The 56208-nt window shown below is 71.3% G+C and carries 55 protein-coding genes and 1 riboswitch (2 of these 56 running past the window's edge); of the genes, 44 read left to right on the top strand and 11 right to left on the bottom strand.

What is annotated here, in order from left to right; all coding sequences use genetic code 11:
• On the top strand, positions 1-337 hold the final stretch of the coding sequence (locus ACIRR9_RS19790) for a primosomal protein N' (RefSeq protein ID WP_403753315.1). The gene continues 1811 nt to the left of window position 1, outside the view; the window shows 337 of its 2148 coding nt (coding positions 1812-2148); its start codon lies off the left edge, out of view; the stop codon is at positions 335-337.
• A gap of 200 nt (positions 338-537) precedes the next feature.
• Here ACIRR9_RS19790 and ACIRR9_RS19785 read toward each other — a convergent pair whose 3' ends face one another.
• Entirely contained in the window at positions 538-1092 is a 555-nt protein-coding gene (locus ACIRR9_RS19785) for a hypothetical protein (RefSeq protein WP_403753312.1), read from the bottom strand.
• A 424-nt stretch (positions 1093-1516) separates the two neighbouring features.
• On the opposite strand from ACIRR9_RS19785, the gene fmt reads away from it, so the two are divergent.
• From fmt to ACIRR9_RS19755, 6 genes are all read left to right on the top strand, one after another.
• On the top strand, positions 1517-2449 hold the full coding sequence (gene fmt / locus ACIRR9_RS19780; RefSeq protein ID WP_403753309.1) for a methionyl-tRNA formyltransferase: 933 nt from the start codon (positions 1517-1519) through the stop codon (positions 2447-2449).
• A gap of 82 nt (positions 2450-2531) precedes the next feature.
• A complete protein-coding gene (locus tag ACIRR9_RS19775; RefSeq protein WP_403753306.1) occupies positions 2532-3959 on the top strand; it encodes an RsmB/NOP family class I SAM-dependent RNA methyltransferase in 1428 nt (475 codons plus the stop codon).
• 130 nt (positions 3960-4089) lie between these two features.
• Positions 4090-4512 (top strand): YciI family protein, encoded by a 423-nt coding sequence (locus ACIRR9_RS19770; protein ID WP_365343025.1) that lies wholly within the window; start codon positions 4090-4092, stop codon positions 4510-4512.
• Entirely contained in the window at positions 4505-5644 is a 1140-nt protein-coding gene (locus ACIRR9_RS19765; RefSeq protein ID WP_365343027.1) for a DUF6596 domain-containing protein, read from the top strand. Before ACIRR9_RS19770 ends, ACIRR9_RS19765 begins: the two co-directional genes overlap by 8 nt.
• A 160-nt stretch (positions 5645-5804) precedes the next feature.
• Positions 5805-6491, top strand: a complete 687-nt coding sequence (rpe, locus tag ACIRR9_RS19760) for a ribulose-phosphate 3-epimerase (protein ID WP_123978547.1) — start codon at positions 5805-5807, stop codon at positions 6489-6491.
• Between the two features lie 78 nt (positions 6492-6569).
• Positions 6570-7613: a sugar-binding domain-containing protein gene (locus ACIRR9_RS19755; RefSeq protein ID WP_365343029.1), complete on the top strand. Its 1044-nt coding sequence runs from the start codon at positions 6570-6572 to the stop codon at positions 7611-7613.
• 83 nt (positions 7614-7696) lie between these two features.
• Here ACIRR9_RS19755 and ACIRR9_RS19750 read toward each other — a convergent pair whose 3' ends face one another.
• Entirely contained in the window at positions 7697-8284 is a 588-nt protein-coding gene (locus ACIRR9_RS19750; RefSeq protein WP_403753301.1) for a TetR/AcrR family transcriptional regulator, read from the bottom strand.
• A 55-nt stretch (positions 8285-8339) separates the two neighbouring features.
• A complete protein-coding gene (locus ACIRR9_RS19745) occupies positions 8340-9626 on the bottom strand; it encodes an MFS transporter (protein ID WP_403753298.1) in 1287 nt (428 codons plus the stop codon).
• Positions 9627-9716: 90 nt separating this feature from the next.
• Between ACIRR9_RS19745 and ACIRR9_RS19740 the strand changes: the two genes are divergently transcribed.
• From ACIRR9_RS19740 to ACIRR9_RS19710, 7 genes are all read left to right on the top strand, one after another.
• The gene (locus tag ACIRR9_RS19740; RefSeq protein WP_403753296.1) at positions 9717-10094 is read left to right on the top strand and encodes an alpha/beta fold hydrolase; all 378 of its coding nucleotides are present in this window, start codon (positions 9717-9719) and stop codon (positions 10092-10094) included.
• Positions 10095-10200: 106 nt separating this feature from the next.
• Positions 10201-10437: a hypothetical protein gene (locus ACIRR9_RS19735; RefSeq protein ID WP_403753293.1), complete on the top strand. Its 237-nt coding sequence runs from the start codon at positions 10201-10203 to the stop codon at positions 10435-10437.
• The gene (locus ACIRR9_RS19730) at positions 10434-11396 is read left to right on the top strand and encodes a Dyp-type peroxidase (RefSeq protein WP_403753290.1); all 963 of its coding nucleotides are present in this window, start codon (positions 10434-10436) and stop codon (positions 11394-11396) included. Before ACIRR9_RS19735 ends, ACIRR9_RS19730 begins: the two co-directional genes overlap by 4 nt.
• 4 nt (positions 11397-11400) lie before the next feature.
• Positions 11401-12045 carry an alpha/beta hydrolase gene (locus ACIRR9_RS19725; protein ID WP_403753287.1) on the top strand — a complete coding sequence of 215 codons (645 nt, stop codon included), beginning with the start codon at positions 11401-11403 and terminating at the stop codon, positions 12043-12045.
• Positions 12046-12140: 95 nt separating this feature from the next.
• Positions 12141-12452 carry a barstar family protein gene (locus tag ACIRR9_RS19720; protein WP_365343041.1) on the top strand — a complete coding sequence of 104 codons (312 nt, stop codon included), beginning with the start codon at positions 12141-12143 and terminating at the stop codon, positions 12450-12452.
• Positions 12453-12612: 160 nt separating this feature from the next.
• Complete coding sequence (locus tag ACIRR9_RS19715) at positions 12613-14055, top strand: GuaB1 family IMP dehydrogenase-related protein (RefSeq protein ID WP_403753283.1); 1443 nt, start codon at positions 12613-12615, stop codon at positions 14053-14055.
• Between the two features lie 111 nt (positions 14056-14166).
• On the top strand, positions 14167-14619 hold the full coding sequence (locus ACIRR9_RS19710; RefSeq protein WP_403753280.1) for an Lrp/AsnC family transcriptional regulator: 453 nt from the start codon (positions 14167-14169) through the stop codon (positions 14617-14619).
• A gap of 172 nt (positions 14620-14791) precedes the next feature.
• Here the strand turns inward: ACIRR9_RS19710 and ACIRR9_RS19705 are convergent, their stop codons facing one another.
• Positions 14792-15532, bottom strand: coding sequence for a GntR family transcriptional regulator (locus ACIRR9_RS19705; RefSeq protein ID WP_365343045.1), 741 nt, complete (start codon positions 15530-15532; stop codon positions 14792-14794).
• Positions 15533-15752: 220 nt separating this feature from the next.
• On the opposite strand from ACIRR9_RS19705, the gene ACIRR9_RS19700 reads away from it, so the two are divergent.
• From ACIRR9_RS19700 to ACIRR9_RS19655, 10 genes are all read left to right on the top strand, one after another.
• The gene (locus ACIRR9_RS19700) at positions 15753-16913 is read left to right on the top strand and encodes an ABC transporter substrate-binding protein (protein WP_403258109.1); all 1161 of its coding nucleotides are present in this window, start codon (positions 15753-15755) and stop codon (positions 16911-16913) included.
• Positions 16910-17809: an ABC transporter permease gene (locus tag ACIRR9_RS19695; RefSeq protein WP_403753276.1), complete on the top strand. Its 900-nt coding sequence runs from the start codon at positions 16910-16912 to the stop codon at positions 17807-17809. The genes ACIRR9_RS19700 and ACIRR9_RS19695 overlap by 4 nt, the downstream gene beginning before the upstream one ends.
• Positions 17794-18612 carry an ABC transporter permease gene (locus tag ACIRR9_RS19690; RefSeq protein WP_403753273.1) on the top strand — a complete coding sequence of 273 codons (819 nt, stop codon included), beginning with the start codon at positions 17794-17796 and terminating at the stop codon, positions 18610-18612. Before ACIRR9_RS19695 ends, ACIRR9_RS19690 begins: the two co-directional genes overlap by 16 nt.
• Before the next feature lie 3 nt (positions 18613-18615).
• Positions 18616-19680, top strand: coding sequence for an ABC transporter ATP-binding protein (locus tag ACIRR9_RS19685; protein ID WP_403753270.1), 1065 nt, complete (start codon positions 18616-18618; stop codon positions 19678-19680).
• Positions 19681-19758: 78 nt separating this feature from the next.
• Positions 19759-21210 (top strand): HAD-IA family hydrolase, encoded by a 1452-nt coding sequence (locus ACIRR9_RS19680; RefSeq protein ID WP_403753267.1) that lies wholly within the window; start codon positions 19759-19761, stop codon positions 21208-21210.
• A gap of 94 nt (positions 21211-21304) precedes the next feature.
• Complete coding sequence (locus ACIRR9_RS19675; protein WP_403753264.1) at positions 21305-23524, top strand: nitrate- and nitrite sensing domain-containing protein; 2220 nt, start codon at positions 21305-21307, stop codon at positions 23522-23524.
• Positions 23514-23960, top strand: coding sequence for a roadblock/LC7 domain-containing protein (locus tag ACIRR9_RS19670; RefSeq protein WP_403753261.1), 447 nt, complete (start codon positions 23514-23516; stop codon positions 23958-23960). Before ACIRR9_RS19675 ends, ACIRR9_RS19670 begins: the two co-directional genes overlap by 11 nt.
• Positions 23961-23967: 7 nt before the next feature.
• Entirely contained in the window at positions 23968-24348 is a 381-nt protein-coding gene (locus ACIRR9_RS19665) for a DUF742 domain-containing protein (RefSeq protein WP_123978564.1), read from the top strand.
• A gap of 146 nt (positions 24349-24494) precedes the next feature.
• Positions 24495-25283 carry a carbon-nitrogen hydrolase family protein gene (locus tag ACIRR9_RS19660; protein WP_403753258.1) on the top strand — a complete coding sequence of 263 codons (789 nt, stop codon included), beginning with the start codon at positions 24495-24497 and terminating at the stop codon, positions 25281-25283.
• 60 nt (positions 25284-25343) lie between these two features.
• A complete protein-coding gene (locus ACIRR9_RS19655; protein WP_403753255.1) occupies positions 25344-27041 on the top strand; it encodes a flavin monoamine oxidase family protein in 1698 nt (565 codons plus the stop codon).
• Here ACIRR9_RS19655 and ACIRR9_RS19650 read toward each other — a convergent pair.
• From ACIRR9_RS19650 to ACIRR9_RS19640, 3 genes are all read right to left on the bottom strand, one after another.
• Entirely contained in the window at positions 27038-27967 is a 930-nt protein-coding gene (locus tag ACIRR9_RS19650; RefSeq protein WP_403753252.1) for an LLM class F420-dependent oxidoreductase, read from the bottom strand. The genes ACIRR9_RS19655 and ACIRR9_RS19650 overlap by 4 nt on opposite strands.
• A 95-nt stretch (positions 27968-28062) precedes the next feature.
• Positions 28063-28749, bottom strand: a complete 687-nt coding sequence (locus ACIRR9_RS19645; RefSeq protein ID WP_403753250.1) for a DUF5995 family protein — start codon at positions 28747-28749, stop codon at positions 28063-28065.
• Positions 28750-28840: 91 nt separating this feature from the next.
• On the bottom strand, positions 28841-30217 hold the full coding sequence (locus ACIRR9_RS19640) for a uracil-xanthine permease family protein (protein ID WP_403753247.1): 1377 nt from the start codon (positions 30215-30217) through the stop codon (positions 28841-28843).
• Between the two features lie 133 nt (positions 30218-30350).
• Between ACIRR9_RS19640 and ACIRR9_RS19635 the strand changes: the two genes are divergently transcribed.
• Both ACIRR9_RS19635 and ACIRR9_RS19630 read left to right on the top strand, forming a co-directional pair.
• Entirely contained in the window at positions 30351-31619 is a 1269-nt protein-coding gene (locus ACIRR9_RS19635; RefSeq protein WP_403753245.1) for an alginate lyase family protein, read from the top strand.
• A gap of 72 nt (positions 31620-31691) precedes the next feature.
• Positions 31692-32150 carry an acyl-CoA thioesterase gene (locus ACIRR9_RS19630; RefSeq protein WP_403753242.1) on the top strand — a complete coding sequence of 153 codons (459 nt, stop codon included), beginning with the start codon at positions 31692-31694 and terminating at the stop codon, positions 32148-32150.
• Here the strand turns inward: ACIRR9_RS19630 and ACIRR9_RS19625 are convergent.
• Positions 32110-33324: an MFS transporter gene (locus ACIRR9_RS19625; RefSeq protein WP_403753239.1), complete on the bottom strand. Its 1215-nt coding sequence runs from the start codon at positions 33322-33324 to the stop codon at positions 32110-32112. The genes ACIRR9_RS19630 and ACIRR9_RS19625 overlap by 41 nt on opposite strands.
• A gap of 134 nt (positions 33325-33458) precedes the next feature.
• On the opposite strand from ACIRR9_RS19625, the gene ACIRR9_RS19620 reads away from it, so the two are divergent.
• The 10 genes from ACIRR9_RS19620 (at position 33459) to ACIRR9_RS19575 (ending at position 42636) form a co-directional block, all read left to right on the top strand.
• Complete coding sequence (locus ACIRR9_RS19620; protein WP_403753236.1) at positions 33459-34703, top strand: ROK family transcriptional regulator; 1245 nt, start codon at positions 33459-33461, stop codon at positions 34701-34703.
• Between the two features lie 236 nt (positions 34704-34939).
• Positions 34940-35070, top strand: a riboswitch (FMN riboswitch).
• 155 nt (positions 35071-35225) lie between these two features.
• Positions 35226-35831: a riboflavin synthase gene (locus tag ACIRR9_RS19615; RefSeq protein WP_365343077.1), complete on the top strand. Its 606-nt coding sequence runs from the start codon at positions 35226-35228 to the stop codon at positions 35829-35831.
• The gene (gene pnuC, locus ACIRR9_RS19610; RefSeq protein ID WP_403753233.1) at positions 35828-36478 is read left to right on the top strand and encodes a nicotinamide riboside transporter PnuC; all 651 of its coding nucleotides are present in this window, start codon (positions 35828-35830) and stop codon (positions 36476-36478) included. The genes ACIRR9_RS19615 and pnuC overlap by 4 nt, the downstream gene beginning before the upstream one ends.
• The gene (locus ACIRR9_RS19605) at positions 36475-37791 is read left to right on the top strand and encodes a bifunctional 3,4-dihydroxy-2-butanone-4-phosphate synthase/GTP cyclohydrolase II (RefSeq protein ID WP_403753230.1); all 1317 of its coding nucleotides are present in this window, start codon (positions 36475-36477) and stop codon (positions 37789-37791) included. The genes pnuC and ACIRR9_RS19605 overlap by 4 nt, the downstream gene beginning before the upstream one ends.
• A gap of 22 nt (positions 37792-37813) precedes the next feature.
• The gene (gene ribH, locus ACIRR9_RS19600) at positions 37814-38299 is read left to right on the top strand and encodes a 6,7-dimethyl-8-ribityllumazine synthase (RefSeq protein ID WP_403753226.1); all 486 of its coding nucleotides are present in this window, start codon (positions 37814-37816) and stop codon (positions 38297-38299) included.
• Positions 38300-38333: 34 nt separating this feature from the next.
• The gene (locus tag ACIRR9_RS19595) at positions 38334-38606 is read left to right on the top strand and encodes a phosphoribosyl-ATP diphosphatase (RefSeq protein ID WP_030946750.1); all 273 of its coding nucleotides are present in this window, start codon (positions 38334-38336) and stop codon (positions 38604-38606) included.
• Positions 38607-38650: 44 nt separating this feature from the next.
• Positions 38651-39499: an ATP phosphoribosyltransferase gene (hisG, locus tag ACIRR9_RS19590; RefSeq protein ID WP_403753223.1), complete on the top strand. Its 849-nt coding sequence runs from the start codon at positions 38651-38653 to the stop codon at positions 39497-39499.
• A 14-nt stretch (positions 39500-39513) separates the two neighbouring features.
• Complete coding sequence (locus ACIRR9_RS19585; protein WP_403753220.1) at positions 39514-39969, top strand: PH domain-containing protein; 456 nt, start codon at positions 39514-39516, stop codon at positions 39967-39969.
• A 256-nt stretch (positions 39970-40225) separates the two neighbouring features.
• Entirely contained in the window at positions 40226-41554 is a 1329-nt protein-coding gene (locus ACIRR9_RS19580) for a hemolysin family protein (protein ID WP_403753217.1), read from the top strand.
• On the top strand, positions 41551-42636 hold the full coding sequence (locus ACIRR9_RS19575) for a hemolysin family protein (protein WP_365343091.1): 1086 nt from the start codon (positions 41551-41553) through the stop codon (positions 42634-42636). Before ACIRR9_RS19580 ends, ACIRR9_RS19575 begins: the two co-directional genes overlap by 4 nt.
• A 276-nt stretch (positions 42637-42912) precedes the next feature.
• Here ACIRR9_RS19575 and ACIRR9_RS19570 read toward each other — a convergent pair whose 3' ends face one another.
• Together ACIRR9_RS19570 and ACIRR9_RS19565 are read right to left on the bottom strand one after the other, a co-directional pair.
• Positions 42913-44775, bottom strand: coding sequence for an AAA family ATPase (locus ACIRR9_RS19570; protein WP_403753214.1), 1863 nt, complete (start codon positions 44773-44775; stop codon positions 42913-42915).
• 429 nt (positions 44776-45204) lie between these two features.
• Positions 45205-45831, bottom strand: a complete 627-nt coding sequence (locus ACIRR9_RS19565; protein ID WP_403753711.1) for a uridine kinase — start codon at positions 45829-45831, stop codon at positions 45205-45207.
• A 245-nt stretch (positions 45832-46076) separates the two neighbouring features.
• Here ACIRR9_RS19565 and ACIRR9_RS19560 point away from each other — a divergent pair, with 245 nt between their 5' ends.
• The 5 genes from ACIRR9_RS19560 (at position 46077) to ACIRR9_RS19540 (ending at position 51109) form a co-directional block, all read left to right on the top strand.
• Positions 46077-47027 (top strand): hypothetical protein, encoded by a 951-nt coding sequence (locus ACIRR9_RS19560; protein ID WP_403753210.1) that lies wholly within the window; start codon positions 46077-46079, stop codon positions 47025-47027.
• Between the two features lie 87 nt (positions 47028-47114).
• The gene (locus ACIRR9_RS19555) at positions 47115-48569 is read left to right on the top strand and encodes an amino acid permease (RefSeq protein ID WP_403753708.1); all 1455 of its coding nucleotides are present in this window, start codon (positions 47115-47117) and stop codon (positions 48567-48569) included.
• Between the two features lie 185 nt (positions 48570-48754).
• Positions 48755-50137 carry a peptidase C39 family protein gene (locus ACIRR9_RS19550; RefSeq protein WP_403753207.1) on the top strand — a complete coding sequence of 461 codons (1383 nt, stop codon included), beginning with the start codon at positions 48755-48757 and terminating at the stop codon, positions 50135-50137.
• 106 nt (positions 50138-50243) lie between these two features.
• On the top strand, positions 50244-50384 hold the full coding sequence (locus ACIRR9_RS19545; RefSeq protein WP_384570296.1) for an SCO1431 family membrane protein: 141 nt from the start codon (positions 50244-50246) through the stop codon (positions 50382-50384).
• A gap of 65 nt (positions 50385-50449) precedes the next feature.
• Positions 50450-51109 (top strand): TetR/AcrR family transcriptional regulator, encoded by a 660-nt coding sequence (locus ACIRR9_RS19540; protein WP_403753203.1) that lies wholly within the window; start codon positions 50450-50452, stop codon positions 51107-51109.
• A 64-nt stretch (positions 51110-51173) separates the two neighbouring features.
• Here ACIRR9_RS19540 and ACIRR9_RS19535 read toward each other — a convergent pair whose 3' ends face one another.
• Positions 51174-52406 (bottom strand): glycoside hydrolase family 18 protein, encoded by a 1233-nt coding sequence (locus tag ACIRR9_RS19535; protein ID WP_403753200.1) that lies wholly within the window; start codon positions 52404-52406, stop codon positions 51174-51176.
• A gap of 331 nt (positions 52407-52737) precedes the next feature.
• Between ACIRR9_RS19535 and ACIRR9_RS19530 the strand changes: the two genes are divergently transcribed.
• The 3 genes from ACIRR9_RS19530 to ACIRR9_RS19520 all read left to right on the top strand — a co-directional run.
• Positions 52738-53910, top strand: coding sequence for an acyl-CoA dehydrogenase family protein (locus ACIRR9_RS19530; protein WP_403753197.1), 1173 nt, complete (start codon positions 52738-52740; stop codon positions 53908-53910).
• 350 nt (positions 53911-54260) lie between these two features.
• Complete coding sequence (locus ACIRR9_RS19525; protein WP_403753194.1) at positions 54261-55358, top strand: hypothetical protein; 1098 nt, start codon at positions 54261-54263, stop codon at positions 55356-55358.
• Positions 55359-55369: 11 nt separating this feature from the next.
• Positions 55370-56208: the 5' portion of a phosphotransferase family protein gene (locus tag ACIRR9_RS19520; protein WP_403753191.1), read on the top strand. 265 nt of this gene lie beyond the right edge of the window; the window shows 839 of its 1104 coding nt (coding positions 1-839); the start codon lies at positions 55370-55372; its stop codon lies beyond the right edge, outside the window.

Genomic DNA, 56208 nt, shown 5'->3' with positions numbered 1-56208 from the left:
GCTGGGCGAGCGGGCCGAGCTGGGCTTCCCGCCGGTGTCGCGGATGGCGGCCGTGTCGGGCCCGGCCGAGGCGCTGGCAGAGTTCCTCGGCGCGACTGAACTGCCCTCGGACGCGGAGGTGTTGGGGCCGGTCCCACTGCCCGTGGTGCGGGCCGGGGCGCCCCGGCGGGTAGGTGCGCCGCCACCCGGGGAGCACTGGGAGCGGGCGCTGGTACGGGTGCCGCCGGGGAGCGGCGCTGCGCTCGCGACCGCGCTGAAGGCGGCTCAGGCCGCGCGGATGGCGCGGGGGAGCGGGGAGGCGGTGCGGGTGCGGGTCGACCCGCCCGACATCGGCTGACAGCGGGGTGTGACCCGGTGCGGGGAAGGGAGACGGGTGCGTCTACGGCTGCCCTCCCGGATGCTTGCCGGGAGGGCGGAGGGCGGGCGGGACAACCCTTCGGCGCCCGTGGTGCGGATCGGCTGTAGCGGGGGCGTCTGTCGATGCGTGCGTCAGCTGTTGAGTACGTCAGCCGTTGGGTGCGTCAGCCGTTGGGTGCGTCAGCCGTTGCGCGGGCCGGGGAAGGCCGTCGGCCTCGCCTCGTCGCGGAGGGTGGGGCTGCCCGCGGTCGGCTGGGTCGGCATGGAGCGGGCGGCCGGGACCGTCGGTACGGTGGGCAGGCCGGGCAGGCCGGGGCCCACATTGATCGTGCGGGTGCCCGACGGCTCCCCCGTCAGTTCGGCCTCGGTGGGCGCCGCCTGGGGCGTGGCGCGGCGGGCGCCGTAACGGCGGTGCACCGCCTGCTTGGTGACTCCGAGCGCGGAGCCGACCGCGTCCCACGAGAAGCCGAGTGAGCGGTCGAAGTCCACGGCGGCCGTGACCAGGGTTTCGACACTGTCCCGGAGTTCCTGGGCGAGTCGGACCGTCGGGGCGGGGGCGCGTCCGTAGACGACGAAGCCCGTGGACGGGCCCGAGCGGCGTGGGCGGTAGACGTTGCCCAACTGGGCGGTGAGCGTGCGCAGTGCGTCCACCTGGCGGCGGACCCGCTCGATGTCCCGCACCAACAAGTGCAGGCTGGCCCGGGCCTGGGCGTCGTGGGTTGCGTGGTCGGCCATGAACAAGCCTCTCGAACCGGCGGTGAAAGGAATGGGCCGCGCGTATGCGGCCCGTTGTGGTCAACTCTGTCTTGACCAACGCGTGGGCGCTCCGCTGGTCACGGTGTGGGGGCGTATGGGCATATGCGTACGCCGGGTGGCTCGCTGTGCACCACCCGATTCTTCTCCCACCCGCGCACCGCCCGTTCGCGGTTGGCTGAGAGGTTGAGCGACCTGTGGGGGTGGTTCACCGTCGGCGGCTTTCCGTTTTGGTTCTCCCGCCCGCGCACCGCCCGTTTGCGGTTGGCTGAGAGGTCGAGCGACCTGTGGGGGTGGTTCGTCGTTGGCGGGTTGCGGGTTGCGGGCTGGGGGGTTGGTTTGGGGATGCGGCATAGACTTGTGCGTTGCCCGTAAGTGATGCCGTCCGAGAGGCCCTCAGCCGCCCATGAAGCTTGTCTTCGCCGGTACCCCCGAAGTCGCCGTTCCCGCACTGGACGCTCTCATCGCCTCCGGGCGGCACGAGGTGGCCGCCGTGGTCACGCGGCCCGACGCACCGGCCGGGCGGGGGCGCAGGCTGGTCGCTTCTCCCGTGGCCGAGCGGGCGATGGAGGCCGGGATCGAGGTGCTGAGGCCGGTCAAGCCGCGGGACCCGGAGTTTCTGGAGCGGTTGGCCGCCATCGCTCCCGACTGCTGCCCGGTGGTGGCGTACGGGGCGCTTCTGCCGCGCGTCGCTCTCGACGTACCGGCCCACGGCTGGGTCAATCTGCACTTCTCGCTGCTTCCCGCATGGCGGGGCGCCGCCCCCGTCCAGCACTCCATCATGGCGGGGGACGAGATCACCGGCGCCTCCACCTTCCTCATCGAGGAGGGGCTCGACTCCGGGCCTGTCTACGGGACCGTCACCGAGGAGATCCGGCCCACCGACACCAGCGGCGACCTGCTCACCCGGCTCGCCTTCGCCGGGTCCGGACTGCTCGCCGCGACCATGGACGGGATCGAGGACGGCACGCTCAAGGCCGTACCGCAGCCCGCCGAGGGGATCACCCTCGCCCCGAAGATCACCGTCGAGGACGCCAAGGTCGAGTGGTCGACGCCCGCGCTGCGTGTCGACCGGGTGGTGCGTGGCTGCACCCCCGCCCCCGGCGCCTGGACCACCTTCCGCGGTGAGCGGCTCAAGCTGATCCACGTCACGCCGGTGCCCGAGCGGACCGATCTCGCGCCGGCCCAGATCGCCGTCGGCAAGAACAGCGTGCACGTGGGGACGGGGTCGTACGCCGTCGAACTGCTCTGGGTGCAGGCCCAGGGCAAGAAGCCGATGCGGGCCGCCGACTGGGCGCGCGGCGTCCGCATCGGCGCCGGGGAGACCCTCGGCGCCTGAGCCCCCTTCTCAGCAGCGGCTTTCCGGCGTGCCCGGCGTACGCTGGAAGCCGCATCATTCCCGTACCCGGAGCACCTTTTACGTGAGCGAGCAGTCCCGGCGGCCGCACAAGCCCGCCAAGCCCTACCGCCGTCCCCAGAAGGACCCCGTCCGCATCCTCGCCTTCGAGGCGCTGCGCGCCGTGGACGAGCGGGACGCGTACGCCAACCTCGTGCTGCCGCCGCTGCTGCGCAAGGCACGGGAGAAGGAGGGGCCCGAGAAGTTCGACGGACGGGACGCCGCGCTCGCGACCGAGCTGGTCTACGGGACGCTGCGCCGGCAGGGGACGTACGACGCGATCATCGCCGAGTGCATCGACCGGCCGTTGCGCGAGGTCGACCCGCCGGTGCTGGACGTGCTCAGTCTGGGAGTGCATCAGCTGCTCGGGACCCGCATTCCCACCCACGCCGCCGTCTCCGCCTCCGTCGAACTGGCCCGGGTGGTGCTGGGCGACGGCCGGGCCAAGTTCGTCAACGCCGTGCTGCGCAAGGTCGCGCAGGACGATCTGGAGGGGTGGATCGCCCGCGTCGCGCCCCCCTACGACGACGATCCCGAGGACCATCTCGCCGTCGTGCACTCGCACCCGCGATGGGTCGTCTCCGCGCTCTGGGACTCGCTGGGCGGCGGACGTGCGGGGATCGAGAAGCTGCTGGCGGCCGACAACGAACGGCCCGAGGTGACGCTGGTCGCCCGGCCGGGACGGGCCACCGCCGAGGAACTGCTCGGCGAGGAGGCCGCCGTACCGGGGCGCTGGTCGCCGTACGCCGTGCGGCTCACCGAGGGCGGGGAGCCCGGCGCCGTCCCGGCCGTGCACGAGGGCCGGGCCGGTGTGCAGGACGAGGGCAGTCAGCTGGTCGCCCTCGCGCTGGCCAACGCGCCGATCGACGGCCCCGACCAGAAGTGGCTGGACGGCTGCGCCGGACCCGGCGGCAAGGCCGCGCTGCTGGCCGCCCTCGCCGCCGAGCGCGGGGCCGCGCTGCTCGCCTCCGAGAAGCAGCCGCACCGGGCCGGGCTGGTCGAGAAGGCGCTGCGCGGCAACCCGGGGCCGTACCAGGTCATCGCCGCGGACGGGACGCGACCGCCGTGGCGCCCCGGCACGTTCGACCGGGTTCTGATGGACGTGCCGTGCACAGGGCTCGGCGCGCTGCGCCGTCGGCCCGAGGCGCGGTGGCGCCGTCGTCCCGAGGACCTCGACAACTTCGCCCCGCTGCAGCGCGCCCTGCTGCGCACGGCCATCGACTCGGTGCGGGTGGGCGGGATCGTCGGCTACGCCACCTGCTCGCCGCACCTCGCGGAGACGCGCGCGGTGGTCCAGGACGTCCTCAAGCAGCGCCCGGACACGGAGCTCGTCGACGCCCGTCCGCTGCTGCCCGGCGTGCCGGACCTGGGCGACGGTCCCGACGTACAGCTCTGGCCCCATCTGCACGGCACGGACGCGATGTATCTGGCCCTGATCCGACGCACCGGCTGACGGGTCGGCTGACGGGCCGGAAAAGAAAACCGCGAAAAAGTCCGGCGGCGATGTCGAGAATCCGTCGCCGGCTCCGTCCCCGGGGTGAACGCGACCACAATGGGTCGCACCAGCACCGAGGAGAACCACCATGGCCAAGTACCTGCTGCTGAAGCACTACCGTGGCGCCCCGGCCCCGGTCAACAACATCCCCATGGACAAGTGGACGCCGGAGGAGATCTCGGCCCACATCCAGTACATGAACGACTTCGCGGCCCGGCTGGAGAAGACCGGCGAGTTCGTGGACGGCCAGGCGCTCGCCCCCGAGGGACAGTGGGTCCGGTACGACGGTGAGGGGCGCCCGCCGGTCACCGACGGCCCGTTCGCGGAGACGAAGGACCTCATCGCCGGCTGGATGATCATCGACGTCGACAGCCACGAACGCGCCGTCGAGCTGGCCGGGGAGCTGTCGGCCGCTCCCGGAGCGGGCGGCAGGCCGATCCACGAGTGGCTGGAGGTGCGCCCCTTCCTGGCCGCGCCGCCCACCATCCCGGAGTGCACCATCCATGGATGAGGCCCTGCTCAGGAGCCTCACACCAGGTGTGCTCGCCGTTCTCGTCCGCCGCGGAGCAGACTTCGCGGCGGCCGAGGACGCCGTCCAGGACGCGCTGGTCGAGGCGGTCCACAGCTGGCCCGCCGACCCGCCGCGGGACGCGAAGGGCTGGCTGGTCACCGTGGCCTGGCGCAAGTTCCTCGACGCGGCCCGGGCGGACACCGCCCGCCGCCGGCGCGAGGACCGCGTGGACGAGGAGCCGCCGGCCGGGCCCACGTCCTCGGCGGACGACACCCTTCAGCTCTACTTCCTCTGCGCCCACCCCTCCCTCACCCCGTCCTCCGCGGTCGCGCTCACCCTGCGTGCCGTCGGCGGCCTCACCACCCGCCAGATCGCCCGGGCCTACCTGGTGCCCGAGGCCACCATGGCCCAGCGCATCAGCCGGGCCAAGCGAACCGTCTCCGGTGTCCGCCTCGACCGGCCCGGCGATGTCGCCACCGTGCTGCGCGTCCTCTACCTGGTCTTCAACGAGGGCTACTCCGGGGACATCGACCTCGCAGCCGAGGCCATCCGGCTCACCCGGCAGCTCGCGGCCGCGATCGACCACCCCGAGGCGGCCGGGCTGCTCGCCCTCATGCTGCTCCACCACGCCCGGCGCGCCGCCCGCACCGCGCCCGACGGCAGCCTGGTACCGCTGGCCGAGCAGGACCGCGGCCGCTGGGACACCGTGTCGATCGCGGAGGGCATCGAGATCCTGCAGGCGGCCCTCGCACGCGACCGGCTCGGCGAGTTCCAGGCCCAGGCGGCCATCGCGGCCCTCCACGCGGACGCGCCCACCGCCGAGGAGACCGACTGGGTCCAGATCGTCGAGTGGTACGACGAACTGACACGCCTGACCGACAGCCCGGTCGTCCGCCTCAACCGCGCGGTCGCCGTCGGCGAGGCGGACGGAGCACAGGCCGGCCTGGCCGCACTCGCCGAACTCGACGACTCCCTGCCCCGCCACACCGCGGTGGCGGCCCACCTCCACGAACGCGCCGGGGACAGGCCGACAGCAGCCCGCCTGTACGCGGAGGCAGCCCGCAAGGCCCCCAACCTCGCGGAACGAGACCACCTGACCCGCCAGGCCGCCCGACTCAATGCTTGTAAGTAGGCGGCGTTCAGAGCTTATAAGTAGGCGCCGTTCGGACGCGCCCCTTCAGTGGCGCGGGGAACTGCGCGCTCAGCCCCCACGCACCCGCACCGACCTCACAACCCCCACCACCCCCGAACCCCACTCGGCCCAACCCGGCAGGGCATGGCACGCTTGGGGCATGGCCGCGCAGATCAACCCCAGCATCCTGTCCGCCGACTTCGCCCGCCTCGCGGACGAGGCGAAGGCGGTCGAAGGCGCCGACTGGCTCCACGTCGACGTCATGGACAACCACTTCGTCCCGAACCTCACGCTCGGCGTGCCGGTCGTAGAATCCCTGGCCCGTGCTACGGACATCCCGCTGGACTGCCACCTGATGATCGAGGCCCCCGATCGGTGGGCACCCCAGTACGTCGAAGCGGGTGCTTCCTCGGTCACCTTCCACGTCGAGGCGGCGGCCGCCCCGGTGCGGCTGGCCCGCGAGATCCGGGCGAAGGGCGCCCGCGCCTCCATGGCGCTCAAGCCCGCCACGCCCATCGAGCCGTACGAGGACCTGCTCCCGGAGCTCGACATGCTGCTGATCATGACGGTGGAGCCCGGTTTCGGTGGTCAGGCGTTCCTCGACATCATGCTGCCGAAGATCCGCCGCACCCGCGAGCTGATCAGCAAGCACGGACTGGAGTTGTGGCTGCAGGTCGACGGCGGAGTCTCGGCGTCGACGATCGAGAGGTGCGCGGAGGCAGGAGCCGACGTTTTCGTGGCTGGTTCGGCGGTGTACGGGGCAAACGACCCGGCAGAGGCGGTACGTGCACTACGCACCCAGGCGGAGTCGGCCACCGCTCGGGCGTCGTGGGCGTGCGACCACTGAGGTACGGGAACGTGAACGGCTCCGATCAGGGCTGATCAAGTGCGCCGGATCTGCAAGGATGAACGGCGTATCCAGAGTGTGAACAGCAGTGAGGAGATGGCCGTGTCGGGTATGTCGGCGGGCCGGTCAGCCATGCGGATGGGACCCGCTGAGCTGGTGCAGGCGGCGGCCATGGCCCGCCGCTTCTACCTCGAGGGCAAGTCCAAGATCCAGATCGCTGAGGAGTTCGGCGTCAGCCGCTTCAAAGTGGCCCGGGTACTGGAGACTGCCCTCGAAAGGGATCTCGTACGCATCGAGATCCGTGTGCCCGCCGAACTGGACGCCGAGCGCTCCGACGCGCTCCGCGCCCGCTACGGCCTGCGGCACGCCGTCGTGGTCGAGTCCCCGGCCGAGGCCGAGGAGACCCCGGATCCGGAGAACCTCGGCGAGGTCGCCGCGGACCTGCTCGGCGAGCTCGTCAACGAGGGGGATGTGCTCGGCCTGGCCTGGGGCCGGTCCACCATCCACATGGCGGCGGCGCTGGACCGGCTGCCGCCGTGCACCGTGGTGCAGTTGACGGGCGTGTACGACGCCGGGACCTCCGAACGCGGCTCGGTCGAGGCCGTCCGGCGCGCCGCCCAGGTGTCGGGCGGCGACGCGCACCCGATCTACGCGCCGATGCTGCTGCCGGACGCGGCCACCGCGGCCGCGCTGCGCAACCAGACCGGGATCGCCCGGGCCTTCGAGTACTTCGACAAGGTCACGGTCGCCTGTGTCTCCATCGGCTCCTGGGAGCCCGGCATCTCCACGGTGCACGACATGCTCAGCGACGAGGAGCGGGCGCACTACGCCACGCTCGGTGTCGCCGCCGAGATGGCCGCGCACCTCTTCGACGCCGAGGGCCGCCGGGTCGGACGGGACCTGGGGGAGCGGTGCATCACGGTCAAGGCCGACCAGCTGCGCCGTATCCCCGAGGTCGTCGCGATCGCGGGCGGGCAGCGCAAGGCGGCCGCGATCGACGCGGTGCTGAGGTCGGGGCTGGTCACCAGCCTCGTCACCGACACCTCGGCCGCGGACTATCTGATGACGGCGGGCAACACGCCCAAGTCGACGCTGAACCGCTCCGACCCGGACGGTTCCTGACGGAGAACGCGGCATCGCCGCGGCGGCGTCGGTGACAACGCTGCCGCGGCGCTTCGCGTGCCGGCATCAGGGTGCCGCGCCGGTCACGGACCGTCGGCCAGCGCCGCGTCGATCAGGATCGCCGCCGCCTGCCGGGCGACGGCGCCCGCCGACGGGTCGCGGTCCATCCGCGCGGACACCCCGCCCCCGTCGTACAGCAGGTGCAGCTGGCGGCCGAGCGCCTCGGGATCCGGGGCGCCGGCGTCCCTCGCGAGGTCGGTGAGCAGGGCCCGGACCCAGGCGCGGGAGGTGTCGGAGGCCTCTTCGATGGCGCTGCCGTGCTTGGCCTCGGCGCTGGCCGCCACGAAGGCGCACCCGTGGTAGTCGTTCTGGACGAACAGTGCGGCCTGTGCGTCGAAGACGGCCAGCAGCCGGTCCCGCGGGGTGTCGGCGCCGTTGACGCCGCGCAGCAGCCGCTCGGTCAGTTTGGCGTGCCGGGAGTCGAGGTAGGCGCGGATGAGCTGTTCCTTGCCGCCGAAGGTGTTGTACAGCGAGGCTTTGGCGACTCCGGCGTGCTCGATGATCCGGTCGATGCCGACCGACTGCACGCCCTCCGCGTAGAACAGCTCGTTCGCGGCCGAGAGCAGCCGCTCCCGGGCGGTAGGGGCCTTGGCACTCAACGTCTTCGTCACGCCACTCACCTTCTCGACACTTCCAGTCTACGACTGACCAGACCGGTCTACTCAGTCAGCGCCCGACGCGTTCCAGCCGCTCCGCCGGGACGCCACCGGACGCCACCTTCACGCCCGGCGCGCTCTGCGGCCTGCCGCGCAGCAGCAGGGCGGCGAGGGCCAGCAGCGCCAGGGCGATGACCACCGCGCCGTACTCCTCGGAGGTCGGGAGCAGCCCGCCGCCGTGCACCACCAGCGCACCGGCGACGACGGACGGGACGCCCATGCCGAGGTAGGCCACGACGAACAGCAGGGACAGTACGCCGGAGCTCTCGTGCGGCTTGGTCAGCGGCAGCACGGTGCGGATGCCGCCCTGGAAGCCGCTGCCGAAGCCGACGCCGGCGACTGCCGTACCGACGAAGAACAGCGCGGGTGTGCTCGTGGCGACGGCCACCAGGGTGAGCGCGACGCCGGCGATCAGCGCGCCGATGCCGGTGTACATCACGGTCGTCGCCGCGGCCTTGCGCAGGGCGAGGACGGAGGCGGCCGACACGAACGCGAGGACGAAGAGACCGAGCCCGCCGTAGACCGCGGAGGTGGAGCCGACGAGGGTGCGGACCAGGGCGGGGCCCAGGGAGCCGTAGAACCCGGCGAGCGCCCAGACCGCGAAGACGACCGGGGCCGCCGCCAGGGCCGCGCCGCGGACCGTGCGCGGGAGCCTGATCTCGGGCACCAGGCTGGCCAGGGCTCCCGGCTGCTTGGTGACGGTCTCGTCGATCAGGGCGAGGGCGACGGCCTGGACCGCGAACACGCCGAGCAGGCCGAGGTAGATCGTGTGGGTGGGGGCCGGCAGGTACTGCACGACCAGGCCGCTGAGCAGGGCCCCCGTCGCGGTGCCGAGGCCGGGGGCGAAGGCGTTCGCCACCGTGCCGCGGGAGCGGTTGAGGTCCATCATCGCGGCGCCGACCGCACCGAGCGCGGCACCGGTCGACAGGCCCTGCACGACGCGGGCGGCGAGCAGTTCGCCGACACCGCCGGCGGTCGAGAACATCACCATCGCGGCGGCCTGGGCGGCGATCGCGGTGATCAGCACGGGCCTGCGGCCGACGTGGTCGGAGAGCTTGCCGAGGACCAGCAGGCCGGAGAGCACGGCGATCGCGTAGACGCCGAAGACGACGGTGGTGGTGATCGGGGTGAAGCCCCATTCGGCCTGGTAGGTCGCGTAGAGCGGGGTCGGCGCGCTGGAGGCGGCGAGGAAGGAGACGACGACGGAGGCGAGCACGTAGAACGCCGCGCGCGGCGGGATCGGCCTGCGCCGTGCCGTGGTGCGCTCGGTGCGCTCATGTAGTGCGGGGTGGTTCATCGGAGATCCTTCGCGGGGACGGGGCCGAAGTTCGTCGGAAGTTCGTCGGATCGGAGGTGCTGCTTGAGTAGACCTGTCTGTCTACCTGGCGTGGTCAACCGCATAGACAGGTCTGTCTGTTCCGTCGGCGCGAAAAAATCTTCGGACCGTTCCTCGGACGGTCCCTCCAGGCGGTTCCGTCAGGCCGCGCGAGGCTCGTGGAACGCGGGCGGAACGGCCCGCTCGGCCTGGCCGCGGCAGGGGCTGGTCGAGGACTTCTCCGGCAGCGTCGGGAAGATCGACGTACCGGTCCTGGTGCTGGCCGGCAGCGACGACAAGGTCGATCCGCCCCAGGTGCTGCGCGAACACCTGCTCCCCCTGGTCCCCACCGCGACCCTCACCGAACTGGACGGGGTCGGCCATCTGTCCCCGCTGGAGGCGCCGGACCTGGTCGCCCGGCGGCTCGGGGAGTTCCTCCGGTCCCGGTGACCGCCGGCCCGGGGCGGCCGACGGCGGCGCCCGTGCGCGGTCCTCACCCGTTCATGTGATGCCGGACGGGCGGGCACCCGTGATGTGATCAGGCACGCCCGGGCCGATGCCGGTGTCCCGGGAGAGACGGACCGGCGGGACCGGCGTCTTCTTCTCCGGCTCCTCTCCGGCTCCTCTCCGGTTCTACTCCGGTTCTACTCTGGCTCTTCTCGGGTTCCTCTCCGGCAGTCCGGACGCCGCCGCGTGGAGCGTCTTCATCGACCGAAGGCCGAACAACCCCGAGGATGTGCCCGAGTATGAGTACGCCAGGCCGAGCGCCGATCACATCCGGAGGATGCGTTGACCACTGGACCCCAGCCCGGGCCGGGAGCGGAACCACAGCCGGTACTCGGCCCGTTGACCACAGCCGCGATCTTCCTGGTGGTCACCGTCCGCCCCGGCGGCGAGGAACGGGCACGGGAGCTGCTGGGTGATCTGAGCGCGCTGCGGCGCAGCTTCGGGTTCGGTGCGCCGGAAGCCGCCCTGAGCTGTGTGGCCGGGATCGGCTCGGCCGCCTGGGACCGTCTGTTCGACCATCCCCGCCCGGCCGGCCTGCACCCCTTCCAGCCCCTGGACGGACCCCGGCACAGCGCGGTGGCCACCCCGGGCGACCTGCTCTTCCACATCCGGGCCACCCGGTTCGACCTGTGCTTCGGGCTCGCCGCCGAGATCGTGCACCGGCTGCGCGACGCGGTGACCGTCGAGGACGAGGTGCAGGGCTTCAAGTACCTCGACGCCCGCGACCTGCTGGGCTTCGTCGACGGCACCGAGAACCCGGTGGGCGCCGCCGCCCGCCGGGCCGTGCTGATCGGCCAGGAGGACCCCGCGCACGCCGGCGGCACCTATGTGATCGTGCAGAAGTACCTCCACGACCTCGACGCCTGGAACGCGCTGCCGGTCGAGACGCAGGAGCGGATCATCGGCCGTACCAAGCTCACCAACATCGAACTGGACGAGCCGACCTCCCACAAGGGCCTGAACACGGTCACCGGACCTGACGGCGAGGAGCTGAAGATCCTGCGCGACAACATGCCCTTCGGCAGCCCCGGCCGCGGCGAGTTCGGCACCTACTTCATCGGCTACGCCGGTACGCCGGACGTCATCGAGCGCATGCTCCGCAACATGTTCCTCGGCACGGCGGACGCCACCCACGACCGGATCCTCGACTTCTCCACGGCGGTCACCGGCACGCTCTTCTTCGTGCCCTCCGGTGACTTCCTCGACGACCTGCCCGCGGCCCCCGAGGCCACCGAGAAGGGATGACGCGATGTCCGCGCATGTGATCGTGCTGCCGGGCGGCGGCTATGTGCAGCACGCCGAGCACGAGGCCGAACCGGTGGCCGAGTGGCTGGGCGGGCTGGGCCTGGCGGCGAGCGTCTTCCGGTATCCGCTCAACGCGCGGCATCCCGTACCGCTCAACGCACTTCGCAGCGAGATCGCGCGGCTGCGGGCCGAGGGCGCCGGCACGATCGGGCTCATGGGCTTCTCGGCCGGCGGGCATCTCGCGGGCCTCGCCGCCCTCGCCCCCGACCGCGACGAGCGGACGTCGGTCCAGTTCGCCGTGCTCGGCTATGCGATCACCTCGATGGAGACCGAGACCTACCGGCCCTCCCAGCTCGTCCTGCTGGGCGAGGACGCCTCGCCGGAGCTGCGCCGGGCCACCTCGCTCGACGCCCTGGTGACCCCGTCCGCTCCGCCGTTCTTCCTCTGGCACACGGCCGAGGACCCCTATGTCCTGCCCGAGCACACCTACCGCCTGGCCACGGCCCTGGCCGCCCACGACGTGCCCCACACCACGCATGTCTACCCGCACGGCCCGCACAGCCTGGGCCTCGCCCGGGGCGCGGGCGAGGCGGCTACCTGGACCCGCTCCGCGGCGGACTGGATCGCCGAACGGACCGGCGCCGCCTGACCCGGGTGCCGCATTGTCACCCGGCCGCCGGTGGGATCTACTACGGGGGTCCGCTACACCGGTGATCCCCACAACTCCTCCCGGACGGTGCTGAGATGACGACGAGTCCGCATCTGGTCACGCTCGACCTCACCGGGGTCGGCGACAAGGCCGCCCTGATGGACCGGGCCGTCTTTGCCCTGAACCTGCCCGACTGGTTCGGCCGCAACTGGGACGCCCTCGCCGACAGCCTCCGTGACCCCTCGGTCTGGCCGCCGGAGGCCGCGGAACGCGGGCTCCTCGTCGTCGTCACCGGCTGGCAGGGGTACGCGCGGACCCGGCCGGACGAGTGGAAGGTCGCCCAGGACGTCTTCGCGCAGGCGGTCGGCGACGAACCGGCCCTGACGGTGGCCCTGGCCCTCGGCTGACGCCCCGGGTGCCTTGGACGTTCCTCTGAAGCGCCCCTGACCAGCCTGGATGTTCGTCCCGGGCATCACATACCGGTCGCCATGGGAGAATGAAGTACGTGCTCTTCCCCTTGGCCGGCCGGTCCGGGGGTCACCTCTGATCGACCGGGATGTGCGGCACGTGCGTTTCCTCAATGACATCCAGCCCGCGTACGACCTGACGTACGACGACGTCTTCATGGTGCCGAGCCGCTCCGCGGTCGGCTCGCGTCAGGGCGTGGACCTCAGCTCGCCGGACGGCACGGGCACCACGATCCCGCTGGTCGTCGCCAACATGACCGCGATCGCGGGCCGGCGGATGGCCGAGACGATGGCGCGGCGCGGCGGACTCGTCGTGATCCCGCAGGACATCCCGATCGACGTGGTCACCGATGTCATCACCTGGGTGAAGAGCCGTCACCTGGTGCTCGACACCCCGATCGTGCTCGCCCCGCACCAGACCGTCGCCGACGCGCTGGCCCTGCTGCCCAAGCGGGCGCACAACGCGGGTGTCGTCGTCGACGAGGACGGCCGCCCCGTCGGTGTCGTCACCGACCGCGACCTCACCGGCGTCGACCGCTTCACCCAGCTCATCGAGGTCATGTCCCGCGACCTGCTGCTGCTCGACGCGGACATCGACCCGCGCGAGGCGTTCAACAAGCTGGACGCGGCCAACCGCCGCTACGCCCCGGCCGTCGACCAGGACGGCAAGCTCGCGGGCATCCTCACCCGCAAGGGCGCCCTGCGCGCCACCCTGTACACCCCGGCGACCGACGCGAACGGCAGGCTGCGCGTCGCCGCCGCCGTCGGCGTCAACGGCGACTTCGCGGAAAAGGCCAAGCAGCTGCTCGACGCGGGCGTGGACACGCTCGTCATCGACACCGCGCACGGCCACCAGGAGTCGATGATCAACGCGATCAAGCTGGTCCGCGATCTCGACCCGCACGTTCCGATCGTGGCCGGCAACATCGTCTCCGCCGAGGGCGTCAAGGACCTCATCGACGCGGGCGCCGACATCATCAAGGTCGGTGTGGGCCCCGGCGCCATGTGCACCACCCGGATGATGACCGGCGTGGGCCGGCCGCAGTTCTCCGCGGTCCTGGAGTGCGCCGCCGAGGCGAAGAAGTACGGCAAGCACGTGTGGGCCGACGGCGGCGTCCGGCACCCGCGCGACGTCGCCATGGCGCTGGCCGCCGGTGCGTCCAACGTGATGGTCGGCTCCTGGTTCGCGGGCACGTACGAGTCGCCGGGCGACCTTCAGCAGGACGCCGACGGCCGGCTGTACAAGGAGTCCTTCGGCATGGCGTCGGCGCGGGCGGTGCGCAACCGCACGTCGGAGGAGTCGTCCTACGACCGCGCGCGCAAGGCGCTCTTCGAGGAGGGCATCTCGACCTCCCGGATGTACCTCGACCCGGCCCGCCCGGGTGTCGAGGACCTGATCGACTCGATCATCGCGGGCGTGCGGTCCTCCTGCACATACGCCGGTGCGGCGTCCCTGGAGGAGTTCGCGGAGAAGGCGATCGTGGGCATCCAGAGCGCGGCCGGTTACGCAGAGGGCAAGCCACTGCACGCGAGCTGGAGCTAGCCGCCCGCCTTGCCGGGGGTGCCGTGGCCGGATGGTGGCCGGGCTCGTGCTCTACTTCGTGTACGGCTGCCGCCGGTCCCGTCCTGCACCATCTGAGAGCTGAACGACCCCTTGCTGAACGATCTCGACGAACGCATCGTGCACGCCCTCGCCGAGGACGCCCGCCGCTCCTACGCGGACATCGGGCTACTGGTCGGCCTGTCCGCGCCGGCGGTGAAACGGCGTGTGGACCGGCTGCGCGCCACCGGCGCGATCACGGGCTTCACCGTGCGGGTGGATCCGGCGGCCCTCGGCTGGGAGACGGAGGGGTTCGTCGAGATCTACTGCCGGCGCAACACGTCCCCGGAGACGATCCAGCGGGGGCTGGAGCGGTACCAGGAGGTGGTGGCCGCGTCCACGGTCACCGGTGAGGCCGACGCGATCGTGCAGGTCTTCGCGTCGGACATGCGGCACTTCGAGAGGGTGCTGGAGCGGATCGCGGGGGAGCCGTTCGTGGAGCGGACCAAGTCGGTGCTGGTGCTGTCGCCGTTGCTGAGGCGGTTCTCCTCGGGGGCGCCGGGGTGAGGGAGCGGGCGGGGCAGAGCTCGGGCGGTGCGGTTGCGTCCCGGGTGCGGGTGGTTCGTGGCTGGTCGCGCAGTTCCCCGCGCCCCTGAAGGTGGGACCAGCTCAGCCCCTTTCAGGGGCGCGGGGAACTGCGCGAACAACCCCCACCGGGCCGCAACCGCACCCCCACCCCCTACTCCGCGGTCTTCCTCGCCAGCGCGTTGTTTCCGATGGAGTTGTGCACACTGAAGCTCACCGCGTCCGAGCGGTAGCGGTCGTCCGACCATTCCACCGGGCGCCCCTCGCGGGTCGTCGTCACGCGTCGCACCCGCAGCAACGGGCTCGTACGGCGGATGCCGAGCAACTCCGCGTCCTGCGCCCCCGCCGCCACCGCGTCGATGACATGTTCGCCGTACGCGAAGACCAACCCCGTCTCCTCGTACAGGCGTTGGGTCACCGACGGGCACTCCGGCTCTATCGACTCCACTGCCGGGGCGATCCAGTCGGCGTACACCGTCCGCTCCAGCAACACCGGCTCGCCGTCCAGGCCGCGTACTCGGAGCACGTGCAACACCGGTGTTCCGGCCGCAAGTTGGAGGCGCACGGCGTCCTCCTGCGCAGCAGGCCGGTACTCCTGGGACACCACCCGGCCCGTCGCCTCGCGGCCCATCGCCTTCGCCCACTGCGCGAAGCTGCGCAGCTCCGCGAAGCTCTGGCTGCGGCGGCTGGCCAGCACCACCCGGCGGGCGCCCTGGCGGGAGCCGATCAGCCCCTCGGAGGTGAGTGCCGCGACGGCCTGGCGGACCGTGCCGCGCGAGACGCCGTACTCCGTGGCGAGCTCCGTCTCCGAGGGCAGCCGACTGCCGACGGTGTACTCCTCGCGGTCGATGGCCCGCCGCAGTTCGTCGGCGATCTCCTCGTGTCGCGCCGTCATGCTTCCCCTCTGAGTAGGCCGCTGTGCACAGCGTGACCAGCGTAATCGACGTTCCCAGGTGATTCGTGTCAGCCCTGACCCGGCCTGGATTGTGCAGCGAATCTGGGTCCATGGTTCTTCCGTTGTTCATAGTCAGGACATCCACGCCGGGCGTACTGTGAGCCAACTTGTTCAGACAAGTTCGCGTCACCCCACCCTCGTGCGCACTCCTGGAGAGACCGTGACCGTGTCCCTGCCGAGAACCGTCCTGCTGGGCGGCTCCCTCGCCGCCGTAGCCGCGCTCGCCCTGAGCGGCTGCGGTGCAGCTCCCGACAACGCGTCGTCCACCACCTCCGGCGGCAAGAGCGCCGCCACCGCCACCTCCGCCGCCGACCTCGGCGGCATGGACAAGCTGGTCGCCGCCGCCAAGAAGGAGGGCACGCTGCACATCATCGCGGTGCCCCGCGACTGGGCGAACTACGGCGCCATCATCGACGGCTTCAAGAAGAAGTACGGCATCAAGATCGAGGACGAGAGCCCCGACGGCTCCAGCCAGGACGAGATCAACGCCGTGACCTCGCGCAAGGGCCAGGACCGGGCGCCGGACGTCCTCGACCTCGGCTCGTCGTTCGCGCTCAGCGCCGCCCAGCAGGGCCTGCTCGCGCCGTACAAGGTCACCTCCTACGACGACATCCCCGAGGGTCAGAAGGACCCGAAGGCCCAGTGGTACAACGACTACGGCGGCTACATCTCCATCGGCTGCGACGCCAAGCGCGTCAAGACCTGCCCGACCACCTTCGCCGACCTGCTCAAGCCGCAGTACAAGGGCCAGGTCGCCCTCAACGGCAACCCGACCAAGTCCGGTTCGGCGTTCGGCGGCGTGTACGCGGCCGCGCTCGCGAGCAAGGGCTCCTTCGACGACATCCAGCCCGGTCTCGACTTCTTCGCCAAGCTGAAGAAGAACGGCAACTACACGCCCGTCGAGTCCACCCCGGCCACCGTCGAGAAGGGCGAGACGCCCATCTCGATCGACTGGGACTACCTGAACGCCGGTTACGCCGACGAGTTCAAGTCCAAGGGCGTGGACTGGAAGGTCAGCATCCCGAGCGACGGGCAGTACGCCCAGTACTACTCGCAGGCCATCAACAAGGACGCCCCGCACCCGGCGGCCGCCCGCCTGTGGCAGGAGTACCTGTACAGCGCCGAGGGCCAGAACCTGTGGCTCAAGGGCTACGCCCGCCCGGTCCTGATGTCCGCCCTGGAGAAGGCCGGCACGCTCGACAAGACCGCCGCCGCCAAGCTCCCCGCGGTCACCGGCACGCCGGCCTTCCCGACCGAGGCCCAGCAGGACAAGGCAAAGACGGTCATCGCGCAGGGCTGGTCGAAGGCCGTATCCGGATGACGGCCACGCTCACGCGGGCCGACGTGGCGTCCGCCGCTTCCCAGAAGCGGCGGCGCCGCGCCCCCGGCTGGCTCGCGGTCGTCCCGCTGCTCGCCTTCACGGCGGTCGCCTTCGGGCTGCCCGCCATCGCCATGCTCAACGGCGCCTTCACGGTCAAGGACCCGACGAGCGGGGCGAGTTCGTACACCGGGCAGAACCTGACCAACTCGCTGCAGGGGCCGTACCTCACCGCCCTCATCGGCAGTGTGAAGCTGTCCGCGATCTCCGCCGTGATCGCGGTCCTGCTCGGACTGCCGCTCGCACAGGCCGTGGTCAGCTCGCGCTCCCGGGCGCTGCGCGACGCCGTGCTCACCGCCTCCGGTGTGCTCGCCAACTTCGGCGGTGTGCCGCTGGCGTTCGCGTTCGTGGCGACCCTCGGCAACGCCGGTGTGCTGACCGTGCACCTGGGCCTCGCGGACCACGGCTGGAGCCTCTACAGCTTCTGGGGCCTGGTCCTCGTCTACCTCTACTTCCTGATCCCGCTGATGGTCCTCACCATCACCCCGGCCCTGGACGGACTGCGGGGACAGTGGCGGGAGGCCGCGCGCAACAACGGCGCCACCGGCGTGCAGTACTGGCGGTTCGTGGCCCTGCCGGTCCTCGCGCCCTCGCTGCTCGGCGGGCTCGTGCTGCTCTTCGGCAGCGCCTTCGCCGCCTACGCCACCGCCGCGGCGATGGTCGGCAGCGCGGTCCCGCTGGTCACCCTCCAGATCGCCGACGCCATCTCCGGCAACGTGCTGGTCGGCCAGGAGAACGTGGCCCTCGCCCTGAGCCTCGACATGGTCCTGGTCGCCGGCCTGGTCATGGCGGTCTACCTGCCCCTGCAACGACGGAGCGCCCGATGGCTCGACGCCTGACCCCCTGGCGCTGGGCCGTCCTCGGCCTGGCCGCCCTCTACTTCCTCATCCCGATGGGCGCCTCCGTCCTCTTCACGGTGGACGTGCCCGGCCAGGGCATCACCTTCGACGCCTACACCCAGATCGTGTCCGCCGACGGCTTCGTCTCCAGCCTGCTGCTCTCGCTGGAGCTGGCGGTCGCCACCATCGCCGTCGTCCTGCTGCTGATGGTGCCCGCCGTGGTCGCCCTCCGGCTCAGCGCGCCCAGGCTGCGCCCGGTCGTCGAGATCGTCTGCTCGCTGCCGCTGGTGGTGCCGCCGATCGCGTTCGTGGCCGGCATCGTCACCGTGCTCAAGTGGGGGCCCGACCATCTGTCCAGGACCCCGCTGTTCGAGACCTTCGTCGCCGTCCAGAACCCGACCTTCCCGGTCGTCCTGGTCCTCGCCTACGTCGTGATGGCGCTGCCCTTCGTCTACCGGTCGCTGGACGCCGGACTGCGCGCGATCGACGTGCGCACCCTCGTCGAGGCCGCCCGCAGCTGCGGCGCCAACTGGCCGCAGGCCCTTGTCCGGGCCGTCCTGCCCAACCTGCGCGGGGCGCTGCTCAACGCGTCCTTCCTCACCCTGGCCCTGGTGCTCGGCGAGTTCACGGTCGCCCAGCTGCTCGGCTTCCAGCCGTTCGCCGTGTGGATCTACAACGTCGGTGGCTCCCAGGCCCAGATGTCCGTCGCCGTGTCCGTGCTCAGTCTCCTGGTGACCTGGGCCCTGCTCCTCGCGCTCGCCGGTGCCGGCGGCCGTGACCGAACCGCTTCCTCCCGGGGATGAACCATGAGTGTCAGCACGCTCGATAAGGCAGCAACCGTCGAATTCCGCTCCCTGCGGCGGGAGTTCGGCATCACCGTCGCCCTCGACGGACTCGATCTGACCGTCCGCCCCGGCGAGTTCCTCGCCCTGCTCGGCCCGTCCGGCTGCGGCAAGACCACCGCCCTGCGCATGCTCGCTGGGTTCGAACACCCCGACTCCGGCGCGGTGCTGGTGGACGGCGAGGACGTCACCCACGTCCCGGCGCACCGCCGTGACGCCGGGATGGTCTTCCAGTCGTACAGCCTCTTCCCGCATCTGAACGCCGTCGACAACGTGGCGTTCGGGCTGCGCATGCGCAAGGTGGGGACGGCCGAACGCCGCTCCCGCGCCGCCGAGTTGCTGGACCTTGTCGGGCTCGGCGACAAGGGCGAGCGGTTCCCGCACCAGCTCTCCGGCGGCCAGCAGCAGCGCATCGCGCTGGCCCGCGCCCTCGCCCTGCGGCCCCGCGTGCTGCTGCTCGACGAGCCGCTGTCCGCGCTGGACGCCAAGGTCCGGCTGAGCCTGCGCGAGGAGATCCGCCGGCTGCAGCAGGAACTCGGCATCACCACCCTGTTCGTCACGCACGACCAGGAGGAGGCGCTGTCCATCGCCGACCGCGTCGCCGTCATGCGCGCCGGACAGCTCGAACAGTGCGCTGAACCGGCCGAGTTGTACGGCCGCCCGGCCACCGCCTTCGTCGCCGAGTTCGTCGGCACGATGAGCCGGATCCCGGGCACGGTCAAGGACGGCTCGGTCGAGGTGCTCGGCCGGCGACTGCCCGTCGACGGACAGGCGCCGGACGCGGCCGAGGTCGACGTCCTGGTACGGCCCGAGGCGGTCCAGGTGCGCGCGGACGGCGCCGGTACGGCCACCGTCGTCGCCACCGCCTTCCTCGGCGCGGTCGTCCGGGTCACCGTACGGCTCGCCGACGGCACCGAGGCCAAGGCCGACCTGCCCGCCCACGACGCCGCCGAGCTGGGCGCCGGATCCGCCGTGACCGTGTCGCTGCCCGAGCGGCCGGTGCTCGTGGCGGAACGTGCCCAGAAGTAACGCATCCAGACGTCCGAAAGTATCCGGAAGCTCACCAGCCGAGTGTCCGGAAGCCCAGAAGTGAGGAATGACAACAACGTGACCTGCCACCCACGACTCCCGCTCCAGGCCGTCCTGTTCGACATGGACGGAACGCTCGTCGACACCGAGCGACTGTGGTGGGAGGCGGTGGAACAGGTCGCCGGACGACCGCTCACCGAAGCGGACGAGCCGGACGTGCTGGGGCGCCCGGTGGAACACACCGCCGGGTGGCTCGCCGCCGCCACGGACCGGCCGGCAGACGGCCTGGCGGCCGCGCTGCACCGGGAGTTCGCGGACCGCGTCCGCACCGGCATCGTGCCCCGCCCCGGCGCCCTCGACCTGCTGGACGCGCTGGCCGCGGCCGCCGTCCCCACCGCCCTGGTCACCGCGTCCCCACGCGCGGTCGCCGACCTCGTGCTCGACGCCCTCGGCGCCGGCCGGTTCGCCGCCTCCGTCACCGCCGACGACACCGGCCGCACCAAGCCCGCCCCCGACCCGTACCTCGCCGCCTGCCGCGCCCTCGGCGTCGAACCCGCGGCCTGTGTCGCCGTCGAGGACACCGAGACCGGGGTCGCCTCGGCCGAGGCGGCCGGCTGCGCCGTGCTGGCCGTGCCCTCGCTCGCGCCCATCGGCAGCGCGCCCGGCCGGACCGTCCGGGACAGCCTCGTCGGGGTCACCCCGAAAGAGCTGAGCGAGATGGCCGCACCCCGGCTCAGGGTCATGTCCTGGAACCTGTGGCTCGGCGGCAGCCCGGTCGACGACCACCGGGCCAAGCAGGTCAAGGCGATCCTCGACGCGGGAGCGGACGTCGTCGGCCTCCAGGAGACCGCCGGGACCGCCGCCCAGGAGCTGGCCGAGGCCCTCGGCTGGCACCACCACACGGCCGGCGAGAACCTCGGGATCATCAGCCGGTACCCGGTCACCGCCCGGCTCGGCGACCCGGAGGTCGGCTTCTACGGAGCCGCGGGCGTGCGGATCGCCGTCCGCCCCGGCCGGGAGGTCGACATCTGGACGGCGCATCTGCACTACACGCCGTACGGACCCTACGAGTTCCACTTCGACGGGCTCGGGGCCGCCGACCTGATCGCGCACGAGGAGGTGCGGCTCGGGCAGCTGCGGGAGGCCCTCGGGTGGATCGGGGACGGTGACGTACCCGTGGTGCTGGTGGGGGACTTCAACTGCCCGTCCCATCTGGACTGGGCCGCCGTCGAGTGGCCGGTGACCAGGGCCGCCGAGGAGGCCGGGTTCGGCGACTCCTACCGGGAGGCGCATCCGGACCCGGTGGCCGGGCCCGGGCACACCTGGTCGCCGATCCACCCCGTCCACGAGGACGGCAGCGGGCGGCCCGAGCCGCAGGACCGGATCGACTACGTGCTGCACAGGGGGCTGCGCGTGGTCGACTCCCGGACCTTCGTCCTCGGCGACCCGGCTCCCTGGCCCGAAGTGGCGGGCAACGACTGGCCTTCTGACCACGCGGCCGTCGTGACAACGTTCGCCATGGAGCCCTAGCCAGGTGTTACCCGGGGCAACCATTGCGGTGGGGGTGTCGATGACTTAGGTTGTGCGGGCCTCCCTACTAACTGGTAACACCGGCAGGTAACCCATGCGCTGGCCCCTCGGCCGTCCCACCACAGTCCGTGCGCGGATCGTGGCGCTCGCGCTCGCCCCCGTCGTGGCGCTGACGGTCCTGTGGAGCTTCGCCATGGTGTCCGTCACCGCCGAACTACGCGCGCTGATCCGGCTCCAGGGGGTGTACGACGACTTCGGCACCCCCGTCGACACGGCCGTCGGACAGATCCAGATCGAACGGCGGCTGTCGGCGGCCTACCTGGGCGCCCGGCTCGACACGGCGACCGCCGCCGACCTGCTGGCGCAGCAGCGGAGCACCGACCGGGCGGTGGACGCCATGCGGCACGCGATCCAGGACGGCGACCGCGGCCGGCTCAGCGGCCGGCAACGCCAGTCGCTGGACGCGATGGTGGCCGCCACCGGCAAACTGGAGAAGCTGCGCGCACGGGTGCTGTCCCGGGAGATCTCCTGGGACAGCGCGGTGGCCGACTACAGTGCCCTCGTCGAGCCCGGCTTCGACGTCGAGTCCACCCTCACCGCCCTCCAGGCCGGGCAGCTGGCCAGGGAGTCCCAGGTCGTCATCGAGCTGGTGCGGGTGAGGGAGTTCGTCTCGCGCGAGGACGCCCTGGTCGCCGGGGCGCGGGCCGCCGGACGGCTCACCGACCGGCAGTACGACACCCTCACCGCGACGATCGAGGACCGGCGGGTCTTCGAGCGGACCTATGTCCCGGACCTGCCGTCGGACTCACGGGCGCTGTTCGAGCAGTTCCAGCGCGGGCAGTTGCACCGCTCCCTGGTGAACGGCGAGGACGCGCTGCTGCGCGCGGGCGCCGACCGGGCCGGTGCGGCCGTCGCCGCGAACACCTGGCGGTCGACCACCGACCGGGCCGTCAAGCAGTACATGCTGCTGTGCACCAGGTCGGCGGAGAACTCCGGCGCGCGCGGACGGGCCTTCGCCTACCGCGAGTTGACCAAGGCGGCCGTCGTCGGCGTGGCCGGGCTGCTGGCGGTGGGTCTCTCGCTGTGGTTCGCGTGGCGCGGGGCGCGCCGTATCTCGCGCCGCCTGGAGACGTTGCGGGACGCGGCCGATCTGCTGACGGCACGCCAGCTGCCCGCCCTGATGGCGCGGTTGAGCGCCGGTGAGCACGTCGACGCGGTCACCGAGGCGCCGCCGCTGGCCGCCGGAGAGGCCGGGGACGACGAGATCGGGGACGTCGGCCGGTCGTTCAACCGGGCACGGCTGGCCGCCGTCGAGGCCGCGGTCACCCAGGCCGGCCTCCGCAGGGGCCTGTTCGCGGTCCTCCTCAACATCGCGCGCCGCAACCAGGCCCTGGTGCACCGCCAGTTGAAACTGGTGGACACCCTGGAGCGGCGCACCGAGGACCCGGTCGTCCTCGGCGAACTGTTCCGCATCGACCACCTGACCACCCGGATGCGGCGGCACGCGGAGAGCCTGATCATCCTCTCCGGTGCCACCCCTGGACGGCGCTGGCGGCGGCCCGTGCCCATCGCCGACGTGGTGTCCTCGGCCGTCGGCGAGATCGAGGACTACACCCGGGTCGTGGTGCCGCCGATGCCCGAGGTCGGGGTCGCGGCGGACGCGGTCGCCGACGTCGTGCACCTGGTCGCCGAGCTGCTGGAGAACGCCGCGGTGTTCTCGCCGCCGCACACCCAGGTCACCCTGCGCACCGCCGTGGTGGGCCAGGGCTTCGCCCTGGAGATCGACGACCGGGGCCTCGGCCTCGACGCCGACCAGCTCACCGAGGCCCACCGCACGCTCACCGACCCCGACGCCTTCGACCCGACCCGCCACGACCGGCTCGGCCTCTACGTCGTGGGCCGCCTGGCCGCCCGGCACGGCATCGAGGTGACCCTGCGGGCGTCGGCGTACGGCGGGACGACCGCGGTGGTGCTGCTGCCGCGGGCGGTGCTGGCGGAGGCGGCGGCCGAGGGGGAGCCGAGACGAGCCGAGCGGCGGCTGCGGGAGGCGCCGGCCGGGGAACGCCGGCCGGCTTCGGTGCCCGGCACGCCCGCGGCGCCCGCCCTGCCCACCCGCACCCGCCAGGCCTCCCTCGCCCCCGAACTGCGCACGGAACCGGCGCCCGGTGATACGCGTGACCTGGACGCCGATGAGATGCGGGCGGTCTTCGGCGCCTTCCAGCGTGGTCTGGAACGCGGCCGCAGAGGCCTGCCGACCGAAACCGAGGAGCCGAGCGACATCCAGGAAGGGACGCCCGCCGACGATGAACAGTGACGACCGGAAACAGACCCCCGAAGCGGCCGCGGACCCGTCCGGCGCCCAGCCCGGCAGCGACCTCGGCTGGCTTCTCGATGACCTCGTCGCCCGGACCGACCATGTCCGGCAGGCGGTGCTGCTCACCGCCGACGGGCTGCCGCTCAGCCAGTCCGACGGCATGCGGCGGCGCGACATCGAGCATCTCGCGGCCGTCTGCTCCGGCTTCCACAGCCTGGCCCGCTCGGCCGGCGACCGGTTCGGCGCGGGAGAGGTGCGGCAGACCATGGTGATGCTCGACGACGCCTACCTCTTCGTCACCCCCGCCGGGCACGGCAGCCGGCTCGCCGTCCTCAGCGACGTCCGTACCGACGTCGGCCAGCTGGCCCACGAGATGGCCCTGCTCGTCCGCAGGCTCGGCCGCCACCTGGACGCGGCCACCCGCTCGACCCCCTGACACCGCGGTGAGCGACGAGCACTGGTACGAGGACGAGACCGGCTCGCTGGTCCGCCCCTACACCGTGACCCAGGGCCGTACCGAGCCGTCCGGACGGCACAGCATCGATCTGATGTCCCAGGTCACGGCGGTGGATGCGGACCCGGCCCGGCCGGACGTCGACCATGCCCGCGCTGCCCTGCTCGCCCTGGTGCGGCGCGGCGCCCGCCCGGTCGTCGAGCTCGCCGCGGACGCCGACCTGCCGCTCACCGTCGTACGCGTACTGCTCGGCGATCTCGCCGAGGCCGGCCTGGTCCGCATCGACGAGCCGCGCCGGCTGGAGCCGACCGGCCCCGCCGCCGACCCCCGGCTGCTGGAGGTGATCGTGGAGCGGCTGCGCGAGCTCTGACCCCGCGCAACGAATCGCCGCCCGGCCCCGGTATCACGCAACGAACCGCTCACCGGCACGCAACGGCTCCTCCTTGTCCGGCCCGGCCCGCGGACCGTACGGTCTAAATGGCCCCAGACCCCCTTGCGTACCGGTGAGGACCCCGCATGCGTACCGCCCTGCTCCAGAGCTCCGGCCGCCCCGGCTCCACCGCCGAGAACCTCAAGGTGCTCGACGAGGCCGCCGCGCGGGCCGCCGCCGCGGGCGCAGCACTGCTCGTCGCCCCGGAGATGTTCCTGACCGGATACGCGATCGGCGACGACATCGCCCGGCTCGCCGAGCCCGCCGACGGCGCCGGCGCGGACGCGATCGCCGAGCTGGCCCGCCGCCACGGTCTGGCGATCGTCTACGGCTATCCGGAGCGCGACGGCGACGCCGTCCACAACTCCGCCCAGCTGATCTCCGCCGACGGCACCCGGCTCGCGAACTACCGCAAGTCCCACCTCTTCGGCGGCTTCGAGGCGGACCACTTCACGGCGGGCGACCAGCCGGTCGTCCAGGCCGAACTGGGCGGTCTCACCGTCGGGATCATGATCTGCTACGACGTGGAGTTCCCGGAACTCGTCCGCGCCCACGCCCTGGCCGGCACCGACCTGCTCCTCGTCCCGACGGCGAACATGCACCCCTTCCAGCTGGTCGCCGAGTCCCTGGTCCCGGTGCGGGCCTGGGAGAACCAGATGTACGTCGCCTACGCCAACCGGGTCGGCCACGAAGGGGAGTTCGAGTTCTTCGGCCTCTCCACGCTGGCCGGACCCGACGGGGTCGCCCGCACCCGCGCCGGCCGCGGCGAGGAACTCGTCATCGCCGACGTCGACCCCGCCTTCCTCGCCGCCTCCCGCGAGGCGAACCCGTACCTGAAGGACCGCCGCCCCGGCCTCTACGGCTCCCTGGCCTGACCTTCCTTCCCCCCTCCTCCCCTCGCTCTACTTCACGCACGCCGCAAGGAGCCGTACCCCATGACGTCCACCGTGCCCAACGCCGTCGAGCACGCAGACGAGCAGCAGCCGCCGATCACCATGTTCGGCCCGGACTTCCCGTACGCGTACGACGACTTCCTCGCCCACCCGGCGGGCCTCGGCCAGATACCGGCCGGTGAGCACGGCACCGAGGTCGCCGTCATCGGCGGCGGCCTCTCCGGCATCGTGGCCGCGTACGAGCTGATGAAGATGGGCCTGAAGCCGGTCGTGTACGAGGCCGACGAGATCGGCGGGCGGCTGCGGACCGTCGGCTTCGACGGCTGCGACCCCTCGCTGACCGCCGAGATGGGCGCGATGCGCTTCCCGCCCTCCTCCACCGCCCTCCAGCACTACATCGACCTGGTGGGCCTGGAGACCCGGCCGTTCCCCAACCCCCTTGCGGAGGCGACCCCTTCGACCGTGGTCGACCTCAAGGGTGAGTCGCACTACGCGGAGACGGCCGCCGACCTGCCCCAGGTGTACCGGGACGTCGCCGCCGCCTGGAACAAGTGCCTGGACGAGGGTGCCGACTTCTCCGACATGAACCGTGCCATGCGCGAGCGGGACGTGCCGCGCATCCGCGAGATCTGGGCGAAGCTCGTCGAGAAGCTCGACAACCAGACCTTCTACGGCTTCCTCTGCGACTCCGAGGCCTTCAAGTCTTTCCGGCACCGCGAGATCTTCGGCCAGGTCGGCTTCGGCACGGGCGGCTGGGACACCGACTTCCCCAACTCCATCCTGGAGATCCTGCGGGTCGTCTACACCGAGGCCGACGACCACCACCGCGGCATCGTCGGCGGCAGCCAGCAGCTCCCGGTCCGGCTCTGGGAGCGCGAGCCGGAGAAGATCGTGCACTGGGCGTACGGGACTTCGCTCGCACAGCTGCACGCGAACGGCGAGCCGCGCCCCGCGGTGACCCGGCTGCACCGCACCACCGGCAACCGGATCACCGTGACCGACGCGGGCGGTGACATCCGCACCTACAAGGCGGCGATCTTCACCGCCCAGTCCTGGATGCTGCTCTCCAAGATCGCCTGCGACGACTCCCTCTTCCCGATCGACCACTGGACCGCGATCGAGCGCACCCACTACATGGAGTCCTCGAAGCTGTTCGTGCCGGTCGACCGGCCCTTCTGGCTCGACAAGGACGAGGACACCGGGCGGGACGTCATGTCGATGACGCTCACCGACCGTATGACCCGCGGTACTTACCTCCTCGACGACGGTCCGGACCGGCCCGCCGTCATCTGCCTCTCCTACACCTGGTGCGACGACAGCCTGAAGTGGCTGCCGCTGTCCGCGAACGAGCGGATGGAGGTCATGCTGAAGTCGCTCGGCGAGATCTATCCCAAGGTCGACATCCGCAAGCACATCATCGGCAACCCGGTGACCGTGTCCTGGGAGAACGAGCCCTACTTCATGGGCGCGTTCAAGGCCAACCTGCCCGGCCACTACCGCTACCAGCGGCGCCTGTTCACGCACTTCGTGCAGGACCGGCTGCCCGAGGACAAGCGGGGCATCTTCCTCGCCGGCGACGACATCTCCTGGACGGCCGGCTGGGCCGAGGGCGCCGTCCAGACCGCGCTGAACGCGGTCTGGGGCGTCATGCACCACTTCGGAGGAGAGACCGACCCGGCCAACCCGGGCCCCGGCGACGTCTACGACGAGATCGCGCCGGTCGAACTCCCCGAGGACTAGACCCCGGCCGCCCGCGCCTTCTCGTACACCTCGGCGGCGATGTCCTTGAGTTCCCGGGCGTCGCGTGCGCTGCTCTGGAGGTCGATCAGGATCTCCTCCAGGCCGACCTCGGCATGGGCCACGAGGTCCTCGACGATCTGGTCGACACTGCCCTGGAAGGGGCGGCGGTCGGAGCCGTCGTAGGCCTTGGGGGTGTACGTGGGGTTGACCCGCAGGACCGTCTGGATCGGTTCCCGGCGGCCGCGCTCGGCCGCCAGGTCCTGCAACTCCCGCCACTGGGCGGCGAGCTGCTCGGCGCCCATGCCCACCGGTAGCCAGCCGTCAGCGTGGTCGACGAGCCGGCGCCGGGCCCTCCCGGTGTTCGCGGCCAGCAGGATCGGGATCGGCCGGGCGGGCTTGGGGCCGACCACGGCGGAGGCGATCTTCGTGAGCTGCCCGTCGTAGCGCACGGGGTCCGGGCCCCACACCGCCCGGCACACCTCGATCAGCTCGTCGAGCACCTTGCCGCGCTCCTCGAACGGCTGGATTCCGGCGGCCGCGTACTCGTCGAGGGACCAGCCGGTGCCCAGACCCGCCACCACCCGGCCGCCGCTCGCCGCGTCCAGCGTGGCCAGGGACTTGGCCAGTTGGAAGGGGACGTGCAGCGGCGCCACCAGCACACTGCTGCCCAGCCGCACCCGTTCGGTGGCCGCGGCGGCGAGCGTGAGCGTGATCAACGGGTCGGCCACGCCCCGGTACTCGTCGGGCCAGGGCACCCCCGTCATGCCGTACAGGCCCTGGGTGGCGGGCTCCGGGAACAGGGCCCGCTCGAAGACCCACAGGCTGTCGTAGCCGAGCTGCTCGGCGGTGCGTGCCACGTCCGGGACGTCCGTGCCGAGGGAGTACTGCCGCAGCTGGGGAAGACTGAGGCCGAGCCGAGTCGTCATACCGGTGCTCCTGTGCAGTCGGGTGCGTGCCGTCAACGTAAGGCGATCACAAAAGGATTCCGAAGCGGCTCGGGCGCCGACCGGATCAGGCCACCTCAGCCGGGCAGCGGGGTGAGCAGCATCCGGCCCGCCAGACCGACCGCCGCGTCCAGCCGCTCGGTGAACTCCTCGGCCAGGTCATCGAACCGGCGCAGCGCCCACAGGGCCCGCGCCGCCGACCAGGTCGCGTCCCGCGCGCGCTCCAGACTCCAGGAGCCGAGCAGATGGGTCAGTGGGTCGGCGATCTGGAGGAGGTCGGGACCCGGCATCAGATCCTCGCGGATGCGCTCCTCCAGGGAGACGAGGAGTTCGCCCACGCGGTCGAACTCGTCCTCCAGGTCCGCCGGTTCGCAGCCGAGCGTGCGGCAGGCGTCCACCACGGCCAGCGCGAGGTCGTGCCCGATGTGCGCGTTGATACCGGCCAGGGCGAACTGCAGCGGGCGTACGCCGGGATGGCGGCGGAACTGGAAGAGCGGGCGCCAACAGGCGGGTGGACGGCGGCCGTCGGCCTCCGTGTCGACGGCGGCCAGGTACCGTTCCGCGAACCGTACGTCCAGCGTGGCCGCGGCTCTCGGATCGGCGAACCGGCCTGCGTCCAGGCGCCGTTCGACCTCCTCCGTGACGGCGAGGTAGACACGGTTGAAGACCGCGATCCCGTCCCGCGCGGGCAGGGCCGCGTCCAGGGCGCGCATCCGGGAGACGACGGTGTCGACCGGAGCGATGAGGTGTTCCGACTGCGCCATGGGGGAAGGGTCCCAGCCCTCGGCCGACGTGAGTGCCGACGGGCCCGGCGCTTCCCCGGAACGGGGGAACGGAGCGCGGGACGGGATCGGCCTACGACTTGTCGTCGTAGGAGCTGGTGCCCTCGTCCAGCAGCGGCTGGGGCGACTTGAGGTGGGCCGGGGCCAGGGCGCGCAGGACGTGGTAGCCGACGATGACCACCAGGGAGCCGAGCGCGATGCCGCTGAGGGAGAAGGTGTCGGTGAACTTCATGCTCACGTTGCCGACGCCGATGATGATGCCCGCGGCCGCCGGGACCAGGTTCAGCGGATTGCGCAGGTCGACCTTGGCGTGCAGCCAGATCTGGGCGCCGAGCAGGCCGATCATGCCGTAGAGGATCACCGTGATGCCGCCGAGGACCCCGCCCGGGATCGCGGCCACGATCGCGCCGAACTTGGGGCAGACACCGAAGAGCAGCGCGAAGCCGGCGGCGGCCCAGTAGGCGGCGGTGGAGTAGACGCGGGTCGCGGCCATCACACCGATGTTCTCGGAGTAGGTGGTGTTGGGCGGGCCGCCCACCGCCGTGGACAGCATGGAGGCGACGCCGTCGGCCGAGATCGCCGTACCGAGCTTGTCGTCGAGCGGGTCGCCGGTCATCTCGCCGACCGCCTTGACGTGCCCGGTGTTCTCCGCGACCAGGGCGATCACGACGGGGAGCGCCACGAGGATCGCCGACCACTGGAAGGACGGGCCGTGGAAGGACGGCAGCCCGATCCAGTCGGCCTTGCCGACACCGGACAGGTCCAGGCGCCAGTGGTCGGTGACCTTGCCGCCCGGACCCACCGAGTGGATCTCGCCGAAGATCCGGTCGGAAGCCCACGAGACGGCGTACCCGAAGAGCAGCCCCAGGAAGATCGCGATACGTGACCAGAAACCACGCAGACAGACGACGGCCAGACCGGTGAACACCATCGTCAGCAAGGCCGTCCACTGGTCCTGCGGCCAGTAGGTGGAGGCGGTGACGGGGGCGAGGTTGAAGCCGATCAGCATCACGACCGCGCCGGTGACGATCGGCGGCATCGTGGCATGGATGATCCGGGCGCCGAAGCGCTGTACCGCGAGGCCGATCAGGAACAGCGCGGCCCCGACGACGAAGACCGCGCCGGTCACCGTGGCGCTGGTGCCGCCCTGGGCCCGGATGGCGGCCGCCACGCCGACGAAGGAGAGGGAACATCCCAGGTAGCTGGGCACCCGGCCACGAGTCGCGAGCAGGAAGATCACCGTCGCGAAGCCGGACATCATGATCGCGAGGTTGGGGTTCAGACCCATCAGGACGGGGGCCACGAAGGACGCGCCGAACATGGCCACCACGTGCTGGGCGCCGAGCCCGATCGTGCGGGGCCAGGAGAGCCGTTCGTCGGGGCGTACCACCGCTCCGGGCGCGGGCGTGCGCCCGTCGCCGTGCAGTTTCCAGCGCACGCCGAGATCCATGGTGAGGCTTCGCTTTCTTCGTACGTGAAGTTGGTCCGCACCATTGTCATGGCTACCTGGCGGTTCTACGCTCGCACGGTCCTACTCATGAACCACATTCACGTATCTGATTAACGTCCGATCGGAGTGCTCGATGAGTGGAAGATCCCGCATCGCCGTCCTTCTGACGGCCCTGGCGGCCCTCGGAGCCGTCCTGGTCCCGTCCGCGCACGCGGCCGGCCCGGCCGGCCGGGTTCCGGACACGGCCGTCCTCGACGGCACCCGCCTCCAGCGGACCAGGGCCGACCTCGCTCACGGCGACCCGCAACTCCGCCGCGCCCTCAAGGACTTGACGACCCGCGCCGACGCCTGGCTGGACCAGGGCCCCTGGACGGTCGTCGACAAACCGAAGCCCGCCCCCGGCGGCGACGTCCACGACTACCTGAGCCAGGCCCCCTACTGGTGGCCCACCACCACGCCCACCGCCGACAACCCCTGGGGCTGCCCCTACGTCCAGCGCGACGGCCGGCGCAATCCCGAGGTGGACAGCGGCACCGACCGCCAGGACGTCGAGAAGGTCTTCGACTCGACGTACGACCTCTCCCTCGCCTGGTACTACACGGGCCGCCGGGAGTACGCCGAGAAGGCCGGACAGGTCCTGCGCACCTGGTTCCTGGACCCGGCGACCCGGATGAACCCCAACCTGAACCACGCCCAGTTCATCCCGTGCAAGTACGACGGCCGGTCCATCGGCATCATCGACTTCTCCCAGTCGTACACGAGCGTGGTCGACGCCCTGGCGATCCTCGGCACCGGCGCACCCGGCTGGAGCGCCGCGGACCGCGCGGGGATGCGTGGCTGGAACACGGACTTCCTCGGCTGGCTGACGAACAGCGGCTTCGGCAAGGAGGAGGGCGCCGCCGCCAACAACCACGGCACCTTCTACGACATGCAGCTCGCCGCTCTCGCCTACGCGACCGGCGACAAGGCGCTGGCGAAGAAGACCGTGCTGGACGCGCGGGCGAAGCGCATCGATCCGCAGATCGCGGGCGACGGGAGCCAGCCGCAGGAGCTGACCCGCACCCGGAGCTGGCACTACTCGACCTTCGACCTGGTCGCCTACACCCGGCTGGCGGCGATCGGCCGGCATGTCGGGGTGGATCTCTGGACCTATCGAGGGCCTGCCGGACAGGGCCTGTTCAAGGCCGTCGACTACCTGCTGCAGGCCGCGACCGGAGCCGCCGCCTGGACGCACCCGGAACTGGAGTTCCACCGCTACGCGGCGACCGACGTCGTGCACGCGGCGGCCGACGCGGGCGACAGGGCGGCCCAGCGGGCGGTACGACGGCTGGAGGCGCCGCCCGGCGGCGACCTCTGGGAGCTGCGGCCGGCCGCCGAGCAGCTGGACTCGATCGCGGGCTGACGGCACCCGCGGAGGGGGTTCCTGAGCGCTCGCTTAGGATGGTGCCGTACCCGATGCTCAGGAGCCCCACCCGTGACCGCCGAAGCCCCGATGGCCCCCGCCCTGTCCTACGGCCGGCTGATCCCGGTCACCGTCCACTTCGACGACCTGGACGCGCTCGGGCTGCTGCACAACGCCCGCTACCCGGTACTGGTCGAGCGGGCCTGGGCCGAGTTCTGGCAGGGGCACGGCTTCGCCTTCGAGGGCGACTGGGCCGCCGCCGAGGACGCCTGCAACGCGGTCAAGGAGCTCCGGATCGGCTACGAGGCACCGGTCACGAGGCCGGGCACCTACGCCGTCCACCTCTGGCTGGAACGGCTCGGCAACACCGGCCTCACCTACGGCTTCCGGTTCTGCTCGGAGGACGGCGCACTCACCTACGCGCGGGGCGCCCGGGTCCTGGTCCGGCTGGACGCGGCCACCCTGCGCCCCGCCCCGTGGAGCGAGCCGTTCAGGGCCGTGGGTCGGGAACTGCTGCGGCCTGCGGACTGACCTTCGACCGGCCGCCCCGCTCCCCGGCGCGCAGCACGCCCGCGAACCCCACCAGACCCAGCGCCAGCACCGTGACCAGGCAGAACGACACCACCAGGCTGGTCGCCTGGGCCACCCCGCCGATCAGGCTGGGCGCGATCAGGCCCGAGGTGTAGGTGATCGTCGCCACGCCCGCGATCGCCTGACTCGGGTTCGGCCCGGCGTGCCCCGCCGCCGCGAAGCACAGCGGTACGACGACCGCGATGCCGAGGCCCATCAGCCCGAACCCGGTCATCGCCACCGCCGCGTTCCCGGCGAGGACGACCAGCAGACCGCCGAGGGCCGCCAGCACACCCCCGGCGCGCACGGTGCGGACCGCGCCGAACCGGTTCACCACCGCGTCCCCGCTGATCCTGGCCACCGCCATGGCCAGCATGAACCCCGTGGTGGTGGCCGCCGCGAGCCCGGCCGAGCTGTCCATCCGGTCCCGGAGGAACACCGCCGACCAGTCCAGGCTCGCCCCCTCCGCGAACACCGCGCAGAAGCCCACCGTGCCGATCAGCAGCGCCGACCGGGGCGGCAGCGTGAACCGCGGCGGCGGCTCCTCGTCCTCGCCGGGCTGGATGTCGAGGACCCAGCCCGCGGCCAGCACGCCGAGCACGGTGAGGACGGTCGCCGCCAGCGCGAAGTGCACCCGCGCGTCCGTGCCCAGATGCGCGGCGAGGGTGCCCGCCGCCGATCCGAGCAGGGTGCCCGCGCTCCACATGCCGTGCAGCCCCGACATGATCGACTTGTCGAGCAGCCGCTCGATCTCCACGCCGAGCGCGTTCATCACCACGTCCGCCATGCCCGCGCTCGCGCCGTACACGAACATCGCCAGGCACAGCGTGTAGAGGTTCGTCGCGAGGGACGGCAGGACCAGCGACAGCGTCCACATCGCGATCAGACCGCGCAGGGCCGTGCGGCTGCCGAACCGGTGGCTGATCCGGCCCGCCAGCGGCATCGAGCACGAGGCGCCGAACGCCGTGAACGCGAGGGCGAGGCCCAGCTGTCCCGAGCCCAGGCCCGCATGGTCCTGGATCCACGGCACCCGGGTCGCGAACGAGCCGGTGACGGCACCGTGCACGGTGAACACGGCCGCGACGGCGAACCGCGCGCGCCTCACCTCGTGCTGCTCGTGGGCTGCGTCATTCATTGTTCTTCATCTTCCTGCCCCTCCCCGGGTGGCTGCCGCCCCGCTGCACCGCCGTAAACTATCAGGGACCCTTCCTGATAGATAGATGAACATACGGCCGTCCTGGCCCGTGCCGATCTGGGAGGATGCCCGCCATGCCCGCCTCACCGAGTACCGCCCGGGCCATCAACGACCGGCTCGCCCTCGACCTGCTCCAGCAGGAAGGTCCGCTGACGGCAGGCCAGTTGAAACAGCTGACCGGGCTGTCCCGGCCGACCGTCGCCGACCTGGTCGAGCGGCTCACCGCGTCCGGCCTGATCACGGTGGTCGGCGAGGCCGGTGAGCAGCGCCGGGGTCCGAACGCCCGGCTGTACGGCATCGTCGCCGACCGCGCGTATCTGGCCGCGCTCGACGTCCGTACCGAGAGCGTCTCGGTGCTGGTGTCCGACCTGGTGGGACGGGTGCTGGCGGAGGGCTCGGTGCCGGTCGGCCCGGAGACCGGGACGGCGTCGGCGGTCGAGCAGGCGGTGGAGCTGGTCGAGCGGGCGGTGAAGGAGGCGGAGGTCTCCGGCGAGGGGCGGCTGCACACCGTCGGCATCGGCGCGCCCGGGCTCGTCGACCCCGGTACCGGCGAACTCCGCGACTCGGCGGGCCTGCCAGGCTGGCACCGCCGACTGGTCGCGGCCCTCCAGGAACGCTTCCCGCAGGCCCGGGTCGGCGTCGAGAACGAGACCAATCTGGCCGCCCTCGCCGAGCAGCGGGAGGGGGTCGCACAGGACCGTGACACCTTCGTCCTGCTCTGGCTGGGCGACAGCTGCGGCGCCGCCGTCGTCCTCGACGGCCGCCTGCGCCGGGGCGCCTCCGGAGGCACGGGCGAGATCGGCTTCCTCCCGGTACCGGGCACGACCACGCTGCCCTCGGCGACAGACTGCTCGGGCGGCTACCACTCCCTGGTGGGGGCGGCGGCTGTCGCCGAACTGGCGGCGGAGTACGGGCTGGTGGGGGAGGCGGTGCGGCTCGTCGAAGAGGGCGCGCATGGAGCGCCCCAAAGGGGCGCGGGGAACTGCGCGACCAGCCACGACGCACTCGCAGCCGACCGAGGACCCGACCAGGCGCACTCTGTCCGTTTCCTCGACGCCCTCGCCGACCGCATCGCCCTCGGCGTCGCCGCGATCGTTGCGATCCTGGACCCCGGCTGCGCAGTCCTCGGCGGCGAGATCGGCGCGGCCGGCGGCGCGGCGCTCGCCGCGCGGGTCGAGGAACGGCTGCGCCGGATGTCACCGCTGGCCACCGAGGTCCGGGCGAGCGCGCTCGGCGGTGCGGCCGTCCTGCGCGGCGCCCTCCTGACCGCACGGGAGCGTGCGCAGGACGAGCTGTTCGCACCCCCGGACCGGGTGTGAGCGACCCGGCGACGGGCAAGGGCCGTCGTCACCGTCGCCGGGCTCGTCCGCACCCTAAAAGGACTAGACCAATAGGGTCAATAGATAGGGAATGAAGTCAAGATCCCTGGTCCGGGGGCCAGTTGGGCACATGATGGGCCGTCAGGGAAGTCCAGCGACCACAGCTGTGAGACACCCCACATGATTCCCTTGCATAGACCACCACCGGGCGTGGCAGACTGGCCGTGTACCAGAAGCAGCGCACTCCGGGGTCGGTGAAAGTCCGAACCGGCGGTTATAGTCCGCGACCCGTCCGCTTCCAGCGGCCGGTTGACCAGGTGAAATTCCTGGACCGACGGTTAAAGTCCGGATGGGAGGCAGTGCGCGGCGGGCGAGCATGTACATGTGCGCGCCGCCGTATCTGGTCTCGTCCGTGACGGGCGGGACCTTGTCGGCGTCGCCCCAGTGTGCTCACCCGTACATTCTGTCGTCCGTCGACAGGCCCCGGAGTCCGTGCCCCGTTGAGGCAGGAGGACCCGGGAAGTGTTCACCGGAATCGTCGAAGAGCTGGGTGAGATCACCGCCGTCGAGAACCTCGGCGACGCCTCCCGTTTCAGGCTCCGTGGCCCCGTAGTGACCCAGGGCGCACAGCACGGCGACTCCATCGCCGTGAACGGCGTCTGTCTGACCGTCGTGGAGCACGAGGGCGACGAGTTCACCGCCGACGTCATGGCGGAGACCCTGCAGCGTTCCTCCCTCGGCGCCCTGGGCGTCGGCTCCCGCGTCAACCTGGAGCGCCCCACCGCCGTGGGCTCCCGCCTCGGCGGCCACATCGTGCAGGGCCACGTCGACGGCACCGGTCAGGTGCTGGCGCGCACGCCCTCCGAGAACTGGGAGATCGTCAAGGTCTCGCTCCCGGCCGACCTCGCCCGCTACGTCGTCGAGAAGGGCTCCATCACCGTCGACGGCATCAGCCTCACGGTCGTGGAGGCAGGCCCGGACTACTTCACCGTCAGCCTCATCCCGACCACCCTCGACCTGACCACGCTCGGCCGCAAGCAGCCCGGCGACCCGGTCAACCTCGAGGTCGACGTCGTCGCCAAGTACGTGGAGCGGCTGCTCGCGAGCGCGCAGGGAGCGGGCAAGTGAGCTGGCTGAACTCCGAGGCCTTCGTCCTGTTCGGCCAGCACATCCTCTGGTCGGACATGATCGGCAACATCCTCGGCCTGATCGCCCTCGCGCTCGGCTGGCGCCGCAACCTGTGGAGCTGGCCGGTGCAGTTCGCCTCCGGCCTGATCCTCTTCGGCGCCTTCTTCGGCCACCTCACCGGCAGCGCCGGCAAGCAGGCCGTCGTCATGACCGTCGCCCTGTACGGCTGGTGGCAGTGGAACCGCAACAAGGGCCGGGCCGAGGACGGCGGTGACGGCCACATCACCCCCCGCTTCGCCACCTGGCGCGAGCGCGGCGCGATGGTCGCCGCCGCGGCCGTCGGCACGGTCGCCGTCGCCCTGCTCTTCAAGGCCTACCCGTCCCTGTCCTGGGACCCCTGGCCCGACGCCTACATCTTCGTCGGCACGATCGTCGCCATGTACGCCCAGGCCCGCGGCATGGTCGAGTTCTGGATCGCCTGGCTCCTGGTCGACGTGGTCGGCGTCCCGCTGAACTTCGCCAACGGCTACGCCTTCTCCGGCTTCGTCTACGTCATCTACGGCGCGCTCGTCCTGTGGGGCATGCGCGACTGGTGGCTGCGCTCCCGCCAGGGCACGCGGCCCGCTCTGGAAGGAGCACCCGCATGACCGCGGCACCGATTCTCTACAGCACCGACGGCATGGACGACCTCACGCTCGACCCCGTCGAGCAGGCCATCGCCGACATCGCGGCCGGCCGCCCGATCGTGGTCGTCGACGACGAGGACCGCGAGAACGAGGGCGACCTCGTCATCGCCGCCGAGAAGGCCACCCCCGAGATCATCGCCTTCATGATGAGCGAGTGCCGCGGCCTGATCTGCGCCCCCATGGAGGGCGCGGAACTCGACCGGCTCCGGCTGCCGCAGATGGTCGACGACAACACCGAGTCCATGAAGACCGCGTTCACCGTCTCCGTGGACGCCTCCGCCGCGCACGGTGTCACCACCGGGATCTCGGCCGCCGACCGTGCGACCACCCTCCAACTGCTGGCGAGCGGTGCTGCCGAGCCGTCGGACTTCGTCCGCCCCGGCCATGTCTTCCCGCTGCGCGCCCGGCCCGGCGGCGTCCTGACCCGCAACGGCCACACCGAGGCGGCCGTCGACCTCGCCCGGCTCGCCGGCCTGCGCCCGGCCGGCACGATCGTCGAGATCGCCGGCGAGGACGGCCGGATGCTCCGCCTGCCCGAGCTGATCCCGTTCGCCCGCAAGCACGGCCTGACGATCATCTCCATCGCGGACCTGATCACCTACCGGCGGGCCGCGGCCGAGCCCACCGTCCGCCGCGAGGCCGAGGTCAGCCTGCCCACCAAGCACGGCACCTTCACCGCGTACGGCTACCGCTCCACCACCGACGGCGTCGAGCACGTCGCCCTCGTCCACGGCGAGATCGGCGACGGCGAGGACGTCGTGGTCCGCGTCCACTCCGAGTGCCTCACCGGGGACGTCTTCGGCTCCGCCCGCTGCGACTGCGGCCCCCAGCTCGACGCCGCCCTGGACCGCATCCAGGAGGAGGGCCGGGGCATCGTCGTCTACCTCCGCGGACACGAGGGGCGCGGCATCGGACTGCTGTCCAAGCTGCGCGCCTACGAACTCCAGGAGCGCGGCCGCGACACCCTCGACGCCAACCTCGAACTCGGCCTGCCCGCCGACGCCCGCGACTACGGCGCAGGCGCCCAGATCCTGACCGACCTCGGCGTGCACAGCGTGCGCCTGATGACCAACAACCCCGACAAGACGGACGCACTGCTCAGCCATGGCCTCAAGGTCAGCGGCCGGGAGCCGATGCCCGTACAGGCGGGCGAGCACAACCTCCGCTACCTGCGCACCAAGCGGGACCGGATGGGCCACGACCTGCCCTGGCTGGACACACCGACACTGGCTGCCTCTGCGGCCGCGTGCGCGTCCACCTGTGGCAACCAGTAAAGAAACAGCACTGAGGAGAGACGTGAGCGGCAAGGGTGCACCGGAGTTGTCCGTACGCAATGTCAGCGACCTGCGGGTCGCCGTCATCGCGGCCCAGTGGCACGAGAAGGTGATGGACGGACTGGTGGACGGCGCCCTGCGCGCCCTGCGCGACCTCGGCATCGACGAGCCGACCCTGCTCCGGGTCCCCGGCACCTGGGAGCTCTCGGTCGCCGCCAAGGTGCTCGCCGGACGCGGTTACGACGCGGTGGTCGCCCTCGGTGTCGTCATCCGCGGCGGCACCCCGCACTTCGAGTACGTGTGCCAGGGCGTCACCCAGGGCCTCGCCCAGGTCTCCGTGGAGACCGGCGTCCCCGTCGGCTTCGGCGTGCTCACCTGCGACAACGAGGAGCAGGCCCTGGACCGGGCGGGTCTTGAGGGCTCCCACGAGGACAAGGGCCACGAGGCGGTGACGGCGGCGGTGTCGATGGCGGCCACCCTCCGCTCAGTATCTGAACCCTGGCACTGAGCGACGCGGCAATTGGCGTAGTCTGGCGCTCACCATGTCCAACAAGACTTTCGAGGAGCTCTTCACCGAGCTCCAGCACAAGGCCGCCCACGGCGACCCCGCCACGTCCCGCACCGCAGAACTGGTCGGCAAGGGCGTCCATGCCATCGGCAAGAAGGTCGTCGAAGAGGCCGCCGAGGTCTGGATGGCCGCCGAGTACGAGGGCAAGGAAGCGGCCGCCGAGGAGATCTCGCAGCTCCTCTACCACGTCCAGGTGATGATGGTCGCCCGCGGTATCTCGCTGGACGACGTCTACGCCCACCTGTAAGCCACCCGCCGTACACCCCCTTCAGAGCAAAGGAAGCCGACCTCATGCTGCGCATCGCCGTCCCCAACAAGGGTTCCCTCTCAGGCCCTGCGGCGGACATGCTGCATGAGGCCGGCTACCGGCAGCGGCGGGAGTCCAAGGAACTCCGCATCGTCGACCCGGTCAACGACGTCGAGTTCTTCTACCTCCGCCCCCGAGACATCGCGATCTACGTCTCCTCCGGCCGCCTCGACATCGGCATCACCGGCCGTGACCTGCTCGTGGACTCCGGCGCCAACGCCGAGGAGATCCTGCCGCTCGGCTTCGCCCGCTCCACCTTCCGCTTCGCCTCCAAGCCGGGCGCGGCGGACGGCCTGGCGGACCTCAAGGGCAAGACGGTCGCCACCTCCTACGAGGGCATCGTCGCCAAGCACCTCGCCGACAGCGGCGTCGACGCCTCCGTCGTCCACCTGGACGGCGCCGTCGAGACCGCCATCGAGCTGGGCGTCGCCGAGGTCATCGCCGACGTCGTCGAGACCGGTACCAGCCTGCGCAACGCGGGCCTGGAGGTCTTCGGCGAACCGATCATGCAGTCCGAGGCGATCGTGATCCGCCGCACCGGTGCGGACATCGAGGAGCCCAAGGTCCAGCAGTTCCTGCGCCGCCTCCAGGGCGTCCTGGTCGCCCGGACCTACGTGATGATGGACTACGACTGCCGCGTCGAGCAGCTGGAGAAGGCCGTCGCCCTCACTCCGGGCCTGGAGTCGCCGACCGTCTCCCCCCTGCACAACGAGGGCTGGGTCGCCGTCCGCGCCATGGTCCCCACCAAGGACGCCCAGCGCATCATGGACGACCTGTACGACCTCGGCGCCCGCGCCATCCTGACCACGGCCATCCACGCCTGCCGCCTCTGAGGGGCCCGCGAGAGATGTCCGAGCTTCCCGTGTTGCCCGTCACTTTCCGGCCGGGCCACACCCGCGTGATACTGCTCACCGCGGGCCTGGCGATATTCGTCACCATCTCCGCGGTCGCGCTGCTCCTCGAACAGCTCGGCCCGGGGGAGAAGCTCAGTTTCGTCGTCACCGGCGCGCTGATCTTCTGGGTGCTGGCCCAGCTGGCCCGGGTCAAGGTGGTCGCCGACGAGACCGGTGTCACCGTGGTGAACATCGCCGGCAAGAGGCGGCTGGAGTGGGCGGAGATCCTGCGGGTGAACCTCCGCCCGGGTGACCCGTGGGTGTTCCTCGACCTCAGCGACGGCACCAGTCTGCCCGTGCTGGGCATCCAGCCGGGCGTCGCCAAGCAGCGCGCGATCGCCGACGCCAAGGCCCTGCGCGCCCTCGCCGAGGCCCACGCGGTCCGCGACCCCGAGCAGCATCAGGGCTGAAATCACGCAACTTCGGGGCCGCCTCCGGGCCGTCGACCCTGCCGCAATGGCCCATGTCTTGATTAATCTGTTGGCGGAGGCTTTTCACGTCCCGCCTTCGCCCCTGTCGCGCGCCCCGCGCACAGGGGTTCCTGCTACCCGAGGAGTGACCCTCTCCGGCGATGGACGGATCGTCCTGTAGTACCTGCGCCGCCCCCTCCCGACATACCGCGGACTGCCTTTTCGCAGTCCGTGAAGGTTCGGAGGCGGCGGCATCATGACCACCCCCCTGCTGCTCCTGGCAGCCGCGTTCCTGCTCATCCTGGCCAACGGCTTCTTCGTGGCCGCCGAGTTCGGTCTGGTGACCGTCGAGCGCCCGGAGGCCGAGAAGGCCGCGGCCGACGGCGACAAGCGCGCCCGTACGGTCGTCGAGTCGCTGAAGGAGCTGTCCTTCCAGCTCTCCGGCACCCAGCTCGGCATCACCATCACCTCCCTGGTCGTCGGCATGCTCGCCGAACCGGCACTGGCCGCGCTGCTGCGCAGCCCGTTCAGCGCGATCGGCCTCCCCGAGGGCGCGGTCTCCGGTATCGCCGTCGTCGTGGGCATGCTGGTCGCCTCGGCGGTCCAGATGGTGATCGGCGAACTCGTACCCAAGAACTGGGCGGTGTCCAAGCCCCTCCAGGTCGCGCGCTTCGTCGCAGGCCCGCAGGCCCGCTTCTCCCGCCTGTTCCGCCCGGTGATCGCCGCGCTGAACACGGTCGCCAACCGGCTCGTCCGAGCCCTGGGCGTCGAACCCGCCGAGGAGCTGGCCTCCGCCCGCACCCCCGGCGAGCTCGTCTCCCTGGCCCGGCACTCCGCCCAGGCCGGCGCGCTGGAACAGGACACGGCCGACCTGTTCGTCCGCACCCTGTCCCTGGGCGAGCTGACCGCACAGCACGTGATGACCCCCCGGGTGAAGGTCAGCGCGCTGCAGGACTCGGCGACCGCCGAGGACGTCGTCAACCTCACCCGGGCCACCGGTCTGTCCCGCTTCCCGGTCTACCGGGAGAAGATCGACGAAATCGTCGGCATGGCCCACCTCAAGGACGCACTGGCGGTCCCCGTGCACGAACGCCTGCACACCCCGGTCGGCCGTATCGCCCGCCAGTCCCTCCTCGTCCCCGAGACCCTCCCGGTCCAGCCCCTGCTGGCCCGGCTGCGCTCGGAACAGCCCATCGCGGTCGTCGTCGACGAGTACGGCGGCACGGCCGGGGTCGTCACCCTGGAGGACATCGTCGAGGAACTCGTCGGCGAGGTCCGCGACGAGCACGACAGCCCGGACGCGCCGGAACTCGCGGCCGCTCCGCCGCAGGACGGCAAGCCCGCCTGGGACGTAGACGGCAGTGTCCGCGTCGACATCCTCCAGCGGATAGGCCTGGACGTGCCCGAGGGCCCGTACGAGACGGTCGCCGGCCTGGTCGCCGACCTGCTCGGCCGGATCCCGGCGCCGGGCGACCGCGCGGAACTGCCCGGCTGGCGGCTGTCCGTCCGCCGCGTGGGCCACTACCGCGCCGAGCGCGTCCGCATAGTCCGCACCGCCCCCGCCGTCGCGGAGGCCGCCCGATGAGCGTCCTCCAACTGGTCTTCGCCGGCCTGCTGGTACTGGCCAACGGCTTCTTCGTGGGCGCGGAGTTCGCCCTCGTCTCGGTCCGCCGCAGCCAGATCGAACCCCTCGGCACGGCCCGGGCCCGCCAGGTCCTGTACGGCCTGGAACGCCTTCCGCAGATGATGGCCGCGGCCCAGTTCGGCATCACGGTCTGCTCCCTCACGCTCGGCGCGGTCGCCGAGCCGACGGTGGCGCAGCTGCTGGAACCGCTGTTCGAGGCGGTCCACCTGCCGGACGGCATGATCCACCCCTTGGGCTATGTGATCGCGCTCGCCGCAGTGGTCTTCTTCCACCTCGTCATCGGCGAGATGGTGCCGAAGAACCTGGCGATGGCGGCGCCGGAGAAGGTCGCGCTGTGGCTGAGCCCCGGCCTGGTGGCCTTCGCGCGCGTCTGCCGGCCGATCACGGTCGCCCTCGGCGCCTGCGCCCAGGGCATCCTCAAGCTCTTCCGGGTGGAGCCGAAGGACGAGGTCGAGGCCGTCGTCACCAGCGAGCAGCTCAACCGCCTCCTGGAGGACTCCGGCCAGGCGGGCCTCCTCGACCCCGAGGAGCAGGAGCGCCTGGAGGACGCGCTGGAGCTGGGCTCCCGCCCGGTGACGGACGTCCTGCTGCGCCGCGAGTCCCTGATCACGGTCCCGCCGTCGGTCACCCCGGGCCAGATCGTCGAACTCACGGCCCGCACCGGCTACTCCCGCTTCCCGGTGGCGACCGAGTCCGGGGCCTTCATGGGCTACGTGCATGTGAAGGACGTCCTGGACCTGGAGGACTCGGACCGGGCGGTCCCGCAACAGATATGGCGCCCGATGACGACCCTCCGGGCGGAACTCCCGCTCGACGACGCGCTGACGGTGATGCGCCGAGCGGCGACGCACCTGGCGCAGGTCGCCGACGGGAAGGGCCGGGTGCTGGGGCTGGTCGCGCTGGAGGACGTACTGGAACTGCTGGTGGGCGAGGTCACGGACCCGGCACACCGGGAGAGGCCGCCGACGCGGACTCCGGAGCCCCGGTCCAGCGGCGAGCCGGAGGAGGTCCTGGCCGGCTGACGGTCGTGGGGGAGCCGAAGGAATCGACGGTGGGCTGAGCGTCGCGGGGAGCTGCGGGCCGGTGGGGGCTGGTCGCGCAGTTCCTCCCCCAGCCTCTGGCCGGGGGTACCCCCAGCGCCCCTGACAGGGCGCTGCAGTCGCCGTTCCTTTTCAGTTCACGCAGCTGCGGGCATGCGTGCCTCCCCCAGAGGGGGGACCCCCAGGGCGGCACGGGTGGGCGCGGCGGCACCCTGCCAGCGCCGGTAAGTGAACCCCCCCGCCCCCACTCACCCGCACTTACATCCCGGCCGACGGATCCTGCGGCCCCCGCCCCGACAGCACTTCCCCGTACGCCTGCATCAGGTCCGGCAGGCGCAGTGTGGCCAGGTCGTCCCGGGACAGCACCCCGGGATACGTCGACAGCCGCAGATCCCGGTACGCGCAGCTCTTCTCGTACAGCGTGCGCAGGAACCGCCCGTTGCCCAGCTCGTCGATCCACCCCTGATCGACCACATGCCCGGCGATCGACCGCAGCTCGTCCAGCGCCTCCTCGTCCCACGCGTCACCGTTCTCGGCGGCCAGCACCTCGCCGATCGAGGTCAGTTCGAGGGGCCGGTAGGACGGGAAGTCGACACGGGTCGTGAAGCGGGAGGAGAGCCCCGGATTGGCGGCCAGCAGCCGGTCCATGCCCTCCGGGTAGCCGGCCAGGATCACCACCAGGTGGTCGCGGTTGTCCTCGGCCCGCTTGAGCAGCACCTGCAGGGCTTCGTCGCCGTACGCGTCACCCTTGCCGTAGCCCGAGTTGGAGAGCGAGTAGGCCTCGTCGACGAAGAGCACGCCACCGATCGCGGAGTCGATCAGTTCGTTGGCCTTCACGGCGGTCTGGCCCAGGTACTCGCCGACCAGGTCCGCCCGCTGCGCCTCCACCAGATGGTCCCCGCCCAGCAGCCCCAGCGCGTAGAACACCCGCCCCAGAATCCGCGCGACCGTGGTCTTCCCGGTCCCCGACGGCCCCGAGAAGACGAAGTGGCGTTTCGGCGGCTGCACCGGCAGCCCTTGCCCGGCCCGCAACCGCGCCATGTTCAACTGCGCGGAAAGCGCCTTGACCTGTCGTTTCACGGGTTCGAGCCCGACCATGCGCTCAAGTTCGGCGAGCGCCTCCTCAAGTAACGCGGGGTCGGTCGGCCCGGCGGGCAGCGGCGGCGACGGCACGGCCTTCTCACGCACCGCAGGGTCGATCACCGACGGCATCGCCCCGGCCGGCGGCTCCGGATCGCCGAGCCGCAGATCGCGTCCCTCCATGCCGAACAGCGGGTCGAGCATGTCCGGCCCGTCCACCACGTCCTGCCCGGCACCGGTGAGTGTGATCGCCGCGAAGTCGGCGTCGTCGTCGTACCCGTCGCCCTCGGCTATCGCGGCCAGCCGCGCCGAGGTGTCCATGAACGCGGGGTCGACCCGGTGCACGGCCCGGTAGAGGGGGAGGGCCGCGGCGCTGCGGCCGGTGCCCTCGTGGGCCCGCGCCAGCCAGTAGCGCAGTTCCTTGCGCTGCGGCTGCTCGCTGCGGCAGCGCATCAGCGCGGCGGACAGATGCGGTTCCGCCTGGCCGTACATTTCGAGGCGGACCCGGGCCATCCCGCCGAAGAGTCCCGCCTCGATACCGAGCATGGGGTCGTCCATGAGCGGGTCGGTGTGCCGGACCAGCTGCTCCCAGTCCTTGACCAGATAGGCCCGGCAGGCGTGCAGGAAGCGCACCTGAGGGTCGGCGTCCACCGGCGGGAGCCCGGCGAGGGCCCGGTCGAGCTCCGGGACGTGCCGGCCGTCCAGCCAGTGCGAGGCATGGGCAAGCAGCAGGTCGCGCGGGCTCTCGAGGACCGGCTGCACCCACCAGCCCAGCCAGTACCAGGAGTTGAGCGTGCGCCGGTGCCGGCCGCGCTGTTCGCCGAAGCGGTCCCGGTGCCGGAACATGCGCAGCAGCGCGGTCGTCGTGTCCACGCGCAGCGCGTGCAGCCCGAGCCAGGCGTCGGCCATCCCGGGATCCATCCGCACCGCGGCGCGGAACTCCTCCTCGGCCTGCGGATAGGCGCCCATCGTGTAGGCGTCCACGCCTCGCAGCCAGGCGAGGTCGGCCGGGGCCTCGGGGCCCTGCGTGCCGAAATCCATCACGTCCCCCACAAACCGTGCCCCCGTGGTTGGCCCCCGGGCTCCCCCGATGGCCGCCGTTGGTCGAACCGCTGTGCCGCGGACCGGAGTTGCAGGTGCGCGAAGCAGCCGTTCGAAGGTCGCACCGAGGGCATCGTACCTGCGGTTCCACCACCCATCGAAGGGTGCCGTACAGGCCGTTTGACGAGGTGGGGGCAGACAGGGCGCACTCGGACCGGTGACCGAGGGTGAGCGGGGGAGTGCACGCGGCGCACACAAAAGGGATAAAGGGCAGAACGAAGCCCCCGATCACGGGGGAACAACCGGGGGCTTCGCGTCTGCAGGGCGGCCTCCAATGGCCGCACATTGAGAACGTAAGACCTGTATGGCCCTTGGGTCAAGCCGAGTTGAGGTACTCGGGCAACTTCTCCGAGGCGCGTCTTCACAAGTTCAGCACACTGAGGACGGTCCGTCACGATGAGTGAGCTTCTGGTCCGGTCCAATGGACGTCATGGGCCTCGGGAGTGCCTCGTACCCCTTCTGCGACTGTGCCACCAGAAGGTCGGCGTACGGCCTTGACGGGTCCTCGGTGAAGTGTGCGTGTTCCGCCCTGACCCATTCGGCCCAGAAGTCCCGTTGTTCCGCGCCGTCCCGCAGTCTGCCACGCGTCCAGGACTCCTCGTGCGGCAGCTCCATCCACAGCAGCCGCGCCAGGAACGGGCGCAGTGTCCGGCGGCCGGCGCCGACACCCTCGACGAGGATCACGGGGGCCGGCGGCAGGGGGCGGGGCGGGCCGAAGCGGCGGGCGTGCCAGTCGTAGGGCGTGTAGCGCGCGGTCTCGCCGCGGCCGAGCGGCTCGATCACCTGGGTCAGCAGCCGGCCGGTCCAGTCGAACAGTTCCTCGTGGCTGGCGATGTCGTCGAGGTGCAGCACCGGTGCCCCGTCCAGTGCGGCGGCCAACTGCCCGGCGAACGTGGTCTTTCCGGAGCCGGCGTGGCCGTCGACGCCGACCAGGCGGACCGGGCCGCAGGAGGGCGGCAGGGCCCTGAGCGCGGAGGCGAGTCGGTAAATGACGATTCCCGAGGTGTGCTGCGGTGTGGGGCGTTTTCCGGAAACAGTCTAGTAGTACGGCGCATAGCGGGCGTCCGCGGCCTCGACGAAGTAACGGCTTGAACTATTTTTGAGCCGTCCCCAACCGTTCCCATTAATATTTCCCACCGGCTGACCGATATGTCGACATCGAACGTTCCCGGGGTGCCTGCGGCTGAGTAGGGTGCCTTCTGCATGACTGCTGGGTGTCATACGGGGATGGACAGGGGAACATGGCCGCGGGGTTATTCGAGGGGCACTACGTATGGCATCCGGCGGCCGATGACCGCTTGCTCGCGAGCGTATGCGTGGACGTGCGCGCCGGAAGATATCGAAGTGCCCAGGAGTCCCTGGCCGAGACCCGTTCCGACTTCGCCCTGCGCGCCCACCGCTCCCTGGTCCTGGCCTCCGAGGCGGCCGGCACCGATCTGGTCGAACGCTGGCTGGCCGAGGAGCCGGGCCGCGAGTCCGCGCTGATGTGGGCCCGGGTGGCCGTGCAGCGGGCGATCCGGGCGGCCGACGCCCGCGACGAGCGCGCCGAGGCGCTGGAGCGGATCGCCCTCGCCGCCTGCGACCGGGCCGCCGCCATGGACCCCGCCGACCCCACACCCTGGGCCGCCAAGCTGGCCATGGCCCGACTGCACCGACCGCACGATCCCGCCCCCGCCGGCCTGCTGACCTCACCGCCCGGCCCCTGGCGGCTGTTCGCCCACGTCCTCGCCCTGGATCCCTGGCACCGCGAGGCGCACCACCGTTTCCTCTCCTTCTTCTTCACCCGGTACGGCGGCTCGGTCAACGCCGCCTGGGACGTCGCCGCCTTCCTCGGTCAGCGCGCCCCCGCCGACTCCGCGTTACGGCTGCTGCCCCTGGTCGCCCTGGTGGAGAGCCACAACCCCACCCAGCTGCTCGCCGAGCGGGTCTGGGAACAGCCCCAGTGGCGCGCCACCGCGCTGTCGGTCTACCGCAACTGGCTGCCCACGGTGGCCGGATACCGCTTCACCCCGGTACTCGACCTGGCCTACCTGGCGCACGCGCTGGTCATGGCCCAGTGCGAGTTCGAGGCCCGGGCGGTCTTCACGGCCATGGGGCCGTACGCCTCCCGCATGCCCTGGAGTGTCTTCGGCGAGCCCGCCGACCAGCTCTCCCGCGCCCGCCGCGCCTGCGGCCTGCCCATCCCCTCATAGAGCGACCCTCACAGAGAGAAAGGCCGGTAAGTGTCAGAACGCACAGCGGACTCCGTCCCCCTCGACGACGACGCGACCCTGCATGCGATGGGATATCCGCGGAAACTCACCCGCCGATTCCAGGCATTCGACAATTTCGCGATCTCCTTCACCATCATCAACATCCTCTCCGGAATTTTCTCGGCGTTCGGATTCGGTATGAACGCGGGCGGCCCTCGCATTCTCGTGTTCGGCTGGATCGGGGTCTGCCTGCTGGTGCTGTGCATCGGGGCCGCGATGGCGGAAGTCGCCTCCGCCTATCCGACGAGCGGCGCGCTCTATTTCTCCGCCGGTAAGCTCGCCAAACGGCACAAGGGTGCCTGGTCCTGGTACACGGGCTGGCTGAACTTCGTGGGCCAGATCGGCGGCACGGCGGCCACCGGATACGCGGCCGCCACCTTCATCCAGGCCTTCATCGCCCTGCAGTGGCCCTCGTACGAGCCGACCACCCACCAGACGGTGCTGATCACGGCCCTGATCATCGTGGTCCAGGGGCTCGCCAACACCTACACCGTCCAGCTCGTCGCCGTACTGAACCGGATTTCCGTGTGGTGGCTGCTGATCGGACTCGTGGTGATCGTGAGCACACTGATCGTGATGCCGGACCATCATCAGTCGGCGTCCTTCGTGACGCATTTCGTGAACAACACCGGCTTCACCAACGGCCTTTACGGCGGCATGCTCGGCCTGCTGGTCACCAGTTGGACCTTCACCGGCTTCGACGGCAGCTTCCACATGTCCGAGGAAACGGTCCAGGCGACCGTGAACGCTCCCAGAGGGATCACCCGTTCGATCGGCTATTCGGCGATCACGGGCCTCATCCTGATGCTCGCCCTGGTGTACAGCATCGGCGACTACGACAAGGTGGCGAGCTCTTCCGCGCCGCCCGTGCAGATTCTCATCGACGGACTCGGCATGGGCTGGGCCAAGGCGATGCTGCTCGTCGTCATCGGCGCCATGCTCTTCTGCGGCCTCGCCAATCTCACCAGCAACACCCGGCAGATCTTCGCCTTCTCCCGCGACGGCGCCATGCCCGGCTCCCGCCTGTGGCACTCGGTCTCGCCCCGCACCCGTACGCCCGTCAAGGCGGTGTGGCTCGCGGTGGCCTGCTCGGTCGCCCTGGTGGTGCCGGGCTGGTGGTCGCACACGGCGTTCACCGCGATCGTCAGCGTCAACGTCGTCGGCCTGTTCCTCGCCTACGCCGTGCCGGTGTTCCTGCGGCTGCGCCTCGGCGACGAGTTCCAGCCGGGGCCGTGGAACCTGGGCCGCTGGAGCAAGCCGGTCGGCTGGCTGGCGGTGACCTGGATCCTGTTCAGCAGCATCCTGTTCATGCTGCCGCAGGCCTCGCCGATCACCGTCGATTCCTTCAACTACGCGCCGATCGCCCTGGCCGTCGTCCTGGTCGTGGCCACGGTCTGGTGGTTCGCCACCGCCCGCCGCCGCTTCCAGGGCCCGGTCAGCTACGGCCGCCCCGACGAGGTCGCCGCGATGGACCTCATCTGACCCGGCGAGGACCCGCACGAAGGAGGCCCCGGCCACCGCGCCGGGGCCCTTTCGGCGGACGAGACCAATATCGGTGGGCGTGGCACGGGCGGAAGTGCCGGCAGGGGCATGGCGCCTGTTCCATAGTTGGCGCACAGTCTCGCAACGGACCAGCTCCGACTCGTACCCCTGGGGGTCCCCCGCCGATGAGCAGAGCCGAACAGCCGTCCCGCAGAACCGTTCTGGCAGCCGCCGCCTCCGTCGCGGCCGCGGCCGTGGCCGGGGGAGCGGTCCCCGCGGTGCCCGCGGCCGCGGCGCCCGGGACCGAAGCGGAGGAGGGCGGCGGCCGGGCCCCGGCCCGCCCGATCGACTACCGCTCCTGGACGACCTACAGCGACTGGCGGACCGGCACCGCCAAGGGCGTGGGAGCCGTCGCCGGGGACCGCCCCGGCGTGGTGATGGGCACCCCGGCCGGCACCACCTCCTACACCGACCCCCACACCGGCACCACCGCCACCTGGGAGTACGGCACCTGGACCGGCCCGGTGCACCAGCTCGCCGTCCCCGCCACCGAGGCCGTCGCCTCCTGGAACGCGGACACCCCGGCCGGCACCTGGATCCAGGTCGAACTGCACGGCACCTACTCCGACGGCACCGCCACCCCCTGGTACGTGATGGGCCGCTGGGCCGCCGGCGACCAGGACATCAAGCGGACCTCGGTCGACGGCCAGGGCGACGGCAGGAGCGCCATCTCGACGGACACCTTCGCCATCGGCGACGCCTCGACCGGCCTGCGCCTCACCTCGTACCAGCTGCGTCTGACCCTGTACCGCAAGCCCGGCACCAAGCTCACCCCGACCGTCCGGCGGCTGGGCGCCATGGGCTCCGACATCCCGGACCGCTTCACCGTCCCCGCCTCCACGCCCGGCCCGGCCCAGGAACTCAAGGTCCCGCGCTACTCGCAGGAGATCCACAAGGGCCAGTACCCCGAGTACGACAACGGCGGCGAGGCCTGGTGCAGCCCCACCTCCTCGCAGATGATCGTCGAGTACTGGGGCGGCCGGCCCACCGCCGCGCAGCTCGCCTGGGTCGACCCGTCGTACACCGACCCCCAGGTCTGCCACGCGGCCCGCTACACCTACGACCACCAGTACGGGGGCTGCGGCAACTGGCCGTTCAACGCCGCCTACGCCGCCACCTACAAGGACCTCCAGGGCGTGGTGACGCGACTGGCCTCCCTGACCGACCTGGAGACCCTGATCGCGGCCGGTATCCCGGCCATAACGTCACAGTCGTTCCTGTCGTCGGAGCTGACGGGCGCCGGATACGGCACCTCGGGGCATCTGATGACCGTGATCGGCTTCACCGCGGAAGGCGACGTGATCGCCAACGACCCGTTCTCGGCCGCCGACGACGCGGTCCGACGGGTCTATCTCCGGCGGGAGTTCGAGAACATCTGGCTGCGCACCAAGCGGTACAACGCCAGCGGCAAGGTCGTCTCGGGCACCGGGGGCATCTGCTACCTGTACTTCCCGGCCGCTCCGAGCCCGAGCCAGCTCAAGGCGCTCGACGCGGTGGGTGTGCGCTGACCAGCGCTGACCAGGCACGACAGCGGCCTCCGGGTACTTCGGGGGCCGCTGATCTGTGACCAAGCTCTCCGCCGCAAAAGCCGCAATCGGTGGCATGGTGGACGGCATGACCACGAACTCCGCCACCGCAGCCCGCGCCCGTACCGGCGGCCCGAAGGAAGACGGCCCGAAGGCCCTGGAACACATCATGGGCTGGACCCTTGTCGTGGTCATCGCCATGCTGGTGACCCAACTCGGGCTGCTGTGACCTGACCCACGACCCGAGCTGACATACTGCGGGTGTCCCACAGCCCGTTGAGACCAGGGTCGGATTTGAATATCAGTCAACAACGTGCCGTCGCCCGTCCCCAGGCGCGCGGCACCGAGCGCTCCGTGGCTCGTCGTGCCGAACTCATCGCCATCGGGCGGAAGTTGTTCGCCGACACCTCCTACGACGCGCTCTCCATGGACGACATCGCCAAGCAGGCGCATGTCGCCAAAGGGCTGATCTACTACTACTTCCAGTCCAAGCGCGGCTACTATCTGGCGATCATCCAGGACTCCGTCGCCGACCTGGTCACCTTTGCCGCGAGCGGCCTGGAGCTGCCTCAGGTGGACCGTGTCCACCGCACCATCGACAGCTACCTGCGCTACGCCGAGCACCACCAGGCGGCCTACCGCACCATCGTCAGCGGCGGGGTCGGCTTCGACACCGAGGTGCACGCCATCCGGGACGGGGTGCGCGAGGCGATCGTCGCGACCATCGCCGAGGGCGCCTACGGCCGCACCGACGTCGCCCCGCTCCCCAGGATGGGCCTGCTCTCCTGGCTGTGCAGCGTGGAGGGCGCGACCCTCGACTGGATCGACCGCCCCGGACTCTCCCGCGACACCATGCGCGATCTCCTGGTCAAGACGCTCGGCGGCACCCTGCGTGCCATCGAGGAGATCGACCCGGCCTACCCCGCCCCGCCCCCGGCCCGCCGGGACGCCTGACGAGGAACTGCACAAGGGGCGGGAGTCTCGTGGTACCCCCGCCCCAAGTCCCCCGTGACGGGGGCTAGTTGATGGCCCTGATCAGCTCACCGTTGGTGGTGTCGCCGCTCAGCTCCCAGAAGAAGGTGCCGCCGAGGCCCTGCTGGTTCCTGTACGTCATCTTGGTCGCGATGGTCGCCGGGGTGTCGTAACTCCACCAGTCGCTCCCGCACTTGGCGTACGCCGTGCCGCCGACCGTGCCGGTCGCCGGGCACTTGGTCTTGAGCACCTTGTAGTCGTCGATGCCCTGCTCGTACGTCCCCGCCGCCGGGCCGGTCGCCGTGCCGCCGGGGGCCGCCTGGGTGACGCCGGTCCAGCCGCGGCCGTAGAAGCCGATGCCGAGCAGCAGCTTGGCGGCCGGGATGCCGAGGCCCCTGAGCTTGGCGATGGTCGCCGAGGTGTAGAAGTTCGCCGTCGGGATGCCGGAGTAGGAGTTCAGCGGCGAGTGCGGGGCGGTCGGGCCGGTCGAGGCCCAGGCGCCGAAGTAGTCGTACGTCATCGGGTTGTACCAGTCGACGTACTGTGCCGCGCCCGCGTAGTCGGCCGCGTCGATCTTGCCGCCGCCGGTGGCGTCCGCCGTGATCGCGGCCGTGACCAGCGAACCGCTGCCGAACTTCGACCGCAGCGCCGCCATCAGGTTCCTGAAGGCGTCCCGGCCGCTGGTGTCACAGGTGTTGCCACAGGCGTTCGGGTACTCCCAGTCGATGTCGATGCCGTCGAAGACACGGGCCCACTTGGAGTTCTTCACCAGGTCGTAGCAGGACTGGGCGAAGGCGGCCGGGTTCTTGGCGGCCTCGCCGAAGCCGCTGGACCAGGTCCAGCCGCCGAAGGACCAGAGGATCTTGAGATTGGGGTGCTTCTTCTTCAGCTTCAGCAGCTGGTTGAAGTTGCCGCGCAGCGGCTGGTCCCAGGTGTCGGCGACGCCGTCCACCGACTCGGCGGCGGTGTAGGCGCGGTCGGTGGCCGCGTAGGAGTCGCCCATCGCGCACTTGCCGCCGGTGACGTTGCCGAAGGCGTAGTTGATGTGGGTGAGCTTCGCGGCGGAGCCGGAGGTCTCGACGTTCTTGACCAGGTAGTTCCGCTGGTAGGTGCCCCATTCCGTGAAGTAGCCGACGACCTTGGAGCCGGCCTTCACCTGTGGGGCGGACGGGGCGGCCGCGGAGGCGGTGCCCGCGCCGGCCAGCAGTCCGGCGCCCAGGACGGCACAACAGGCCGCGGACAGCAGCGCCCGGAACCGGGAGCGGTGGGGAGTGTGCATCGGGTGTCTCCTCCTGGGGGAGAGGGGAACGCGCGCCGATTGGCATGAACGCGGTAAAGTGTTGGTCATGAACACTAGGAGGACTAGACCAGTCAGGTCAATGGTTCGGACCAATTTCGCGACTGGTGAATGTTGTCCTGGAATTAGCGAAGTAAGCGGTCGTTAACTGGTGACTGGAGGTCCCCGATCGGGCATACTCACTGCGCAGTCGCAGGTCAGCCGCTTCCGAGACCCGGAAAGGCCCACCTCGGCCGCACCCGAACGAACAGGCGGAGCCGCCCCTACCCGAGGGCGGCGACCGCCGGTGCCCGACAGGGAGGAGACCGACGCCATGTCCGACCGCGACCCGCAGCCGGTGGAGCGTCAACTGCCCACGGAAGAGGCGAGGGACCTGCTCTCGCTGGTCCGGGAGATCGCCCACCGTGAGATCGCGCCGAAGGCGGCCGAGGAGGAGGACGCCGGACGCTTCCCGCGTGAGGTCTTCACCCTGCTCTCGGAGTCAGGCCTGCTCGGCCTGCCCTACGACTCCGAGTACGGCGGCGGCGACCAGCCCTACGAGGTCTACCTCCAGGTGCTGGAGGAACTGGCCACGGCCCGTCTGACCGTCGGACTGGGCGTCAGTGTGCACACCCTCGCCGGTTACGCGCTCGCCGCCTACGGCACCAAGGAGCAGCAGGTCGAGCACCTGCCAGCGATACTCGGCGGCGGCCTGCTCGGCGCCTACTGCCTCTCGGAGCCGGCCTCCGGTTCCGACGCCGCCTCGCTGCGGACCAGGGCCGTCCGGGACGGTGACTCCTGGGTGATCAACGGCACCAAGGCCTGGATCACCCACGGCGGCATCGCCGACTTCTACACCGTGATGGCCCGTACCGGCGGGGAGGGCTCGCACGGGATCACCGCCTTCCTGGTCCCCGGTGACGCCGAGGGCCTCAGCGGCGCGGTGCCCGAGAAGAAGATGGGCATGAAGGGCTCGCCCACCGCCCAGGTCCACTTCGACGACGTCCGGGTCGGCGACGACCGCCGGCTCGGCGAGGAGGGGCAGGGCTTCGCCATCGCCCTCTCCGCGCTGGACTCCGGCCGGCTCGGCATCGCGGCCTGTGCGATCGGCCTGGCCCAGGCGGCCCTGGACGAGGCCGTCGCCTACGCCACCGGCCGACGCCAGTTCGGCCACCCCATCTCCGACTTCCAGGGCCTGCGCTTCATGATCGCCGACATGGCCACCCAGATCGAGGCCGGCCGCGCCCTCTATCTCGCGGCGGCGAGGCTCCGGGACGCGGGCCGGCCGTTCGCCAAGCAGGCCGCCATGGCCAAGCTGCACTGCACGGACACCGCGATGAAGGTGACCACCGACGCCGTCCAGATACTGGGCGGCTACGGCTACACCGCGGACTTCCCGGTCGAGCGCTTCATGCGCGAGGCCAAGGTCCTGCAGATCGTCGAGGGCACCAACCAGATCCAGCGGATGGTCATCGCCCGTCATGTGGCGGGACCTGAAAGTCGCTGAACTGCCCGCGTGCGACCGTCGGGGCCGTCAGCCTGATCCACTCCGGGTCGTGGCGGCCCGGCAGGGTGCGGCCCCGGTCGGCCCAGGTGCGCATGAGGTCGCGGTAGATGGGCCCATCCTGCGGCACGGGCGGCGGAAGCGCTGCCGCGGGCAGGGGTACGAGGATCCGGCGCTGACGGCCGAGGGTCGAGTACGTGGTCGTCATGCCGGGCCAACGCGGCCGCGGCCGCCCTGGTCACCGATCACCGGAATCGCGAGTGAGTTCGTGGGCGTCCGCCCCGCGTCTGGCCAGTCCCCGCTTTCTGACGTACCGTCAGCCGGACCGTCTCCAGCCTCCGGGGAGGCCTGCCGTGGCCGACGACCGTCCCGTACCGCTCGACGAGTACCCCGTGCACCAGGTCCCGCTCTCCATGAAGCACGTCGCCACCGGGGACCGGAACGCCTACGACCGCTGCATCTTCCACGTCCTGGACCACCGCGGCCGCGCCCTGCTCATTCTCGGCCTCGGCGTCTACCCCAACGTCGGCGTGATCGACGCCTACGCCACCCTGCGCACCGGGGACACCCTGCACGCCGTACGGGCCTCGGACGCCCTCGGCGACGACCGGATGCGGCTGGCGGTCGGCCCGCTGCGCATCGAGGTCGAGGAACCGCTCCGCCGCTTCCGTCTGACCTGCGACGACTCGATCTCGTACGACCTCACCTGGACCGCGGACTTCCCGGCCCTGTGGGAGCCGCACCACCTGCAGCGCCGGGGCGGCCGGCTGACGTTGGAGGGCCGCAGGTTCGTGCAGGCCGGGGGAGTGTCCGGGGTGATCCGGGCCGGGGACGAGGAGTTCCGCGTCGACCCGGCCGACTGGACCGGCACCCGGGACCGCAGCTGGGGCGTCCGCCCGATCCCGGGGGAGGAGGGCGGCCGGCTCGCCGCGGAGCACCCGGCCGAGGGCTTCCACTGGATCTGGTCCCCGGTCCGCTTCGAGGACCGCTTCCTGATGGTCATCACCCAGGAGGACGCCGACGGCCACCGCACCCTCAACGACGCCACCCTGGTCCGCCCCGGCCACCGCGACCGCCAACTCGGCTGGCCCCACACCGAGATCAGCTACCGCTCCGGCACCCGACACCCCGAACGCGCCGTCATCCACCTAGGCGACCCGCGCAAACCCCAGGAGCTGGAGGCGGAGATCCTCGCCTCCTCACCGCTCGCGGTCGGCGCCGGCTACCCACCGGCGGACGACTGGCAGCACGGCACCTGGCAGGGCCGCGCCTGGGTGGACCGCCGTACCTACGACCTGACCGCACCCCACCCCCGCGCGGCCTACGGCGTCACCGACCACTCCGCCCGCTTCCGCCTGGACGGCCGGGTCGGGTACGGCATCTTCGAGCACGGCTCGTTCGGCAGACACGATCCGAGCGGCTTCACCGGCTTCGACTCGGTGGCGCCCTGAGGGAGGCCACGATGACGGCAAAACCGCGCCCGCGCACCACCACCCGAGACCCGGAGGACCTCACGCGCCGGCTGACGGCCTGGCTGGACACCCGGCTCCCCGGTGCCAAGGCGGTCGGCGTCACCGTCCCCGTCTCCAACGGCCTGTCCAGCGAGACCCTGCTTTTCGACATCGAGCACCCCGAACCACCTCTGCGGACCTGCGCGTTGAGACTCGCGGCGGACCCTTCGGCGTACACGGTCTTCCCGTCCTACGACATGACCCGCCAGTACCGCACCATGCGACTGGTCGCCGAACACACCGACCTGCCCGTACCCCGAGTGCTGTGGCTGGAGGAGGACCCGGGACCGCTCGGCGCGCCCTTCTTCGTCATGGCACGGGTCGAGGGGCGCGTCCCGCCCGATGTCATGCCCTATACCTACGAGGGGAATTGGCTGCACGCGGCGACCGACGCCGAACGCGATCGTCTCGAAGCCGCGTCCGTCGGGCTGTTGGCCCGGCTGCACGACCAAGTCCCTGTGACGGAAGCGGAGTTCCTGGCCCTCCCCGGGGAGGGTGATGCCCTGCACCGGCACGTCGAGTCCCAACGCGCCTACTACGACTGGGTGGTGGACGGGCTCGCCCGCTCACCCCTGATCGAGGCCGCGTTCGACAGGCTGGCGCAGTGGTGGCCGCGCGAGACCGGCACACCCGTCCTCAACTGGGGCGACGCGCGCATCGGCAACGTCGTCTACGACGGCTTCGACCCCGTCGCCGTCCTCGACTGGGAGATGGCGGCACCGGCCCCGCGCGAGGTGGACCTCGGCTGGACCGTCTATCTGCACCGCTTCTTCCAGGACCTCACGGCCGC

It is taken from the genome of Streptomyces sp. NPDC101234, assembly GCF_044767525.1.
Lineage (GTDB): Bacteria > Actinomycetota > Actinomycetes > Streptomycetales > Streptomycetaceae > Streptomyces > Streptomyces sasae.
The sequence above is the reverse complement of the archived record's forward strand: the minus strand, read 5'-3'. Positions and strand labels throughout refer to the sequence as shown.

Coding starts and splice junctions, on each gene's coding strand:
- ACIRR9_RS19580 (WP_403753217.1), top strand. CDS start 40,226: ATGACCACCCCCCTGCTGCTCCTGGCAGCCGCGTTCCTGCTCATCCTG.
- ACIRR9_RS19735 (WP_403753293.1), top strand. CDS start 10,201: ATGCCGGTGTCCCGGGAGAGACGGACCGGCGGGACCGGCGTCTTCTTC.
- ACIRR9_RS19605 (WP_403753230.1), top strand. CDS start 36,475: ATGACCGCGGCACCGATTCTCTACAGCACCGACGGCATGGACGACCTC.
- ACIRR9_RS19645 (WP_403753250.1), bottom strand. CDS start 28,749: ATGGCGCAGTCGGAACACCTCATCGCTCCGGTCGACACCGTCGTCTCC.
- fmt (WP_403753309.1), top strand. CDS start 1,517: ATGAAGCTTGTCTTCGCCGGTACCCCCGAAGTCGCCGTTCCCGCACTG.
- ACIRR9_RS19560 (WP_403753210.1), top strand. CDS start 46,077: ATGGCCGCGGGGTTATTCGAGGGGCACTACGTATGGCATCCGGCGGCC.
- ACIRR9_RS19690 (WP_403753273.1), top strand. CDS start 17,794: ATGGCTCGACGCCTGACCCCCTGGCGCTGGGCCGTCCTCGGCCTGGCC.
- ACIRR9_RS19655 (WP_403753255.1), top strand. CDS start 25,344: ATGACGTCCACCGTGCCCAACGCCGTCGAGCACGCAGACGAGCAGCAG.
- ACIRR9_RS19530 (WP_403753197.1), top strand. CDS start 52,738: ATGTCCGACCGCGACCCGCAGCCGGTGGAGCGTCAACTGCCCACGGAA.
- ACIRR9_RS19595 (WP_030946750.1), top strand. CDS start 38,334: ATGTCCAACAAGACTTTCGAGGAGCTCTTCACCGAGCTCCAGCACAAG.
- ACIRR9_RS19575 (WP_365343091.1), top strand. CDS start 41,551: ATGAGCGTCCTCCAACTGGTCTTCGCCGGCCTGCTGGTACTGGCCAAC.
- ACIRR9_RS19745 (WP_403753298.1), bottom strand. CDS start 9,626: ATGAACCACCCCGCACTACATGAGCGCACCGAGCGCACCACGGCACGG.
- ACIRR9_RS19545 (WP_384570296.1), top strand. CDS start 50,244: ATGACCACGAACTCCGCCACCGCAGCCCGCGCCCGTACCGGCGGCCCG.
- ACIRR9_RS19570 (WP_403753214.1), bottom strand. CDS start 44,775: ATGGATTTCGGCACGCAGGGCCCCGAGGCCCCGGCCGACCTCGCCTGG.
- ACIRR9_RS19640 (WP_403753247.1), bottom strand. CDS start 30,217: ATGGATCTCGGCGTGCGCTGGAAACTGCACGGCGACGGGCGCACGCCC.
- ACIRR9_RS19555 (WP_403753708.1), top strand. CDS start 47,115: ATGGGATATCCGCGGAAACTCACCCGCCGATTCCAGGCATTCGACAAT.
- ACIRR9_RS19550 (WP_403753207.1), top strand. CDS start 48,755: ATGAGCAGAGCCGAACAGCCGTCCCGCAGAACCGTTCTGGCAGCCGCC.
- ACIRR9_RS19585 (WP_403753220.1), top strand. CDS start 39,514: ATGTCCGAGCTTCCCGTGTTGCCCGTCACTTTCCGGCCGGGCCACACC.
- ACIRR9_RS19695 (WP_403753276.1), top strand. CDS start 16,910: ATGACGGCCACGCTCACGCGGGCCGACGTGGCGTCCGCCGCTTCCCAG.
- ACIRR9_RS19660 (WP_403753258.1), top strand. CDS start 24,495: ATGCGTACCGCCCTGCTCCAGAGCTCCGGCCGCCCCGGCTCCACCGCC.
- ACIRR9_RS19675 (WP_403753264.1), top strand. CDS start 21,305: ATGCGCTGGCCCCTCGGCCGTCCCACCACAGTCCGTGCGCGGATCGTG.
- ACIRR9_RS19770 (WP_365343025.1), top strand. CDS start 4,090: ATGGCCAAGTACCTGCTGCTGAAGCACTACCGTGGCGCCCCGGCCCCG.
- ACIRR9_RS19785 (WP_403753312.1), bottom strand. CDS start 1,092: ATGGCCGACCACGCAACCCACGACGCCCAGGCCCGGGCCAGCCTGCAC.
- ACIRR9_RS19635 (WP_403753245.1), top strand. CDS start 30,351: ATGAGTGGAAGATCCCGCATCGCCGTCCTTCTGACGGCCCTGGCGGCC.
- rpe (WP_123978547.1), top strand. CDS start 5,805: ATGGCCGCGCAGATCAACCCCAGCATCCTGTCCGCCGACTTCGCCCGC.
- ACIRR9_RS19720 (WP_365343041.1), top strand. CDS start 12,141: ATGACGACGAGTCCGCATCTGGTCACGCTCGACCTCACCGGGGTCGGC.
- ACIRR9_RS19535 (WP_403753200.1), bottom strand. CDS start 52,406: ATGCACACTCCCCACCGCTCCCGGTTCCGGGCGCTGCTGTCCGCGGCC.
- ACIRR9_RS19685 (WP_403753270.1), top strand. CDS start 18,616: ATGAGTGTCAGCACGCTCGATAAGGCAGCAACCGTCGAATTCCGCTCC.
- ACIRR9_RS19765 (WP_365343027.1), top strand. CDS start 4,505: ATGGATGAGGCCCTGCTCAGGAGCCTCACACCAGGTGTGCTCGCCGTT.
- ACIRR9_RS19625 (WP_403753239.1), bottom strand. CDS start 33,324: ATGAATGACGCAGCCCACGAGCAGCACGAGGTGAGGCGCGCGCGGTTC.
- ACIRR9_RS19705 (WP_365343045.1), bottom strand. CDS start 15,532: ATGACGGCGCGACACGAGGAGATCGCCGACGAACTGCGGCGGGCCATC.
- ACIRR9_RS19650 (WP_403753252.1), bottom strand. CDS start 27,967: ATGACGACTCGGCTCGGCCTCAGTCTTCCCCAGCTGCGGCAGTACTCC.
- hisG (WP_403753223.1), top strand. CDS start 38,651: ATGCTGCGCATCGCCGTCCCCAACAAGGGTTCCCTCTCAGGCCCTGCG.
- ACIRR9_RS19670 (WP_403753261.1), top strand. CDS start 23,514: ATGAACAGTGACGACCGGAAACAGACCCCCGAAGCGGCCGCGGACCCG.
- ACIRR9_RS19620 (WP_403753236.1), top strand. CDS start 33,459: ATGCCCGCCTCACCGAGTACCGCCCGGGCCATCAACGACCGGCTCGCC.
- ACIRR9_RS19725 (WP_403753287.1), top strand. CDS start 11,401: ATGTCCGCGCATGTGATCGTGCTGCCGGGCGGCGGCTATGTGCAGCAC.